Below are 56077 nucleotides of genomic sequence, written 5' to 3' on the forward strand. Positions count from 1 at the left end.
AAGGGTTGGCACAAGCTGGTCTTCACCTCAATTGGTAGTAGCTAACCACCAATGAGAACAAGATACAAGGGTTGGCACAAGCTGGTCTTCACCTCAATTGGTAGTAGCTAACCACCAATGAGAACAAGATACAAGGGTTGGCGTAGCCGCCAACCCTACCCAATCCCTCCCGCAAGTGCGCGGCCGTACAGATGCTCTGCCGCATATTCTCTACCCTGAACTCCCGATTTGGAGATTCAATGAACGAGAACACGCAAGACGCGCCACGCAAGGGTTCGCAAAAAGTCATCTATGCGGCCATCGCCGCCAACCTGGGTATCGCGGTTGCCAAGTTCATCGTGGCCGGCATCACCGGCAGTGCGGCGATGGTGGCCGAGGGCATCCACTCGGCGGTGGACACCGGCAATGAATTCCTGCTGCTGCTGGGTGAACGCCGCAGCGCCCGCGCGCCCGACCGCAAGCATCCGTTCGGCTATGGCAAATCGCTGTATTTCTGGGCGCTGATCGTAGCCCTGTCGGTGTTTTCGCTCGGGGGCGGGCTGTCGATCTACCACGGCGTCGCCGCGCTGCAGAATCCGCCGCCGCTGGAAGACCCGATGTGGAGCTACGTCGTTCTCGCGGTGGCGGCCGTGTTCGAGGGGTATAGCTGGAATGTGTCGCGCCAGGCCCTGAACGAGGTGCGCAAGCCCGGCACGACGCTGTGGCAGGCCGTGCGCGCCAGCAAGGATGCGTCGGTCTTCACGATCTTCATCGAAGATTCGGCCGCGCTGCTGGGCCTGGTGATCGCCGCCGCCGGCATCGCGCTGGGCCATTACTTCAATAATCCCTATATCGATCCGGCCGCGTCCATCCTGATCGGCCTGCTCCTGATTGGCGCTGCCTTCACGCTGGCGCGCGAGACCGGCGGCTTGCTCGTCGGCGAAGCGATCGACCATGACCAGCTGGCCGCATTGAAAGCACTATTCCTGCGCGAGCCGGCACTCGACAGCGTGGCCAGCCTGCGCACGATGCAGCTGGGGCCGGACGACGTGTTGCTGGCCGCGTCGGTCCAGTTTCGTCGGGGGATGTCGATCGACAAGGTGGAAGGGGCGATCGGCCGGATCGAGGCGGCGGTGGCCGCCGAGCATCCGATGATCCGGCATATCTATTTCGAGGCGTCGGCATTGCGCGCGGCACTGAAGTAATCCGCGAACAGACTCAATCCGGCCACTTCTCGTTGATCGCCAGCGCCTTGTCCATATTCCGGATCAACAGATCCACATACACCGGATCGAGGTGATGCCCCGCCACCTCGCGCAGGTGCTCGGTCACCTTCGCCGCCGGCCACGCCTCTTTGTAGCAGCGCGCGTGGCTCAGGGCGTCGAACACGTCGGCCACCGCCACGATGCGCGCGTACGGGTGGATGTCGTGACCGCGTAGCCCTTGCGGATAGCCGGTGCCGTCGAATTTCTCGTGGTGCTGGTGCGCGATCACCGCCGCCGCCTTCAGGATCGGGCGCTGCGAGCCGTCCAGGATCTGCAGCCCCACGGTCGGGTGCTGCTTCATGATTTCCCACTCGTCCGGGGTCAGCTTGCCCGGCTTGAGCAGCACCGAATCGGGCGTGGCGATCTTGCCGATGTCGTGCATCGGCGCGGCGTGCATCAAGACCGCCGTCTCGTCCTCTGGCATGCCCGATTCCTGCGCCAGCATATGGCAGACCTGGGACATGCGGCGCACGTGGTTGCCCGCTTCGTGCGAGCGCGATTCGACCACGTCGCCCAGGCGCAGGATCAGCTCGGCCTGGGTATCGGTGATTTCCTGGTTCAGCAGGATATTGTCGAAGGCGATGGCCACGCCCGAGCAGAACACTTCGAGCATTTGCGCGTCGATGTCCGAAATCTCGTCCACGCCCTTGAGCACCAGCAGCGAAGCCTTGCCGCTGTTGTTGGGGAAGTAGCCGACATACGTGTCGCCATGCAGGCGCGAGATACGATTATGACGCGCGTCATCGAGCTGGGCCACCAGTTCGGGGCCGATCTCGTCGCCTTCCATGTCGCCGATCTGTGCCAGCACTTCGTACTGGCTCTGGCCGGTGATCACGCTGGCCGCCTTCAGGCGCAGCAGCATGCTTTGCTCCAGGCGCAGCAGGGCCACGACTTGCAGCAGCAGGCCGTTGGCGAAGTCTTTCAGGTTGCGTTGCTGGAAGATGTGGGCGGACGCCGCGATCACGCGCTCCAGGCCTTCGCGGTAGGTTTGCTGCACGCGGCGCGATTCCTCGACCTTCATGATGTCGCGATAGGCGCGCAGCGCGGCGAACGTGGTCGTAAACAGCTTGGTGCGATCGAGCTCGGTTTTTTCCTTGTAATCGTTGATGTCATAGTCGACGATCACGCGCTCTTCCGGCGCCTGGCCCGGCTGGCCGGTGCGCAGCACGATGCGGGTGAACTGGTTATCCAGGTCCTGGCGCATCCAGCGCGCCACTTCGAGGCCGCTGTCTTCGCGCTCCATCACCACATCCAGGAACACCAGCGCGATGTCTTTTTCGCGCGCCAGGATGTCCTTGGCTTCGGCGCCGCTGTAGGCGTGCACGAACGAGAGCGCGCGGCCGTCCAGACGGAACCGCGTCAGCGTCAGCTTGGTGATGTCGTGGATATCGGGTTCATCGTCCACCAGTAATACTTTCCAGGGTGCGAGCTTGGGCACAGCGGAAGAGAGGAAGGACATGGACGTTTCCGATTCGTGGGGAGGGTGGTTTATGTGCGCAGACTATTTTTTTCACAACAAAAGTAGCCCGCAGTCAAGTCGATTGTAGTACGAGCCTTGACCCTTAACAACAGGCAATATTGAAATTGTGGCCGGGAAATGTGACATCTGCCCTTCGCGACCCGAACCATGTTGCAGGCACGTGACAAGTACCGTCAGGTATAACGTTTCTGGCAACGCTCGCAGTAGAAGCTGCGGCGGTCCGACGTCCCTAGTTTGGCCTTGAGGAAAGGAATGTCGCAGCGCGGGCAGATTTTCTTGGCGTGGGCTAGCCAGTGCTGCTTGAGCGTGAATGCTTTTTTCCAGCCCAGGAAATCAAAGCTGTACTGACGCGCTTCGTCGACCAGCGCGCGCAGCTTGGGCGCGGGCAGGGCCGCCACCGTCGACAGCGGATGCACGCGAATCCGGAACAGCACCTCGTTCTTGATGATATTGCCCACACCCGAAAAGATGTCCTGGTCGAGCAGGGCGTCGCAAGCAAGCATGTCGGGCGCCGCGCGCAGCTTCTTGCGCGCCTTGACCGGATCCCAGGTGTCGGCCATCACGTCGGCGCTGAAGTCATACGCGTCGAAGGTGGCGCGGTCGATCTCGCGGATCGCGCAGGCATAGAAGTTCATCTCGCCACCGTCCGCGACGCCGATCGACAGGCGCGGCGGCTTGTCGCGGCCCTCGTCGATCCGGTAGGTGCCAAACAAGAGAAAGTGGATGCGCAGGATGACGTCGGGCGTGTCGATCAGAAAATGCTTGCCCCAGGTATGCAGCCCGGTGATGCGCTGGCCCACCAGGCGCGCCGGATCGAGCGTCTTCAGGTTGCCGTCGGCGCGCACGATGGCCTGGCCGACGAAGCGCGTGGTCTGTTCCTTGAGCATGTAGAGCGTTGGACCTTCCGGCATGGCGACCTCCTTGATTCATTCTCATGTGGCACCATCATTCAGTCATGTTCGGGGCCTAACATTTGGATACAAGTTTCCAACGTTTCGAGACGAGCAGAACCATGCGAAGCGGCGTATATTGGACGCTGAGAACCGCATACGAGACGTACCGAGAAGGAGATGCAATGATGAAATCCACCCTTGTAAAAACTGCCTTGGCCGGCCTGCTCGCGCTGGCCGCCGGCGCCGCCTCGGCGGGCGTGACCGTCAATTACATCGAGTCCGACAAGTTCGCCGACCTGCCATTTGCTCCATGGGAGCGCAAGCAGGTGCTGGAAGAGTTGAGCACCTATTTCACCAAGCTCGGCGAGAAGCTGCCTGCGGGGCAGGACCTGGTCATCGAGGTCACGGATATCGACCTGGCCGGGCGTGAGTACCCGAATTTTAATAGTGGGCGCGAACTGCGCATCCTGAAAGGCACGGCGGACTGGCCGATCATCAACCTGCGTTACTCGCTCACGCAGAACGGGCAAGCGCTCAAGGGTGGCGATGCGCGCCTGGCCGACATGAATTACATGCAGCGCATCGGCCGCTTCAGCGACTCTGACAGCCTGCGCGCCGAGAAGCGCATGATCGATGACTGGTTCGACGAGACGATCATCGGCAAGAAGCGCGGCGGCTGAGGTCTTGCTGCGCGCTGAGAAGAACGGCGTCCTGCGGGGCGCCGTTGGCGTTTTTAGCCAATCGATTCAATTTACCCGCTCGAACCTGGCGCGAAAGTCGTCGGGCATGCCGCACACCTGACCCGATTGATAATTGAAGAATACGAAGCCGGTCTTGGCCATCGCGATCAGCTTGCCGTCGCGCGGGCGCGTGATACGGTAGATCAGGTCGCCGCCATACTTGTTGAAGTCCATGACACCGACGTCGAACAGCAGCTCGTCGCGACGATATGCCTCGGCGCGGTAGGTGGCGGCGAGGTCGGTGACGATGATGCCGTTGCCCTCGCGCTCGGTTTCCGGCACGCCGAACTCATGCAGGAAGCGCGCCCTGGCTTCGGACACCATTGCGATCAGCGACTCATTGCCCACGTGGTTTGCCGCATTGATGTCGGTGGCCCGCACCGTCATCAGTGTCGAGTAATAAAATCCGTCGTCGGGGAAGTCCAGTTGCAAGCGGGCCATGTTTTTATCTTCATTAAGGGTTGGTGCTGCGGTCCATCCGGTAAATGCTGCCGCCGGCGGCAATCAGGTATAGCTCGCCCTGCGCATCCTGGCCGAACGAGACAACCCGGCCGATATCGGTGATCGCCCAGTCGCGCGCTTCAACAATGCTGGCGCCGGTAGAGACAAAACTCTTGAGGTAGCCGCCGCAGTAATCCGAATAGAAGTAGCGCCCGGCCAGCTCGGGAATGGCGCGCCCGCGATACACGAAGCCGCCCGTGATCGAGCAGCCCCCCGCGCCATCGGCGCCGTGGTCGTACTCGAACGCCGGCAGCGTCAGGCCAGTGCTGTCGCAGGTGGCCGCGCCATAGCACAGCGTGCCTTCCATCACGTTCCAGCCGAAGTCGAGGCCGCCCTGGGCCGTGCCGGCGATATTGACTTCTTCGCGCCGGTCCTGGCCAACGTCGGCGATGTAAAGCTGGGTACTGTCGAAGCTGAAGCGCCAAGGATTGCGCAAGCCCGAGGCCCAGATTTCGGGCCGGCGCCCGGCCTGGTCGCGGTAGGGATTGCCGGCCGGGATCGTGTAAGGCTGCGCCAGCGTGGCGCCGGCGACATCGATGCGCAGCAGCTTGCCGAGCAGGACGGTCAGGTTGCGGGCATTGCGCTGCGGGTCGCCCGCGCCGCCGCCATCGCCCGTGGCCAGGTACAGGTAGCCATCGGGGCCGAAGGCAAGCTGGCCGCCAAAGTGATTCGTGTAGGTGGGATGCGGGATGCGCAGAATCACGAAGCCGGACGTGGGGTTGGCCAGTTGCGGCGTGGCGCCCGCGCTGAAGCGCTCGACGACGATATTGCGCTGCAGGTCGGTGTAGTAGACATAGAAATAGCCGTTGCGCGCGAACCCCGGATCGAAGGCCAGCGAGAGCAGGCCGCCTTCGCCATCGGCGGCCACGCGCGCGCTGATGTCGAGATAGGCCACGTCGCGCGCGCTGCCGTTCTCGACGATGCGCACCCGGCCCGGGCGCTCGGTGACGAACAGGCGCGTATCGCCGGGCTGGGCGGTGAGCCAGGAGGGATTGTCGAGCCCGGCAACGACGCGCGTGAGGCCCAGCGTGAGCACGCTGTTCGAATAGATGACGGTGGCGGTTGCGGTGGCGCCGGCAGCGATCGTGGCCGCCTGCGACGCTGGCGCCGGCTGGTAAGTAATGCCGCCACCCGTGACGGCGGATGCGGAGACGTTATAGCTGCCCGGAACGAGGTTGCCGAGGGTGTGTGTTTGCGTGAGGTCTTGCAGGTAGTTGCCGGGGCCGGTGACGCGCACCGTACCGTTGACACCGGCGGGCAGGCCGCTCACCGTGACGGTCAGCGCGCCGACCGTGGCCGGGGGCGGCGTGACGGGGCCGGGTGTGCCGGCACCGCCACCGCCGCCACCGCAGGCGGCGAGCAGCGTGGCAAGCAATATGACCTTGGACAGCCACAAAATCGCCCGGGTGTGCGTGACCATATTGCCTCCATGACAGCTGCGTCGGACTGCGCCTGACCTGGAGAGATTGTGCCAGCAATTGCAGAGATGGCGCGCGCAATCCGCGCCGGCTTGCTACCCGCTCAGGGGGCCGAGGGCGCGCGCGTGCGGGTCTTGGTGACCACGCCAGAAGGATCGATCAGCACCACGAATTCGGCGAACTGGCCGGCGCCGACAGGCGATTGGTATACCCAGGCCTCGAAGCCGCTGTCGAAACGCACGCTTTTCGTCGGGCCGAACGCGGCCAGCAATTGCGCCTTCGTGGTCTGGCCAGCCACGACGCCCTGCTGCAGGCGCCCGGCGGCCACTTGCGCGCCGGGCGGCGCGGCATTCTGCGTGGCGCAACCGGCCAGCAGCGCTGCGGTCAAGATCAGGTACGCCGCCTTCATGGCGCCACCCCGGCCGGCATGTCGATCATCGCATCGACCATGTACGTGAATTCAACCAGCGTATCGTCCGGCCAGCTCGCATCCCACAGCGGCACATAATAGGTGCGGTCGAGCAGCACCTGGCAATCGCAGAACGGCAGCATGTCGGGCGTTTGCTCACCGCCGGCGTACAGCATCGAAAACGGCAGCGTTTCCACGCGCTCGCCGGCGCGCAGCGTGACGGCGAAGATGGGGCGCTCGGCGAAGAACAGGTAATTGCCGTCCGGGCTCGTGCAGACACCTTCGGGCGAATCCAGCGCATCCGAGATCCAGCCGAACAGCGGCGAGCTGTTCGAGACCAGGCCGGCTTCCTTGCCCACGCGGCATTCCAGGCGCAAATCGCCCAGGCGGCGCATGCCGGCCGGCACGCCCGGCGTTTCGATGCGAGCGCGCCAGGTCATGCTGGCCGTCTTGCGGCTGGCGAGCACGGCCGCGTCTTCCTGCAAGGCTTGCGCGTTGCGCGGCAGGACAAAGAAATTGTTCTCGTCGACGTGGACGGGCACCGAGACAGTATCGCCCGCCACGCGCAGCGTGATGCCGCGCATGTCGACGTTCGGCAGGCGCGGCAGCAACTGGAAGCGCAGGGACGCATTCGGCGCGAACGCGCGTTCGCGTTCGAAGCGCTCCATGCCGCGGATCATTTTTCGATAAGACTTGTCGACCGGATCGCGGGTGGACTTGACGGTGACGGTGCTCTGGCCGGCGGCGTATGCCGGCAGGCTTGCGGCCGCGGCCATGAGCATGGCGCCCATGGCCAGTCCGGCAACGGCACGGGCAAGTGGCAACCGCATCAGCGAATTACCAATACCGCACGCGGCCGGTATCCATGTGCACGAACTGCGAGCTGGCGTAGTAGCCGACGCCGCCGCCCTGGAGCGACATGGCCGCTTTTTGCAGGTGGCGCAGGTCGGTGCCCGGCAAGCGGATGTCGATGGCCTTGCCGTCCATGTGCAGGCTGCGCTTGGCGACGCCGCCGCTGCCGTGGCCACGCAGGAACGCGTTCGATTCCGGTGCGCGGTAGCCCGAAATGATGTGCAGCTCCTTGCTGTTGTCGAGCTTGCCGTTCAGCTGGCCGAGCAGCAGCAGCAGTTCCGGATCGATGTCCGCAATCTTGTTGGTGCGATGGTCGCGCAGCACCTTGTTGATATCGCCCAGCGCGTCCGGAATGAATTCACCTTGCGCCCAGAACGTGCTCTTCAGCTTTTCGCCCGTGTGCGTGTTATAAAAACGCAAACAGCATTCGCCGGTGGCAATCGATGAATTTTTGGCAAGGGTTGGAAGGCTGAGGGAGGATGCTGCGAGGAGGAGACTGCTCTTGAGGATGGCACGTCGTTGAATCATTGAAGGGAGTCCTTACGCTGGTTCACTGAGCAATCGATGATACGCCATTTGTCGCGATCGTGCAGATAATGTGCTGAAAACTGCGGCGTTTCAGCTACGATGTCAAGTGTTTAACTGTTTTTGGGAGATTTGTGTATGTCGAGTATTGACGCAAAGTTCATGAGCAAAAAACGGGTACTGGCGGCAACGCTGGCAGCCGCATTGGTCCAGTTGACGGGCGCTGCCGTGGCGCAGGAAGTTACGCCAGTGGACAAGCCGCCGCTGGCCAAGGGCTGGCAACTCGAAACGGTCGCCACGGGCGTGCCGCAGGGCTGGGGCATGGCCTGGCTGCCAGACGGGCGCATGCTCGTCACCGGCAAGGGCGGCACGCTGCATCTGTTGAATGGCAAGAGTTTCCAGCAAATCGACATGGACCCGCTGCCGAACCTGTTCGTGGGCGGCCAGGGCGGCCTGCTCGACATTGCCGTGCATCCCGGCGACAAGACCAATCCCCGCATCTACATGACGATGGCCAGCGGCACCGATGCCGAGAACCGCACCGCGCTCGTGATGGGCACGTTCGACGGCAAACGCGTCACCGGCATCAAGACGCTGTTCTCGGTCACGCAGGGCAAGAACGGCGGCCAGCACTTCGGCTCGCGCATCCTGTTCTTGCCGGATAACACGCTGTTGATGAGCATTGGCGATGGCGGCAACACGCCGCAGCGCGTCGGCAATATGCTCGCGCGCGACCAGGCGCAGAACCTGGCCACGCACCAGGGCAAGATCCTGCACCTGACCGACGCCGGCAAGCCAGTGGGCACGGGCGCGGCCGAAGCGCAGCCCAAGCGCCTGGCCGAGATCCACAGCCACGGCCACCGCAACGTGCAGGGGCTCGCGCTCGATCCGAAAACGGGCCGCGTCTGGGCCAACGAACACGGTTCGCGCGGCGGCGACGAGATCAACCTGATCGAAGCGGGCAACAACTACGGCTGGCCGCTGCAAAGCTACACGCTCGACTACAGCACGCGCGAGCCGATCGGCAAGAAGGTCGTGCCGGGCATGACCCAGCCGATTGTCGTCTGGACGCCATCGCCGGCGCCGTCGGGTCTGGCCTTCTACACCGGCAAGGCGTTCCCACAGTGGCAGGGCAGCCTGTTCAGCGGCAGCCTGGCCGGCCAGGACGTGCGCCGCGTGCAGCTCGACGCGGCCGGCAAGGTCACGGCGCAAGAGCTGATCCCGGTCGGCAAGCGCGTGCGCGACGTGCGCCAGGGCCCGGATGGCCAGCTGTATGTGCTGACCGACGAAGCCAAGGGCACGCTGCTGCGTATCGTGCCGAAATAAGTTCGCACCGGCACGGATCGAGCGCGGCGCGCGATGCGCCGCGCATCGTTTATCTCTCACCGAGACATGCATACGCTTTTTTGTTTGTTGTCTTTCTGAAACGTGCCTAGAATGGTTCTTTCCCGACCCATTCAGGAGGCGCAGCATGGCAGTTCCCGTTCGTCGCACCATCCACCTCGCGGCAGCGCTTGCGCTGATGTTCGGTGCATCCACGCTGCAGGCCGCGCCCGCCGCCAGTACCCCCGACATCCCGATCCCGGACATCAAGTACACCAGGTTCACGCTCAAGAACGGCTTGACCGTGCTGGTGCACGAAGACCGCAAGACGCCGGTGGTGGCCGTCAATACCTGGTACCACGTGGGTTCGAAGAACGAGAAGCCCGGCAAGACCGGCTTTGCCCACCTGTTCGAACACCTGATGTTCAGCGGCAGCGACAACTTCAAGAAGACCTACCTGAATGCGATGGAGCAGGTCGGTGCGACCGACCTCAACGGCACCACCAGCCAGGACCGCACCAATTACTTCCAGAACGTGCCGACCTCGATGCTTGACTATGCGCTGTTCGCCGAGAGCGACCGCATGGGCTACCTGCTGGGCACGGTCGACAAGACGAAGCTCGATATCCAGCGCGGCGTCGTGCAGAACGAAAAGCGCCAGGGCGAGAACCAGCCCTACGGCATCGCCTACGAGCTGCTGGTAAAAAATACCTACCCGGTTGGCCACCCGTATTCCTGGACCGTGATCGGCGAGATGGCCGACCTCGACGCGGCCTCGATGCTAGATGTGCAGGACTGGTTCAAGCAGAACTACGGCCCGAACAACACGGTGCTGGTGCTGTCGGGCGATATTTCGCCGGAAGAAGCGCGCAAGAAGGTCGAACAATACTACGGCGCGATTCCGCCTGGCCCGCCGCTGGCCAAGCACGATGCCTGGATCGCCAAGCGCACCGGCACGCATCGCACGCTGGCGCAGGACCGCGTGCCGCAAACGCGCATCTACCGCACCTGGAACGTGCCGGGCGCACACACGCCTGAAGAAGCGCTGCTCGACCTGGGCGCGCGCGTGCTGGGCGGCGGCAAGACGTCGCGCCTGTACAAGCGCCTGGTCTACAAGGACCAACTGGCCACCAGTGCGACGGCGAGCGACGACTCGTCCGAAATCGGCGGCCAGTTCGACATGACGCTCACGGCCCGCCCCGGCGCCGACGTCAAGAAGATGGAGCAGATCGCCGACGAAGAATTGCGCGCCCTGATGAAGAGCGGCCCGACCGACGCCGAGCTGCGCCTGGCCAAGACGACGATCCTGGCGCAGTACACGCGCATGATCGAGCGCGTCGGCGGCTTCGGCGGCAAGAGCGATCTGCTGGCCTCGTGCCAGACCTTCACCGGCAACCCGGACTGCTACAAGGTGTACCTGCAGCGCATCAAGGACGCCACGCCAGCCGCGGTGAAAAAAGCGATGAACGATTGGCTCAGCGACGGCGACTACGTGCTGCAGATCGATCCGTTCCCGTCCGGCCTGGCCGCAACGGACACGAAGCTCGATCGCAGCAAGGAACCCGTCACCGGCAAGGCGATGTCGCTGAAGCTGCCGCCGATGCAGCGCGCCACATTGTCGAATGGCCTGAAGGTCGTGCTGGCCGAGCGCCATGAAGCGCCGGTGGTCAATCTGCAGATGATCGTCGACAGCGGCTACGCAGCCGACAGCGCCGCCTTGCCCGGCGTGGCCAGCCTGACGCTGCGCATGCTCGAAGAAGGCACGGCCAAGCGCAAGTCGCTCGAGATCAGCGAAGAACTCGAGCGCCTGGGCGCGACCTTCGGCGCCAGCGCCAACCTCGATGGCGCCTTTGTCGGCATGAACGCGCTCAAGGCCACACTGCCGCAGGCGCTCGGCCTGTACTCGGATCTGGTGCTCAATCCGGCGTTCCCGCAGAACGAATTCGCGCGTCTGCAGAAAGACCGCCTGGCCGCGATCGCGCGCGAGAAAGTCGATCCGCAGGGCATCGCACTGCGCGTCGTGCCGGCGCTGATGTACGGCGAAGGTCACGTGTATGCGCGCACCGCCAATGGCACCGAGGACGCCGTGGGCCGCATGACCCGTGCCGACCTGGCCAACTACCACGCGACCTGGTTCAAGCCGAACAATGCGACGCTGCTGGTGGTGGGCGACACGACGCTGGCCGAGATCACGCCGATGCTCGAGAAAGCGTTCGCCGGCTGGAAGCAGGGCGAAGTGCCGAAGAAGGTGATCGCCACCGTGCCCGCACCGGCCAAGCCGCTGGTGTACCTGATCGACCGCCCGGGCGCGCTGCAAAGCGTGATCGTCGGCGCGCAACTGGCGCCGCCGCGCAACAGCCCGGAAGCGCTGCCGCTGGAAATCGTCAACGACGTGTTCGGCGGCACCTTCAGCTCGCGCATCAATATGAACCTGCGCGAGGACAAGCACTGGTCGTATGGCGTGCGCAGCCTGGTGCAGCCGGCGGTCGGCCAGCGCACGTTCATGAGCGTCTCGCCGGTGCAGACCGACAAGACCGGTGACGCGCTCAAGGAACTGGTGCGTGAATACCGCGATGTGGCGGGTGCGCGCAAGATCACCGGCCCCGAGCTGAAATTCGCGCAGGACAACCGCACGCTGCGCCTGCCGGGCAGCTTCGAGACGGCTGGCCAGCTGGGCGGTGCGTACACGACCATCCTGCAATACGGCCTGCCTGAAGACTATTACAACACCTACACCGAAAAGGCGCTGGCGCTGACGCCGGACGAGGCCAATGCCCTCGCCGCGCGCAGCTTCCTGACCGACCGCCTGGTGTGGGTCGTGGTGGGGGACATGGGCAAGGTCGAGAAAGACGTGCGCGCGCTGAACCTTGGCGAGGTACGCCGGATCGATGCGGATGGCAAGGCGCTGTAATCGTGTGAAGCAAACGTGAAAAAGCCCACCCGGCAATGCGCCGGGTGGGCTTTTTTTATGGTTGAAGATTAGCTGGTGCGCTGAATATCGGCCGTGATTTCATACGCACGCAGGCGGGCCGCGTGGTCATAAATCTGCGACGTGATCATCATCTCGTCAGGCTTCGTTTTTTCGATGAATGCGTGCAGCTGGGCGGCCACGGTGTCTCGCGAGCCGATCGCCGAGCACGCCAGCACACTGTCGAGCATCATGCGTTCGGGCAGGTCCAGCGCTTCCAGATAACCGCTCACCGGCGGCTTCAGTTTGCCCGGATTGCCCGTGCGCAGCGCCACGAACGCCTGTTGCATCGAGGTGGCCAGCAGGTGCGCTTCTTCGTCGGTGTCGGCCGCAAACACATTGAAACCGAGCATCACGTACGGCTCGGCCAGTTGCGCCGACGGCCGGAAATTACTGCGGTACATGTCGATTGCCTGCAGCATCATCTGCGGCGCGAAGTGCGACGCGAACGCATATGGAAGGCCGAGCTGCGCCGCGAGCTGCGCGCCAAACAGGCTCGAACCGAGAATCCACAGCGGCACGTTCAAGCCCGCGCCCGGCACGGCCAGCACCTGGCGGCGGCTGGCGCCGGCAAAATAATCCATCAGTTCCACGACGTCCTGCGGGAACTCGTCGGCGTCGGACGCCAAGTTGCGGCGCAGCGCGCGCGCCGTGGTATGGTCAGAGCCAGGCGCGCGGCCCAGGCCCAGGTCGATGCGGCCCGGATGGAGCGACTCGAGCGTGCCGAATTGTTCGGCGATCACGAGCGGCGAATGGTTCGGCAGCATGATGCCGCCGGCGCCCACGCGAATCGTGGACGTGCCGGCCGCCACGTGGCCAATCAGTACCGCAGTGGCGGCGCTGGCAATGCCCGGCATGCCGTGGTGTTCGGCCAGCCAGTAACGGTTGTAGCCCCAGCGTTCGCCATGCTGGGCGAGGTCGAGGGAGCGTTGGAAGGAAGTTGCCGCATCGCTGCCTTGGACGATCGGCGAGAGGTCGAGTATCGATAAAGGGATCATGGAACAATGATACGCCGATGCGAAAAATCACGTGCACGGGCGCCCGAAACTGAAGCGGCCGCTTGTCAATACGACAGGGCGTCATGACGGCGATTGCGGGTTTCAAGCGCGAGTGCCTGGCCGCGATCGACCACGCCATCAACACTGCCGTGGCAACGCGATCCTTGCCCGGCGCGGTGTATCGGCTCGAATGTGGTGCAGCCTGCTTCGAGCGCGCCTACGGCCGGCTCGAGTTCGGGCCGGCCGCGGCGCCCGTCACCATGGCCACCGTGTTCGACGTCGCGTCGCTGACCAAGGTGCTGGTCACGGCGCCGGCGGTCTTGCTGCTGCACGAGGGCGGCCAGATCGACCTCGAGGCGCCGCTGCTGCACTATTTTCCCGAATGCGCAGGCGGCGGCAAGGACGCGATCACCGTGCGCCAGTTGCTGACGCACACCTCGGGCCTGCTGCCCGGCCTGCCGGCCAGCCCGGCGTGGCAGGGCAGGGAAGCAGCGCTGACGCTGGCCGCGCTCGAGCGCGTGACGCATGCGCCGGGCAGTTTCTTTCGCTACTCGGACATCAATTACATCCTGCTGGGCCTCTTGATCGAACGCGTGGCCGGCATGCCGCTCGACGCGTTTGCCGAGCAGCGGATCTTTGCACCGCTGGGCATGCTCGATACCGGGTACAGGCCACTGGCGCGCGGCAATGCGTGGACGATCGCGCCGACCCAGCGCGGCCCCGTCGATGCGTACGCGCCGCGATCGAAGGCTGGGCGCGACCTGGCCCCCGGCGCCGTGTTGCAAGGCGATGTACACGATCCGACCGTGCGCCGCATGGGCGGCGTGGCCGGTTCGGCCGGTGTGTTCTCGACCGCGCGCGACGTCGCCCGCTTTGCCCGCATGGTGCTGGCGGGCGGTGCGCTCGATGGCGTGCGTGTGCTGCACGCCGACAGCGTGCGCCTGCTGAGCACCGCCCAATCGCCACCCGGCATCGCCGCGCTGCGCGGGATGGGCATGGACATCGATTCACCGTTCGCGCGACGCCCGCGTGGCCGTCGCTACCGGCTCGGCAGTTTCGGCCACACGGGTTTTACCGGCTGCATCCTGTGGATCGATCCGCAGTCGCGCAGCTTTTATGTGTTCCTGTCGAATCGCGTGTACCCGGACGACCGCAACAGCATTTTGCCGCTCTATGCCGAGCTCGGTACGCTGTCGGCGGAAGCGGCATTGTCTTCTCAATAATTATTTTAGAAATGCGTGCAAATGCATGCAGATTAAATGACGTTGGGCGACGATTATTGTTTCCGAGCGGTACCGTGCGCGCCCATATCGGCTGTGCCCGTAGACTGGACTTCTCACTTGACGCATCAATGCGTTGGGTACGCCACGAATAAAACATTGAGGAGAACACCATGAACAAGCTACTCAAAGGAATGATCGGCGCATCGCTGACCGTCGCCATGCTGGGCGCCACCGCAGTCCACGCACAAACGGCCACGTCGGCAGGCGCCACGGGCCGCACCGGCACCAGCACCGGCATGACGGGCACCACCGGCACCACGGGCCAGGTTGGTAGCCAGACCGGCAGCAGCATGCAGGATGCGACGGGCCGTTCGTCGATGAGCGCCACGGGCACCAGCGCCACCACGCCGCAAACCGACCGTCGCAGCAGCACCACCCCGATGACCGGCACCACCGGCTCGGCCGGCGTCGTCGACAGCCGTGCCGGCACGGTTGGCAGCACCAACCGCAGCAGCACCACCACGGGCGTGACGGGCAGCACCAGCGGCGCCATGGGCAATAGCGGCACGACCGGCACGACCGGTAGCGCGACGGGCACCACTGGCGTGACGGGCAGCACCAGCGGCGCCACGGGCACCACCGGCATGACCGGGACCACTGGCACTACCGGTACTACCGGCGTGACAGGCAGCACCAGCGGCGCAGCGGGGACCGGCACCACGGGCGCCACTGGTACCACGGGCACCGGCACTAGCGGCTCCACCGGCCGCGGTTATTGATAGCAACAGCAATGCGTCAGCAATAAGGGTGGCTTAGCCACCACCTTCGACACACCGGCCCCGCGCCGGTGTTGTCGTTTGCCGGCCAACGATGGCGTGCCGGATCTTTTGTGGTATCCGCGCCGCACCTTTCGGCAATATTCCGGTCTTGGTGATAATCTGCGCATATTGTGGCGTACCATCATAATTATTGCCATACGGAACTAATTATGATGCACCCCGACGCGCCGCACGAGATGCTGGCCCCAAGCGCCATGAAGCTCTCCGAGCTGATCGGCGCGCTGAGCTACGCGCTCGACATCACCGAAGGCCAGCCCGCTGGCCACTGCGTGCGCTGCTGCTGGATCGGGATGCATATCGGCCAGGGCGTGGGCCTGAATGACGACCAGCTGTGGGAGCTGTATTACACGCTGCTGCTCAAGGACCTGGGCTGCAGCAGCAATGCCGCCCGCATCTGCGAGCTGTACCTGACCGACGACCTCGACTTCAAGCGCGGCTTCAAGACAGTGGGCGACAGCCTGCCGCAAGTGCTTGGTTTCGTGCTCAAGCACACCGGCCTGAAAGCCGGCCTGGCCGAGCGCTTCCGCAGCGTGATGACCATCCTGCGCGATGGGCCCGAGATCGCCCAGGGCCTGATCGCTACCCGCTGCCAGCGCGGCGCCGATATCGCGCGCCTGCTGCGCTTCCCGGAAGGCGTGGCCGAAGGCATCTATTCGCTCGACGAACACGTGAATGGCAAGGGCAAACCGGCCCAGCTGGTGGGCGACGCCATCCCCGTGTACGCGCGCATCGCGCTGCTGGCGCAGGTGATCGACGTGTTCCACACCGAAGGCGGGCGCGAGGCCGCGCTGCGCGAAGCGCAAGCGCGCGCCGGCACCTGGTTCGATCCGCAACTGGTGAAAGCGTTCGAGAAGGTGGCGCTGGACGATGCATTCTGGCGCAAGCTGGCCGCGCCCGACCTGGACCGCGCCGTGTTCGCACTGGAGCCGGCTGGCCACGAAGTCGCGCTCGACGAAGACTACCTGGACGACATTGCCACCGCCTTCGGCCAGGTGGTCGATGCCAAGAGCCCGTACACGAGCGGCCACAGCGCGCGCGTGGCGCTGTACACCGACATGATCGGCGAAGCGCTCGGCCTGTCGGCGCAGCGCCGCCGCTGGCTCAAGCGCGGCGCGCTGCTGCACGACGTCGGCAAGCTGGGCGTGAGTAACAGCGTGCTCGACAAAGCCGGCTCGCTCGACCGCGATGAATGGGACGCCGTGCGCCAGCACGCCGAATACACCGAGACGATCCTGGGCCGCATCGCAGCGTTCGCCGAACTGGCGTCCATTGCCGGCGCCCACCACGAGCGGCTCGACGGCACCGGCTATCCGCGCGGCCTGGCTGCGGAAGATATCCGGCTCGAGACACGCATCATCACCACCGCCGACATCTTCGACGCCATCACCGCCGAACGCCCGTATCGCGGCGCGATCCCGATCCCGCAGGCGCTCGAGATGATGGAAAAAACGGTCGGCACCGCGCTCGACCCGGAATGCTTCGGCGCCCTCAAGCGCGCGATGGCGCTGGTGCCGTTTCCGTTGCCTTGAACCCTCGCCATACCTGTCACACTCACATGTCAGTGTGATGAATTCGTCTACCGGATAGCAAGATTTGACAAACATGGCACGCCGGATGCCACCACAATGCGCTCATTAACAACCGTTTGACAACCGTTGGCCAACCTGGTTTGGAGCGCACATGAATGAGTTGAGGGCACGTCAGTATCAGCGGACCGCGATCGCGGCGGCAGTGGCAATCCTGGCGGTGAGCGGGGCGGGCGCGCAGGAGGCGCCGGTGCTGTCACCGCAGACCGTGGTGGTGACGGGCGTGCGCGCCGCGCTCGAGCAATCGCTGCGCCAAAAGCGCGACAGCGACGCCGTGGTCGAGGTGGTCACCGCCGAAGACATCGGCAAGATGCCCGATAAAAACGTGGCCGACGCCATCTCGCGCCTGCCCGGCGTGAACACCCAATCGTCCGCCGGCGGCGAAGGCGGCTTCGGCGAGAATGACCGCGTCAGCCTGCGCGGCACCAGTCCGAGCCTGCAACAGACGCTGTTCAACGGCCACGCCATCAGCACCGGCGACTGGTTTGTATTGAACCAGATCGGCGGCAACGTCGGCCGCTCGAGCAGCTTCTCGCTGCTGCCATCCGAACTGGTGGGCTCGATCGTGGTCCAGAAAAGCCCGACCGCCGACCTGGTCGAAGGCGGCGTCTCCGGCGCCATCAACGTCATCACGCGCCGCCCGCTCGACTTCAGGCAGCAACTCACGGTAGAAGGCTCGATCCAGGCCAACTACAACGACCTCTCCAGCAAGACCGAGCCGCACGTGTCGGGCCTCGTGAACTGGAAGAACGCCAGCAACACCGCCGGCATCCTGCTCCAGGGCTTCTCCGAAAAATCGACGGTGCGGCGCGATGGCCAGGAAATCCTCGGCTACACCCCGATCAGCCCGACGAGCGCCGCAGCGCTTGCCAATCCTGCGCTGGCCGGCGTGGTCGTGCCGACCTTCATCGGCGCGGCGCTGTTCGAGCAGGAGAAAAAGCGCGACGGCGGCGCCTTCGACATCGAGCTGCGTCCGAACCGCGACCTGACGCTGGACTTCAACGGCTTTTATTCGAAGCTCGAAGCGCCGCACCAGAACACCAACTGGCTGGCCGCGCCGGCCAATTCGATCAATAGCCTGAACCTGATTCCGCTCAATCCGGTCGTGCGCAACAACACGCTGGTGGCCGCCGAATTCACGCGCAACGCGGGCGAGGTCGACAACATCTACCGCCCCGATGCGGGCGGCGAATCGTGGTACCTCGACTTCAATGGCAAGTGGCGCGTCAGCGAGCGCTTTACGCTGTCGGGCAAGGTCGGCAAGACCCACGGCGTGGGCTGGGACCGCGACGACGTCTACTACCAGAACAACGTCGACGGCGGCATGGTGTACGGTTTGAATGGGTTATCGCCGGCATCGGTCAGCTACCCCGGCGGCAACACGGTCTCGCCCGGCTCGACGGCCTGGGCCGGCGGCGGCGAATCGCAATCGGTGGACAAGGAACAGTACGCCCAGCTCGATGGCGAACTGCGCCTGGACAATCCAACCTTCCAGGCCGTGCGCTTCGGCGCGCGCTGGACCGACCACCAGCGCAATGCCGAGCATCCTCTTGAAACCCGGCCGGGCCCGCTGGGCTTTACCAATCCGGGCCCGGCCTGGAATGGCCAACTGTACCCGAGCGACTTCGGCAACGACCTCGGCGGCAATGTGGCATCCAACTACTTCAAGTACGATGGCGCGGCGCTGGGCGCCTGGGGCGCGATCCCCGGCAACCGCCTGCTCGACTACGTGCTGCGCCACAACTGGATGAACGAATTCGAAGTGGGCGAGAAGACGGCGGCGCTGTACGGCATGGTCGACTTCGGCGGCGATGGCTGGAGCGGCAATATCGGCCTGCGCGCCGTCGAGACGCGCCAGAACACGGTCGTCAACCTGCCAGGCGGCCCCGCGCCGATCACCGGCTCGGCCTTTGGCGCCTACACGCCGACGACGTTCAAGCGCACCTACCGCGACTACCTGCCAAGCGCCAACCTGAAGTACAACGTGACGCCCGACCTGGTGCTGCGCACGGCGCTGGCCAAGACCATCGCGCGCCCCGACTACAGCGCGCTGGGCGGCTCGGTCTCGCTCAATGACGACGCCCTGAGCGGCAACGGCGGCAACGTCAACCTCGACCCGGTGCGCTCGACCAATTTCGACGTCGGCGCCGAGTGGTACTACGCGCCAAAGGCGCTGCTCTCGGCCGGCCTGTTCTACATGGACCTGCGCTCGATCGTGGCGCAGGGCACGTCGACCGGCACCTATTACAACAACAAGCGCAGCACGCTGACCGAGTACCAGATCACGTCGCCGTACAACACGGGCGGACGCAATCGCGGGGTGGAACTGAGCTGGCAGCAGCCGGTGGCGAATGACTTCGGCTTGTTGGTGAACTACACCTTTGCCGATGGTGAGCTCGACGATGGCGGTGAACTCATCAACTCGTCGCGCAACACGTATAACGTGACCGGCTATTTCGAGAACGAACGCTTCTCGGCGCGCCTGGCCTATAACTGGCGCTCGAAGTACAAGGCCGGCGTGGACCGCGGCGCAAGCCAGCACGTGGACGACATGCCGTCCCTGGCCGGCTCGGTCAACGTCAAGCTGAGCGAACGCTTCACGCTCACGTTCGACGCGCTCAACCTCACCAACGAGACCATCAAGATGTACGCCGAAAACGAGGACCGGCCACGCGCCTTCTACTCGAACGGCCGCACCTTCTTCCTCGGCCTGCGCGGCAAGCTGTAATCCTGCAGAGGCGGCCGCGGCCGCCTCGCTCCTACCCTGCATCGACCCCGGACACCCATGACGGACCGACCCGCTGGCGGCCCGGCGATCCACATCGCCTGGGAATGCCTGAGCAACTTCACGCGCGACGACGCGTTTACGGCGCGCCTCGTGCTGCGCAATGATGGCATTGCACCTGTCGCACCCGGCTGGACGCTGTGCTTCAACACCTGCCGCAAGATCCTGTCCGAGACCGTCAGCGCCGGCTACGCCATTGCGCACGTCAATGGCGACTTGTTTGCACTGTCGATGCCGGGCGGCGGCGCCTGGCTGCCAGGGCAGACGCACACGCTCGACTACGAGGCGCTGCACTGGGCGATCAGCATCACCGATGCGCCGCTGGGCTTTTATCTGCTGCCGGGACAGGGCGGCGCGGCCGTCGACCTGGGCGACCCGGTCATTGTGCCGTTCGTGCGGCCGGAGCAGCGGCACCGTCATCGGGGCGATGCGGCGCCCACCGCCGATGCTCCCTGGCGGTTCGCGCAGAACACGGCGTTGACGCTGTTGAACGAGGCCGAGATTGGGCGCATCACGCCGCGTCCACGCTCGGCGCAGTTCGCAGGCGGCCAGTGCCGGCTGGGACGCGCTGCGGCGATCGTGAACGGCCCCGGGCTCGAGAACGAAACGTTTTTTCTGCGCACGCTGCTGGCAGACCTGCCGCCGGGCGATGGATCGATCGTGCTCGAGATCGGGCCCGTCGCCGAAGCTGGCAGTGAAGCGTATGCGCTCGACATCGACAGTGGCCGCGTGCTGGTGAAAGGCGCCAGCGCGCACGGCGTCTTCAACGGCCTGCAAAGCCTGGCGCAGCTGTTGTCGCCCGATGGCGCGCTGCCGCTGGGATCGGTGCAGGATGCGCCGCGCTACGCCTATCGCGGCATGATGCTCGACGTCGCCCGTCACTTTTCCAGCGTCGACACCGTGCTGCGCCTGCTCGACTGCATGGCCGCCTATAAACTCAATCGCTTCCATTTTCATTTGACCGACGACGAGGGCTGGCGCCTGGCGATTGCCGCCTTGCCCGAACTGACCGGGATCGGCGCGCACCGTGGCGTTGGCGCCTGCTTGCCACCATCGTTCGGTTCCGGCGCAACGGTCGACGCCTCCAACGGCAGCGGTTTTTATACGGCCGACCAGTTCGTGACGATCCTGCGCCACGCCAAGGCGCGCCACATCGACGTGATCCCCGAATTCAATCTGCCGGGCCATGCGCGCGCGGCGGTCGAAGCGATGCGCGTGCGGCATGCGCGCAAGCTGGCTGAAGGCGATATCGCCGGCGCGGTCGAATACCTGCTCAGCGACCCGAACGACACATCGACCTACGAATCGGTGCAGCTGTGGCATGACAACGTGATGTGCATCGCCTTGCCGTCGGTCGACCGTTTCATCGACACCGTTGTCACGGAAGTCGCCGCACTGTACCGCCAGGCCGATGTACCGCTGGCCGTGCTGCACACGGGCGGCGATGAAGTGCCGGTCGGCGCCTGGATCGGCTCGCCCCTGTGCCAGGGACGCATGCGCGAGCATGGCTGGCTTGACGTGCGCCAGTTGCGCGACGACTTCCAGGCCCGCTGCCGCGCGATCCTGGCCCGGCATGGCATCGCTTTCGCCGGCTGGGAAGAAACAGCGCTCACACCCGGCGCCGATGGTCTGCTCGCGCCCGACCTGCGCCAGGCCGGGCGCGACTTTCACGTCTATGTCTGGAACAACGGCGGCCTGTCCGCCGACCGGGATTGCGCGACCGCGCTGGCCGCGGCCGGATTCGACGTCGTGCTGGCCAACGCCACGAGCCTGTACTTCGACTTCGCCCACGCCAAGCATCCGCTCGAACCAGGCTATTACTGGGCCGGTTTCGTCGGCACGCGCGACACCTTTGCATTGAGGCCAAGCGCCGGCGTCACCGGCCTGCAGGGCCAGCTGTGGGGCGAGAACGTGTGCTCCCGTGCGCGGCTCGAGTATCTCGCGATGCCGCGCATGCTCGGCCTGGCCGAGCGCGCGTGGTCGGCCCAGGACAATCCCCCGGACTGGAACGAATTCGCCAACCGCCTTGGCCGGCGCGAGCTGCCGCGCCTCGATCGCCAGGGCTGGCACTACCGCCTGCCGCCGCCCGGTGCGATCGTGCAGGCCGGCGTGCTGCAGGCGAATACCGACTTTCCCGGCCTGGCCCTGCATTACACTATCGATGGCCGCGACCCCACCGCCAGCAGCCCGCGCTACACACACCCGGTGGCGGTGGACGGCGTCGCCGTCGTGAAACTGGCCAGCATCGATACGCACGGCCGCGCCAGCCGCATCGTCACCCTGAATCTGGATACGCCATGAACGAGACGCTTGTCGCTGCCCCGGTCCACCATGCGCCACGCCGGCACCCGCTGTCGTGGGTGCCCACGCTGTACCTGGCGCAGGGCTTGCCGTTCTACGCGGTGGCGCTGGTCGCCGGCCAGATGCTCAAGAGTATGGGCGTGCCGAACGACCAGATCGCCCGCTGGACGGGTCTGCTCGGCCTGGCCTGGGCCTTCAAGGCGCTGTGGAGTCCGTTTCTGGAACTCGCCCCGAGCCGGCGCATGGCCGTCGTCACCTGCCAGCTGTTCGGCGGCGCCTGCCTGGCCCTGGTGGCGCTGGCCCTGCAACTGCCGATGTGGTTTGCCTTGTGCCTGGCGCTGCTGGCGATCGTCTCGCTGGCCTCGAGCACGCATGACATCGTCGCCGACGGTATCTATATCGCGAGCCTCAACACGCGTGAACAGGCGGCGTATGCCGGCTGGCAGGGCGCGTTCTTCAACGCGGCCAAGTTCATCTCGCTTGGCGGCCTGTTGATCCTGGCCGGCGAGCTCGAAGAACGTTTCGGCATCGCGTCCGCCTGGACCGTCGTGTTCCTACTGCTCGGTGGCCTGATGGTGGCGCTTGGCCTGTACCACTGGCATGCGCTGCCGGCCACGCCGAAGCTTGCCGGGCAGGTGCGCAATCTGGGCGATATCGGGGCCACGCTGTCGGACGTCTTCAAGACCTTCTTCGCCAAGCGCGGCATCTGGATGGCGATCCTGTTCATCATCCTGTTTCGCGCCGGGGAAGGGCAGATCCAGTCGATCGGGCCGCTGTTCCTGCGCGACGCGCGCGAGGCCGGCGGGCTGGGCCTGAGCACCGCGCAGGTGGGCTGGGTGTACGGCACGGTGGGCACGGCGGCCTTTTTGGCCGGCAGCATCGCCGGCGGCTACTTCACGGCCTGGCTGGGCCTCAGGCGCGCGCTGCCGCTGTTGATCCTGGCGATGAACCTGCCCAATGCCGTGTTCTGGTACCTGAGCGACGCGCAGCCCGAATCGATGCCGCTGATCGTGAGCGCGCTGGGCATCGAGATGTTCGGCTACGGCTTCGGTTTTGTCGGCGTGATCCTGTTTATCATGCAGGTCGTGGCCAGCGGGCCGTACCAGGCGGCGCACTACGCGCTGGGCACCGGCTTCATGCAACTGGGTTTTGTCTTGTTTCGCACGATCAGCGGCGACATCCAGCAGGCGCTGGGCTACCGCGATTTCTTCTTGTGGGTGCTGCTGGCGGCACTGCCCGTGCTGGTCCTCAGCCGCTTCATGCGCATGGACGCGCCGGGCAAGGTCAGCGCTTCTTGACGGGCAGGGCCAGCCAGCCCTGCCACCCGCCGTCGGCCGTGCGCGCGACCTTCTGGATATGCGGGCGCGTCGCATCGAGCCGCCACACCGACTGGTGCTCGAGCCAGTCTTCGTACATCGCGCGAAAACGCGGCCACTCGCCGCGAAACTCGAGGATGGCCACCATCCCGGCCGGCAGCACGCGCAGGCCCAGGCCCGGGTCGGCCAGCAAGCCGGCGTCGAACCCGAAGTCGTAGCAGTATTCGCGCTCGCCGGTAAACCCCGGGTCTTCGTCGAACACGCCGTACCACGGCGCGCCGCGTTCGATGCCGGCGCTTTCTTGCGCGCAGATAAACGCATTGCAGGCCAGCGACAGCGCCGCGCCCGATTGGCCGAAGAAGCGCTGGTAGCGCAGCTGCAGCGCCGGCAACTGGCGCAGCGTGACACGCGCGGCGACGCTGCCCGGGCTCGGGGCGGAGTAAAGCGTGTTCAAGGCAGTCAGTTCGCCCGGTTCGGCGACAAAGAAGCTGACATCGCTCTCGCGCCCGACCTGGGCATCCATGTAGACGCGCCAGCCGCCATCGCGCCAGGCCTTGGCCGGCATGCCGAATTGCTGGCGGAAGGCCTTGGCAAAGGCGGCGTTGGACGGAAAGCCGCAATCCTGGGCGATGCGCCCGACCGGCACGTCGGGTTCGTGGCGCAGCAGGTGGGCAGCGCGGCGCAGACGCCGCTTGCGCTGATAGTCCACGGCCGAAAAGCCGGTCAGTTCACGGAAGATGCGGTCGAAATGGTAGCTCGAGTAACTGGCGGACGCGGCCAGACTGCCGAGCGCCAGCGGGTCGCCCACCGAACCGAGCATCAGGTCCATGACTTCGTACAGGCGCGACAAACGAGACACGGGCGAAAGCCGGGGCGGCGCGCAGGTAGCGGCGGCAGGAATGTGGCTGGGAAGGGCGGCGTGGATCGGTGGCATATCGCATATCGTCATGACATCGTTGATCAATTATGCGACCAAAGCCACTGCCGTGGCGAACTATGTGTGGCCCTGACAACAAGGGCTGGGCCACGCCGTGCATCAGCCGCCCCAGGCCTGGTAGGCGATGCCCTGGCCGATCAGTTCGGCCACGGCTGCGACGTTTTCGCCGCTCTCGCTGAACGAGGCCAGCACGCCGGCCACCGTGTCGCGGCCCGAGTCGAGCACGTCGAGCCAGAATGCGAAGCCATCCCCGTCCGGAGTGCGGTCCAGCACGTTACGGTAGAGCAGGCCGACGACCTCGGCATTGCTCGGCGCCGCGCCGTACAGGTCGCGAAATTCCTGCGAATCGGCAAAGCCGCCGGCCACCGCGCCGAGCGATGCGCCGCGATCGAGGGCGGCGATCCAGTAACCCAGGCCCACCTCGTCGGGCGCGCGGTCGAACGCGGCGCGGTAGATGCGGTAAGCCTGGCCTGCCGCGCCCTGCGTGTCGAGCGCCAGGGCGCCATCGGCGAATTGCAGGCGTTCGATGTCGAGGACCAGGTCGCGCCCATCGTGCACGCCGCCGCGCAGGTCGGCCACGCGGAACGTGTCGGTGTTGAACATCTGGCCGCGCGCGCTGACCTCGTAGTTTGCCCGCACGCCGCTGTAGAGTGCGGTGTCGACGCCGTCGCCGCCAAGGATCATGTCGTTGCCGCCGGCGCCCTGCACGCTGTCGTTGCCGGCGCCGCCTTCCAGGACGTCGTCGCCCAGGCCGCCGGCCAGCCGGTCTTGTCCGTCCGTGCCGGGCACCGTGACGCCATCGGTGGCGACCGAGCCGGGCAGGTAGCCATAGCGCATATTGCCGGCCACCAGCGTTTCGAGCACCACGTTCTTGAGCGTGACCAGGTCGACCAGTTGACGGTAGGTGCCCGGGCCATCGATGTCGACCTGGATCACGGTGTCGGCGCCGCGTTGCACCATCCGGTAGTAGTCCGGGAATGGCGCTTCGCCGTCCCAGCCGCCAAGCTCGAAGACGTCCAGCACGTCGCCGCCGGCGCCGGCCTGGAAGTCGAGGATGGTCAAGGCGCCCTCGTAGGCCAGCGTGCGCAGCGAGAACGTGTCGCTGCCGGCGCCGCCCGTCATCTCGACGGTGGCGCCTTGCGCGAGATAGCCGCGCACGAGCAGGCGGTCGTCGCCGTCGCCGCCGTCGAGCACGACCAGCTGCGTGAATTCGCGCATGCTGTTGCGGCCATCGAGGCGCAGCAGGTCGTTGCCGGCGCCGCCCAGCAGCACATCGTTGCCGACGCTGCTGTGCAGGGTGTCGTTGCCGGCACCGCCTTCGAGCCGGTCGTTGCCGGTGCGTTCGGAGCGCCAGGTGTACGGCAGTTCGGGGTCGTCGTTGAACGCGATATCGTCGCCATCGAGCACATCGTCGCCGTCGCCGCCGAGCAGGGTATCGTTGCCCATGCCGGCGCGCAGCACGTCGTTGCCGGCGCCGCCATCGAGCCGGTCATCGAGCCAGCCGCCGCCCATCACGTCGGCGCCACTCGTGCCGGCGCGCTGCAGCCCGAGCGTCGAACCGTCCGGATTCAGGTTCAGCACGAAATTGTCCAGGCTCAGGGCGCTGCGTTGCACGTTCTGCAGCACCAGCATGTCCTTGAACGTCGCGGCGTCGCCGCCTGCGGGGCGCATTTGCAGCACGGTGTCGGCGCCGCGCTGGAGCATGCGCAGGGTGCCGGTCGGTGCGAACGGATTGCCGCCCTCGGGCGTGGCCAGCGCGAGCACGTCGATCCGGTCGCCGCCCGGGCCGGTGGTGAAATCGGTGACGGTGAACGTGTAGCTGCCGGCGCCGCCCAGCGGACGGTAGGTGTCGCTGCCGGCGCCGCCCGCGATATCGAGCCGCAGGCCGTTCGTGCCCGACATGTCGACGACGTCGTCGCCCGCGCCGCCGCGGACCTGGAACAGACCGCCGGCCGATGCCATATAGGCGCCCTGGATCGAGAAGCGGTCGTTGCCATCGCCGCCATCGAGCAGGCCGGCGCCGCCGCCGGCGGTCAAGTGATCGTCACCGGCCTCGCCGTACAGCGCATGGTTGCCTGCGCCGCTCACGACCAGCCGGTCGTTGCCGGCGCCGCCGTACTGGATGCTGTCGCCGTACAGATCGCTGAGGTAATCGTGGCCGTCGCCGCCGCGCAGCACGTCGTTGCCCGCATCCCCGTTGAGCTGGTCGTTGCCGGCGCCGCCTTCGAGCCGGTCGTTGCCATCGCCGCCGTACAGGAAATCGTCGCCTTCGCCGCCGTCGAGGTAATCGTTGCCGTCACGGCCTTCCAGGCTGTCGACATTGGCGCCGCCGCGCAGCGTGTCGTCCAGCCGGCCGCCGACGATGTGTTCGGCAGCCGGTCCGCCATTGCGTTCCAGGCCGATCGAGGAACCGTCGGGCCGTAACCCTTCAGTGAAGTTGGCTGCCGTGAAGGCGCCTGCCGTCGTGTTCTCGAACACGATGGCAGTGACGAACAGGGCCGTACCGGCGGCGCCGTCGGCGTCGAGCTGGAGCAGGGTGCGCGTGCCGTCCTGGACCAGGCGCGCGCGCGCGTCCGCGCCGAACGGATTGCCGGTAATGTTGCCGAGCATGGAGTACAGGTCGAGCACGTCGCCACCGGCGCCGGTCTGAAAGTCGGTGATTCTCAGCGTCGGGAACGCCTGCTGCGGCTCGAAGCGGAACAGGTCGGTTCCAGCGCCGCCCAGCAGCGTCACCTGGCGAATGCTGTCGGCGCCGCCCTGGATCGTGATGGTGTCGTCACCGATACCGGCATCGACCACCAGCGCTGCGGAGGGGCCGCCATAGCCGCTCACGACCTTGATCGTGTCATCTCCCGATCCGCCCAGCACGAGCTTCGTGCCCAGGCCAACTTCGAACGTGTCGTTGCCGGCGCCGCCGTCGAGTTCCGTGCCCATGGTCACGCCGTTGGCCGACCAGCTGGAGTCCAGCCAGTCGTCGCCATCGCCGCCGCGCAGGATGTCGGCGCCGTCGCCGTCCGTCAGGTAGTCGTTGCCGCTGCCGCCTTCGAGCACGTCATTGCCCGCACCGCCGCGCAGCTCGTCGCTGCCGCTGTCGCCGAACAGGCGATCGTCGCCAGCCTCGCCATACAGCGTGTCGTTGCCGGCGCCGCCCCGCATCGTGTCATTGCCGGCGCCGCCGAAGATGGTGTCGCCTTCGCCCAGCACCGTCTCGTCGCCGCCGTTGAGCACATCGTCGCCGCCACGGCCTTCGATCCGGTCGACGCCATCGCCGCCGTCGATGGTGTCTGCCATCTCGTCGCCGACCAGGGTATCGCGGCCCGGCGTGCCGGTCAGGGTCAGGCCGCGGTCGGTGCCGCTCGGATCGAAGCCGCCGACGAACTGGGCACCGGTCAGCGCAGCCAGCGTCGTATTGGCCAGGGTTGCAACCTGGACCCATCCCCGCGCGCTGCCGGCGGCGCCGTCGGCGTCGTGCAGCAGGTGTACGTCAGGGCCGTCCTGCACTGCTTTCAGGTAACCGCCGGCGCCGAACGGGTTGCCGGGCGCGCTGCCGGAAAGCAGCATGTTCAGGTCGATGCGGTCGCCCGCGCCCAGGTCGGTGATGACGACGTCCTGGCCCGAAGTGTTGAAGACAAAGGTGTCGGCGCCGGCGCCGCCGGTCGCGCGCACCGTGACCGGCCCGGTGAATCCGTAGAAATTGAGCGTGTCGTTGCCGTCGCCGCCGTCGAGCGTGACGGTGCGCGCCGCAGTGTTCGACTCACCGCTGACGAGCAGCGTGTCGTCGCCGGCCCCGCCCAGCAAGGTGTCGGCGCCACCGCCGCCGCGCAGATTGTCGTTGCCGGCGCCGCCGTCGAGCCGGTTGGCGCCGCTGGAATTGACGCTCAGGCTGTCGTTGCCGGCGCCGCCGAGCAGGGTGTTACTGCCTTCGCTTTCGTGCAGCTGGTCGTCGCCGTCGCCACCGTCGAGCACATCGTCGCCCTTGTCGCCGGTGAGGTAATCGTTGCCGCCCAGGCCGAGCAGGGTGTCGTCCAGCAGCGACCCGCGCAAGTCGTCCCGGCTCTCGCTCCCGCGCAGCGTCGTGCCGGTCGTGCCGCCGAGCGGGTTATAACCGTACAAAAAATTATCCGCCGTCAGCTGTGACGGCTGCACGCCAGTCAGTGTGAGGAGCGTGTTGTAGACCGCCGGGTTGTCGGCTTGACGGATCTGCAGGAGCGTGTCGGCGCCCGCTGCGCTCAGGCGCAGGCGGCCATCGACGAACGGATTGCCACCGTCGCGCACGCTCTGGATCTGGTCGATGCCGAGCCGGTCGCCGCCCGCCCCTGGCGTGAAGTCGGTGATCACGGCCTGCGCGCCGTTCTTGCCTTCGCCATAGTCGCGCACGGCGAACACGTCGCTGCCGCCGCCGCCGCTGAGCGTGAGCTGGCCGCGCGCCTCGGCGTACAGGTCGACGGTGATCGTATCGTCGCCTTCGCCACCGTCGGCGGTGGTCACCGGGCCGCCGAAGTACGACGCCGGTTCGATGCTGATGGTGTCATTGCCGGCGCCGCCAAGATAGGTGTAGCCGCCGTGGCCATTGAGGATATCGTCGCCAGCGCCGCCATCGACGATGCCGCTGCCGTCGCCGCCGTCAGCGTACAGTTGGTCGTTGCCTTCGCCACCGAGCAGGTGGTTCAGCCCGGTGCCGCCGCGCAGGATATCGTTGCCGGCGCCGCCATCGACCAGGTCGTCGCCTTCGCCGCCATCGAGGTTGTCGTTGCCGTCGCCGCCGTACAGCTTGTCGGCGCCGGCGCCACCGCGCAGGTAGTCGTGACCGCCGAAGCCGTACAAGGTGTCGTTGCCGGCGCCACCGTCGAGCGTATCGCGTTCGTCCCAGTCCGCCGTCGGATTGCCGCCGCCGATCAGGACATCGTCGCCGCCATGACCATTGATCGTGTCGGCGCCGCCGCCGCCATCGATGCGGTCGGCCAGGTCGCTGCCGTCGAGGGTCTCGCCGGCAGCGCCGCCGGTGACGTTCACTGCTACCGGGCTGAGGCTTGAGCGGAAATACGCACTGACATAGCCGCCGTTGGCGGCATTGCCATCGAGGTCGAGCACGACGCCGGCACTGAATTCGATCATGTAGTTGCTGGCATAGGCCAGGCGCTGCGGTGGCGTGTAGGTCAGGGTGTCGCCCGCGACCGTGACACTGGCGCCGGCGCCGATCGTTTCGGTGTAGGTGCCCGCCGGAGACCGGATCGTCACGGTGCCGCGACCGAGCTGGATCGTTTCGCTGAACTTGAATACCAGCGGCGCGTTTGCCGCCTGGCCATCGACCGGTCCCTGAACCAGCCACGGGGCGCCCGGGAGGCTGCTGGACAGGGTGATTGGCGGGACGGAGGACGAGATTGGCGAGTCAGGCATCATGAATCCGGTTGGGTAATTGAATGTACTTACTGAAAGGCAGGCGCTACTATCGCTTACCCGGCAGGCGGCGTCCAGTCATCCATAACAGCACGTCTTCAACGGCTGTCGTGACGTTGCCGTCATGCATGGATTGGCTATCGTGGCGCAGTCGACGCATGAATTATTTACAATGATCGATTCCCTCAAGTAAATCTCAACGCTCCGTGCGTTCTTGTCTCCGGAGACTGTATGCAAACAGCACTATCGGCCGGATTCATTCTTGCCATCGTTCTATGGGGCGTCATCTCGCCCGACACCATGGGCCCGGTGTTCGACACCGCCCTTGCCACCGTCACCCGCAACTTCGGCTGGTTCTACCTCTGGGTCGTGCTCGGCATGGTGATCTTCGTTGCCTTCCTGGCGTTCAGCCGCTACGGCAACCTCAAGCTCGGCGACGACGACGACGAGCCCGAATTCACCCTGGGCAGCTGGTTTTCTATGCTGTTTGCCGCCGGCATGGGCATCGGCCTGGTGTTCTTCGGCGTGGCCGAACCGATCTCGCACTACATCGAGGCGCCGCCCGGCACCGTCTCGAACACCCCGGAAGCGGCCGGCGCCGCCATGCGCTACACCTTCTTCCACTGGGGCATCCACCCATGGGCGGTGTACAGCGCCGTGGCCCTGGCGATTGCGTTCTTCCAGTACCGGCGCGGCGGTGTCGCGCTGGTCAGTACCGTCACGAATGCGCTGCCCTGGCCGATCGTCAGGCATATGGGTGGGTTCTTCAACGGCCTGGCCGTGGTGGCCACTGCCTTCGGCGTGGCGGCCTCGCTCGGCGTGGGCGCGCTGCAGATCAACAATGGCATGAACACCGTGTTCGGCCTTGAAGTCAGCGACTTCTCCCAGATCGGCATCATCCTGGTGGCGACCGTGCTGTTCCTCGGCTCGGCCGTCAGCGGCGTGACGCGCGGCGTCAAGCTTTTATCGAACCTGAACATGAGCATGGCGGCCTTGCTGGCGCTGGCCGTGTTCGTGCTGGGCCCGACCGTGGCGATCATCGACACGCTGACCAGCACACTGGGCAACTATGTCACCGAATTCGTGCGCATGAGCTTGCGCGCGACGCCGTTCCGCGACAGCAACTGGGTCGGCAGCTGGACCATCTTCTACTGGGCCTGGTGGATTTCCTGGTCGCCGTTCGTGGGCCTGTTCATCGCGCGCGTATCGAAAGGCCGCACGATCCGGGAGTTCATCCTCGGCACGATGCTCGCACCCACGCTGGCGGCGTTCATCTGGTTCTCGATCTTCGGGGGCACTGCGCTGCACATGCAGATCTGGCAGCAGATCCCGATTGCCGACGCGGTGCGCGCCGACACCGCCACCGCGCTGTTCGCCATGTTCGATGCGCTGCCGTTCGGCATGATCATGTCGGCCGTGGCCACCGTGCTGGTGCTGGTATTCTTCGTCACGTCGGGCGACTCGGCCGTGCTGGTGCTGGGCATGATGAGCAGCGGCGGCAATCCGAATCCGACCACGCGCAGCAAGCTGCTGTGGGGCGGGCTGATCGCCGGCATCGCGATCAGCCTGCTGCTGGCGGGCGGCCTGAAGGCGCTGCAGACGGCCACCATCGTGTTCGCCGTGCCGTTCTCGCTGGTGATCATCCTGATGCTGGTTTCGCTGTGGCGCGGGGTGCGCGAAGACTGGGCTGCGCACGAGAAGCAGGAGCGCGAGCTGCGCCGGCGCGTACGCCAGATCGTCGAGAAGTGAAGACATCAGGCCCGTCATGACCCTCGCATTACTGCTGGCAGTCGCCAAGAGCTTCCTGCTCGTGCTGGCGACGATGTTGCCGATCCTTAACCCGGCCGCGACGGCGCCGATCTTCCTGAGCATGACGGAAGGCGCGTCGCCCACCACCCGCACGCTGCTGGCGCGCCGGATCGCGCGCAATATGTTCTGGCTCATGACCGGCTCGATGCTGGTCGGCTCGTACGTGCTGGATTTTTTTGGTATCTCGTTGCCGATCGTGCGTATCGGTGGGGGCCTGATCCTCGCGTCGGTAGCATGGCGCCTGCTTGGCGCGACCCCGACGACGCCGGACAGCCGGGCTTCCCTGGCCGAGGCGTTCACGTCCGATCATGCGCACCGCCAGGCGTTTTATCCGCTGACGTTCCCGATCAGTTGCGGACCTGCGTCGATCGCCGTCGCCATCACGGTGGGTGTCTCGCTGCATGATGGCGAGCTGGTCGTCTCGCTGGCGCGCATGGGCGGCGCGTTGCTGGCGCTGGCGCTGATCGGCGTGCTTCTGTATCTGGCGTTTCGCTATGGCGAGCACTTTTTGCGGCTGATCGGCGACGCCGGCACCGCCGTGTTTCTGCGCCTGACGGCCTTCATCCTGCTGTGCCTTGGCGTGCAGATCGTGTGGGAGGGCGTGCGCGAACTGCTGCTCGAACTGAACGCCGTGTCGACGCATCTCGCTACCCTTGTGTCGGCGGGCACGTAGCGATTCATGCCGGATGCCGGCGGTTCGTGAGTTAGCGAACAGAGCATCAATCGTGCGCCTCCCAGAGTAGGTGTTTTAGTCACCGAACGCCTCACGAAGGGATACCAATGAAAGCACTTGTCTACAACGGACCATGCGACGTCCAGATCAAGAACATGCCGGACGCCACCATTGAAAAGCCGACCGATGTGCTGGTGCGCATCACCACCACCAATATCTGCGGGTCCGACCTGCACATGTACGAAGGCCGCACCAGCATGGAAACCGGCCGCATCCTCGGTCACGAGAACATGGGTGAAGTCATCGCGGTGGGCAAGGCGGTCGACCGCGTAAAAGTCGGCGATATGGTATGCCTGCCATTCAATATCGGCTGCGGCTTTTGCGAAAGCTGCGAGCGCGGCCTGACGGGTTTTTGCCTGACGTGTAATCCGGGCAACGCAGGCGCGGCCTACGGCTTTGCCGGCATGGGCCCGTACAGCGGCGGCCAGGCCGAACTGCTGCGCGTGCCATATGGCGACTTCAATTGCCTGGTGCTGCCGAAAGATGCGCAAGAGAAGGAAAACGATTACGTCATGCTGTCGGATATTTTCCCGACCGGCTACCACGCGACCGAACTGGCCCAAATGAAGCCGGGCGACTCAGTCGCTATCTACGGCGCCGGGCCGGTCGGCCTGATGGCGGCGATGTCGGCCTTCATCAAGGGCGCCAGCCGCGTGTTCGTGGTCGATCCGAACAAGGACCGCCTGGCGCTGGCCGAGAAGATGGGCGCGATCGGCATCGATGACACCGAAGGCGACGGCGCCGCGCAGATCAAGGAGCTGACGGACGGGCAGGGCGCCGATTGCGGCTGCGAGTGCGTGGGCTACCAGTGCTGCGACAAGCACGGCAAGGAAGTGCCGAACCTGACGATGAACAACCTGGTCGAAGCGGTCAAGCCGACCGGCGGCATCGGCGTGGTGGGCGTGTTCCTGCCGGAAGACCCGGGTGCGAAGGACGAGCTTGCCAAGGAAGGCAAGCTGGCCTTCGACTACGGCAAATTGTGGTTCAAGGGCCAGCGCATCGGCAATGGCCAGGCCAACGTCAAGGCCTACAACCGCAGCCTGGCCAAGCTGATCCACGCAGGGCGCGCCAAGCCGTCGCAGATCATTTCGCACGAGTTGTCGCTGGACGAAGCGCCGCACGCGTACCGGCAGTTCGACAAGCGCGCCGATGGCTGGACCAAGGTGATTCTCAAACCGGGTCAGTAAGTGTTATGTGGACCGGGGGCGGCCCCGGTCCATGGCATTCTTGACAAGGAGTGAATCATGACGACGACCTTCAAGGCCGGCGACAAGGTGCAGTGGGAATCGTCCCAGGGCACGGTCACTGGCAAGATCAAGAAGAAACTGACGGCGCCAACCGACATCAAGAGTCACCATGTCGCGGCGTCGAAAGAGCATCCCGAATATCTGGTGGTGAGCGACAAGACCGGGGCGGAGGCGGCGCACAAGGCGTCGGCGCTGAAGAAGGCGTAGCTGCGCCTTGATTAGCGCGTTACCGACGCGGTGGCGCTGCCTGCCGGTCTGTCGCGGCCTGGATGCTGCAACTGCGTGTGCAATGCTGGTAAGACTTCTCGCACGCACTCGTCCGGTCAAGCCGGCGGTGCGTGTCACCGGCCGCCTGCAAGGCACGTGTGCCCTGGCCGGGAACTTCGCTTTCGGCTGTTCGGGCAAGGGGATTGCGCGTGTTGTCCGGCGGTGGCATAAAGCGTTCGTTGCCGCCTGACCGGGCCTCGGCACGGCATTCCTGCTGCGCCGATTCGCACATCGACGTGCAGAAATTTGCATCGGCAGCCAGAGACTGGCTGGCTGCCAGCACGCCAACACACACCATGAAAGAGGCCGCCGGTGCGGTTAACCATATGAAGTCGAGTCGGGATGTCATGGGTCTGAGTTCAGTAGGGACGGTTGATAGTCTACGACATTGGCGCCGCTGAAAACTCACACAATCTCATCGTCTTCGTTGGCGTCTTTAAGATTCGGTTCACCTTGCATGGCGAGGATGGGCAGACAAGGTCTGATCCCGTTGCTGTTACGCATGTTATGGTTGAACGCGTTGGCGGCGGGCAGATCAGCTCCCACCAACCCCACGTTCATTACCGAATCTGACAGTCCCCATGCGCATCCTGCTAGTCGAAGACGACCTCTCCCTTGGCGACACCATCCAGGCCTGGTTGCGCCTTGACGGCCATGCCGTCGACTGGGTCCAGCGCGGCGACTCGGCGCAGACCGCTCTGATGACCCATCACTATGATTGCGTGCTGCTCGACCGCGGCTTGCCGGGTCTCTCGGGCGACGCCTTGCTGGGCCAGTTGCGCGCGGCCGGCAACGGCGTGCCCGTCATCCTGATCACCGCCTTCAATGCACTGGCCGACCGGGTCGAGGGCCTGGACCTGGGCGCCGACGACTACCTGGTCAAGCCGTTCGAACTCGAGGAAATGTCAGCCCGCATCCGCGCCGCCGTGCGCCGTGGCGCCAACCAGGTGAGCAATGAACTGGCGCATGGCGAGATCGCGCTGAATCTCGACACCAAGGCTGCCAGCCTGCGCGGGGCACCGGTCGCGCTCACGGCGCGCGAGTACAACGTGCTGTATGCGCTGCTGCTGCGCAAGAACAGCATCGTCACGCGCGCCCAGATCGAAGAAACGCTGTATGGCTGGGGCGATGAAGTCGAAAGCAATGCGATCGAGGTCTATGTGCACAACCTGCGCAAGAAACTCGGGAGCGATGCCATCGTCACCGTGCGCGGCCTGGGCTATCGGATGAAGAACGATGGCGAATAAAGCCGGGAACGATGCGCAGCCGTGGTCGTTGCGCCGGCGCCTGTTGACGGCCATCGTTGCCGCCAGCACCGTGCTGTGGCTGGCCAGCCTGGGCATCGTCACCGTCATCGCCTGGCAGGAGACCAATGAGGTCTTCGACGACGCGCTCGAAGAATCGGGCCACATGATCATGGCCGCCACCACCGACTGGAACGAGCGGGGCCTGCTGCTGCGGCCCGGCCTCGAAAGTCGCCATGGCGACAAGATCGACATGCAGTACCAGATCGTGGCCGATGGCCGCGTGATACAGCGCACCGGCGGCGCACCAGCGCAACCGTTCGTGACGAACTTCGACGAGCAGGACGGCTTTGCCGAAGTGCATAACAACGGCGAACCCTGGCGCGTGTTCGTCGTGCGCGACGCCGCCCGAAGCGTCGAGATCCAGGTCGGCCAGCAGCAGCGCAAACGCTTCGATATCCTCGAAGAGCTGGCCGAATCGCTGTGGTTGCCCGTGCTGGGCTTTCTGCTGCTGCTGGCGCTCGTGTGCTGGGTGTTGACCGGGCGCGTATTGAAACCCTTGCGCCAGACGGCGGCCACTATCGCCGCCAAGACGCCGCAAGACCTGACGCAGGTGGCCACCGCCGGCCAGGCGCGCGAAGTGCTGCCGATCGTCCAGGCGCTCAACGGCGTATTGGGCCGCCTGGAAGCGGCGCTGCAGGCCGAGCGCCGTTTTACGGCCGATGCCGCGCACGAGTTGCGCACGCCCCTGGCGGGCCTGCACATGCACGTGCAACTGCTGCAGCGCCAGCATCCCGAACTGGCCGCGCCGTTCCAGAAGCTGCGCCACGATATCGCGCGCACGACCGGGCTGGTCGACAGCCTGCTGACGCTTGCACGTCTGGACCCGCTGGCGCGCGAACAGCTGGTGCGCCAGCCGGTGGCCTTGTCGGCGCTGCTCGAACGGCTGGTGGGCGCGCATGCGCACGAGGCGGCAGGGCGCGGCATCGTCATTGCCGTGCACTGCGAGCTGGAGCATGTGCAGGCCGACCCGCAGATGCTCGACATCGTGCTGCGCAACCTGCTCGACAACGCGCTGCGCTACTGCCCGGACGGCAGCCGCATCGCCATCGAGGCGCGGCGACACGCCGGGGGGGACCGCATCGCCGTGCGCGACAACGGCCCCGGTGTCGACGAGGCCAGCCGCGCGCGCCTGAGCGAGCGCTTCTTCCGCGTGCTGGGGCAGGGACAAGCGGGCAGCGGGCTCGGGCTCTCGATCGTCAAGCGCATCGCCGATTTGCATGGCATCGTGCTGACGTTCGGCGCGGGCCTGGATGGCCGGGGGCTTGGCGTCACGCTCGATCTTTAAGATCGGTTTAATGTCCGCCCGGTGTAATGCGTCCGTGCCTGCCAACGATGTGCAGGCGACGACCCACCAACTACCGAGGACTGATCATGAAACGGATTTCCCGACTCACTTGCATCGCCCTGTTGTGCGCCGGTTCGGCAGCAGCCATTGCCCAGACCGCCACCACCGCCACCCCGACCGCCGTCGCCGGCCCGGCCACCAAGGCTGTCCCGTCTGGCTACGCGGGCCCATCGGGCGCGCCGCTCATGACGGCCAAGGATTTACTGGCCAACGGCAAGGACGACCAGTACGTGCGCCTCAAGGGCAAGCTCACCAGCCACAAGGGCGACGAGAATTACGAGTTCACCGATGCCAGCGGCAAGATCACGGTCGAGATCGATTCTGACCGCTTCCCGGCCGGTGTGACGGTCGACCACAACACGCTGGTGGAGCTCACCGGCGAGTACGACAAGGAGATGTTCGGCGAGTCCACCGTGGACGTCGAGCAGATCAAGATCGTCACGCAGTAAGAATCGGCGCGTTCGGGCGATAATGGTGGCTTCGCCGCCATGATTGCCCGATTCGCCCATGCATTACGATTACGCCGACCTGACGCACAACTTCGACCGCGGCGCCCTGCAGCGTGGTCACGACTATGCCGATGATGGCAATGTGCTGGCCGCGCAATGGTCGGACGACCGGCTGGTCGGCGAAGTCGCCGGCAGCGGCGGGGCAATCTACAGCCAGACGATCCGGGTGTTCACCCGGCACGAACAGGTCAACTTCGACGGCCGTTGCACCTGTCCGGTCGGCTACAACTGCAAGCACGTGGTGTCGGTCCTGGTCAAGGACATCGAGCAGCGCGAACGCGAAACGCGGCTGCCGCCCGCTGTGGCCAACGTCGTGGCGCAACACTGGCTGATGCAGCTCTCGCAACTGCGCCAGGTGTCGCAGCCGGCGCTGTCGGGCACCGGGGCGACCACCGTGCTGGCCTGGGTGCTGGTGCCCGACCAGGCCAGCGGCCGCTCCCGGCTGCACCTGCGCAAAGGCCGCCAGGGCAAACGTGGCGGCATCGGCACCACCTATGACGACATCAACCACCACTCACTGCTGCGCGATCCACCGGCCTGGATGGCGACGGGCGACGTCGAGCTGTTGCGCCAGTTTGCCGGCCTCGCGGCTGCGTCAAGCAGCCTGGGCGTCGCGCGGCCGCAGGGCGCGCTGGGCGCACGCCTGCTCGGCCAGCTTGTCGCGCAGGGCCGGTTGCTGCGTGCCCACACGGCGCAAGACCTGGCGCGCGGCCGCGTGTTTCCCTTGTCGGCCGGTCCGCAGCGCGCCGCTGTCATCGACTGGCATCCGCTGGACAACGATCCCGAAGCGCTTCAGTTGAGCTGGCAATTTGCAGGGGGCGGCGCGCGCGAACGGGACATCCCCGAGGAAGTGCTGCCCACTGAACCTGCCTGCTACATCGATGGCGAAGAGATCGGCGAGCTGGCGTTGCCGGCTTTGCTGGCGCCGCTGCAACTGGAAATGCTGCTCGATGCGGTGGAACAGGCGCCGTTGCTGTGGCCGGAACATCGCGCCAGCGTGGCCGCGCGCATGGCCGAGCTCGGCCTGGATGGCGTATTCCCCCTGCCACAGCTGCTCGAGACACACGAGCGCAGCGACGTGGCGCCGGTGCCATTGCTGCTGCTCGACAGCATGCTGGCCAAGCATCGGGGCGAGCACCGCTGGCACGACCATGCCACGCTGCTGTTCGACTACGACGGTTGGATCGCCGAAGTCGATGACGGGCCCGTGCTGCGCCGCGTCGACAATGCCGAGGTCCAGCTTATCGTGCGCAACGCCCCACTCGAGGCGGCGGCGAGAGCGATGCTGGCCGGCTTCGGGTTTTTCGCGCCGCTGCCAGACTCGCCGCTGGTCAAGCTGCCCGGCGCGGTGCAACTTGCCGACGAGGGCGCGTGGGTCGCCTTTGCGCGCGACGTGGTGCCGCAGATCGAGGCCGCCGGCTGGCTCGTCGAGACCGCGGCCGATTATCGCTACGATCTGCTCGCAGTCGATGACTGGTACGCCGAGCTCGACGAAGAAGGCGAGGGGGGCCAGGCCTGGTTCGCGCTCGAGCTGGGCATTGTCGTGAGTGGCCAGCGCCATGCGCTGCTGCCGCTGCTGGTCACGATGATCCGCGCCGCGCCGCTTGACTTCAATCCGGCGGCGCTGGCCGCGCGCGCCGACGATGGCGCCCTGGTGATCGAGCTCGACGACGAGACGCGCGTGGCCGTGCCCTGGGGCCGCATCAAGCCGATCCTGTCCACGCTGGGCGAGCTGTACTTCACCGAGCGCATGGGCAGCCGGGTGCGCCTGCCGTATATGGATGCGGCGCGGCTGGCCGAGCTCGAGCGCGCCGCGCACCTGCGCTGGATGGGCGGCGAGCGCCTGCGCGCACTGGGCCGCAAGCTCAACGATTTCGACGGCATCCGGCCGGTCGGGCTGCCACTTGGCCTGCAGGCCGAGCTGCGGCCTTACCAACTCAGCGGCCTGGCCTGGCTGCAGTTCTTGCGCGAGTACGAGTTCGGCGGCATCCTGGCCGACGACATGGGACTCGGCAAGACCATCCAGGCACTGGCCCACATCCTGGTCGAGAAAGAAGCAGGGCGGCTCGATCGCCCGGCACTGGTCGTGGCGCCGACGAGCCTGATGCCGAACTGGCAGGCCGAAGCGGCCCGCTTCGCGCCCGGCCTGCGCGTGCTGCTGCTGCACGGCAAGGAGCGCACGGCGCTGTTCGACGGCATCGGCGGTGTCGATCTGGTGCTCACCACTTACGCGCTGCTGGGGCGCGACGAGGTGGCGCTGCGCGCGCATCGCTATCACCTGTTGATCCTCGATGAAGCGCAGTACATCAAGAACAGCCGCAGCAAGGCGGCGCAGACGGCGCGCCTGCTCGAAGCGCGCCATCGCCTGTGCCTGACGGGCACGCCGGTGCAGAACCACCTGGGCGAGCTGTGGTCGCAATTCCACTTCCTGATGCCGGGCTTGCTGGGCGACGAGCGGGGCTTCAACACCGTGTTTCGCAAACCGATCGAGCAGGGCGGCGACACGGGGCGCAAGGATTTGCTGGTGCGGCGCCTCAAACCGTTCATGCTGCGCCGGACCAAAGACAAGGTGGCGACCGAACTGCCGCCCAAGACCGAAATCATCCTGCCGGTCGAGCTGGGCGGCGTGCAGCGCGACCTGTACGAAACGGTGCGCGTGGCGATGGACCGCAAGGTGCGCGACGAGATCGACCGCAAGGGCCTGGCGCGCAGCCATATCGTGATTCTCGAAGCCCTGCTCAAGCTGCGCCAGGTGTGCTGCGATCCGCGCCTGCTCAAGACCGGTGCTGCCGGCGGTTCGGCCAAGCTCGAGGCGCTGATGGAATTGCTCGATACCCTCATCAGCGAAGGCCGCAAGGTGCTGGTGTTCTCGCAGTTTACGAGCATGCTGGCGCTGATCGCCGACGAACTGATCGCGCGTAACATCGCCTACGTCGAGCTCACCGGCAGCACGGTCGACCGCGCCGCACCGGTCAATGCGTTCCAGGCGGGGCAGGTGGGCGTGTTCCTGATCAGCCTGAAGGCCGGCGGCGTAGGCCTTAACCTGACGGCGGCCGACACCGTGATCCACTACGATCCGTGGTGGAACCCGGCCAGCGAAAACCAGGCCACCGACCGCGCCTGGCGCATTGGCCAGACGCAGCCAGTGTTCGTCTACAAGCTGATCGCGCGCGGGACGCTGGAAGAGAAAATCCAGGAAATGCAGCGCCGTAAAGGCGATCTGGCCAATGCCCTGCTGGCAAACGACACCGAACTGGCGCCGACGATCGGGGCCGAGGATCTGCGCGCGATTTTTTCGCCGGTCGAGCAAGCACAGCCTTGAATGCAAAAAAGCCCGCCGGGTGGCGGGCCTGTCGGTGTTCAAGAGACCGGGTGTTATGCCGGACTTATGCTTTTTCCAGCTGGGCCGCGAGTTGGCCACGCAGTTCGTGGCCGCTCGAGTGCGTGTAGTCCTTGTTCAGCTCATGCGTGATCAGCCCCTTGACCTGGGGATCGATCGCCGTGCGCAGCAGGCCGAGGAACTCGGGCGAGGCCGACACGATCAGGTGCTGAAACTGGCTTTTCTGGTGCGCTTGCAACAGATACGCTGCGACGTCCTTGGCAAACTTTTGCGCTTCGTGCTCGGCCGGCGTGACGGCTGGCTGGTAGTCACTGCCTGGCGCGCCGGCCTGTGTCGCGTGCTCGAAGCCGCCGCCCTGGCCACCGCCAATATTGTGGCCGCTGGTGCCGGCCGATCGTGGGCTCAGCTTGTCGGTCACGATATCCAGTACGCGCTGTTGCGCAGCGGGATTGACCAGGTCTTCCACTTCTTGCAACGACTTGGCGGAATCGACATCGGCGAAGATACGTGCACGGCCGGCATTGGCCGCAATAATCCAGGTTGTAGGCATATTGTCCCCTGTTCGATAGTGAATGGGCGCATCGGGGCGCCGCGAAGCCCGTGCTTCGGGCGGTACGATGCGCGTGACAATTCAGTATAGCCCTGCCAAAAAAACCACGTCGCACCGCGTTCCTGCCGTGCGCGCCAGAAGGCATGGCGGCATGAATTATTTTCTTTGCGGGCGTGCAGTAGCGTACTGACCAGAATTGGCGCGTGGCGCAAGATCAACCCATCGACAACGCACATGCGAAAGGGAGTACATCATGGGTAAATATTTCATCGGTTGGCTGCTTGGCATCCCGGTCGTGGTACTGGTGCTCCTGTACCTGATCTTCTGATCCACTATCATGTCGGCAGTAAAAAAAACGCCACCTTTCAAGGTGGCGTTTTCGTATTTCACCAGTTGATTACCAACCGATATCCTTCAGCAGTGGCAGCGTCAGATCGTACGGTGGCGACACGTTCAGCGTCAGGTCGGCGTTGATGCTCGGCTCCATCAGCAGGTTTGGCGACGCCGTCACATCCCAGTGCGAGACCGACGAACCGCCTGCCAGCTGCGTTGGGGTGTACAGCAGCGGACGACCCAGTGAATCGGCGCCGGCCTTGCGGGTTGGATCCGTGGACAGTGAAGCGATCACCACGCCAGGCTGCGAACGCGTGCCGTATGGCTTGGCCGCGGCCACGGCGGCCTTCAATGCATCGCCAGCTGCCTGGGTGATACCGAACGACGGAATGGTGATGGTCGGATCGGCGCCGCCCGGTGCGATGTCGCCATCAACGTTGTTTGCCAGCAGAACGCCCACTGCGCCGGCATTCTGCGCATTCTTGACCTTCACGGCGAAGCCGCAGGTACCGCGGCTGATGATCGGCACCTTGCCGCGCACCGCTGCGATATTGGCCGCATTGAACGGTTCGCAGCCTGGACCGGTTTCACCGGCCTGGGTCGTGAGCGTCGCCAGTGCGCCCAATGACGAGACGGCTGGCAGGACCGGACCGAAGGCCGAGGCTTGATAGTTGATGACCGGCAGGACACCGGTCGGCGGCGTGGCCTTCAGGATTGGCGTCGAGCGCAGGATGCTGGCGCCGGCGACCGAGTTGGGGCCGGTCCAGGCCAGGCCCAGATTGTTGATGGCCGAGACGCGGCGTTCGGCCGACGTCATGTTCAACCAGCTCTTCTGGGCAGTGTTGTCGTACATGAAGTCTTCCCAGACGCTCGGCACGCCGCCGGTGGCGACATAGGCCGAGCCGGACGCGTTGATGCGGTAACCGTTCGACGTATTCACGCTGATCACCGAGAAGCCCAGGCCGTGGCCGAGTTCGTGCAGCAGGGTCGCGGCGAAGTTCACCTGACCGCCTGCATTGCCGTCCAGGCCCAGGTAGAAGGTACGGCCGCTCAGGCAGCCCGGCTGACCGAGGTTGACGTTGAACTGGGTCTTGATATCGACGTTGCCGAAGCCGGAGCCGTCGTCAGGGGTGCCATCGGTCAGATTCACGCCGGCCAGCTTGTTGGCCAGTGCCGCCGGGTACCAGCGGTTCGGCTTGCTGTTCGGGAAATCACGCCAGATATTCCATGCGCCGGCGCTGCCGAGCACGGCCGACGTCTCGGTGCAGGTCAGTGCTTCCCAGCCGGCCGAGACGGTGATCGCCACGTTGCTGTTCAGGTTGCGCTCCCAGATGTCGGCGACGTAACGGTACACGTTATAGCGTTGCTGACCCACGGTCGTGCCCATATTGCCGCCCACCGGCGTGGCAGGGGTTGGGTCGTTGAAGCCTTCGCCAACCGGGTCGCGGCTCTGGATGGTGATGGTGGCCGCCTGTGCGGCGATGCAGGTCAGGATGCTGGCGGTGGCCAGCAGGGTGCGTGCGGTGGTGAGCGAGAAAGATTGGGTGCGCATGATTACTCCGTGACAGGCGTAATGGTGTGAACGTGGCCGGTCGATTCGGCATTCTTGGCGTCGCCGTGCGACACGGTGAGACTGCCATCGGCATTCACGACGGCGACCGAGCTGGTCATGAAGTCATCGGTCAGGCGGGCGCCCCGCGCGCCGCTGCTGTGGGATTTTTGCAGGGTCGGCTTTGGCGCGACACGTGCCATGGCGCTGGCGCGCTTTGCCGTCAGCGCTGCCGCTTCGGCGGCAGTGGCGGAACGCAGCTTGCCGGTTTCGGCATCTTTCACGGCAATCAGCGATTCGGCCGACTGAGGCGCTGCTTCCTGGGCGACGGCGCCGTGGCTGGCAAAGCCCATCAGGGCAAGGGTAATGCCGGCGGCGCGCAGTGCGCGCAGGCCGGTTTGATGTTTCTGGGACATGACTATCTCCTGGAAAAACATATTCGATGCAAATGGTGCGAAGCGCAGCGCGCTTCGGGTGACGACGTTGCGTGCTGCGATCAGGCGCGTTTGCGGCGACGTGCGGCCACCAGGCCCATGGCGCCAGCGGCCAGGATCAGGATGCTCGACGGTTCAGGTACGTTGACGACCAGCGAGTCGATGCCGACATAGCTCGACGTATCAGCGTTGCCGCTGTACTGGAAGGCGAAACGGCCGGTGCCGGCGCTTGGGCCGATGTGGGCAAAGTATTGTGTCCAGCCATTGGTACCGACGGTGAATGTCGGCACCAGGTCGGTCACTACGCCGGTGGCGTCGGTGAAGCCGAAGGCGATCTGGTCGCTGAAGCCGACTTCGTCGATGGCCTGGAGCCAGAACGACACCGTCGCGCCGATCGCGGTCGAGAATTCGGGGGTGTACAGCCAGTTGTTGATCGTGCCGCCTTCGGCCGCATTGCCATAGTTCGCTGCGACGTAGCTGTAATCCGAGCTGCCCTGGGCAGTGAACCCGACGTTGCCCTGGAACCAGCCGGTCTGGCCAGCCGGCGTGCTCTTGTTATCCAGAATCCAGCCTTTGCTCTGGAGGCTGCTTACATCATCGAAACCTTCACTAATTACGACATCGGCGTAGGCCGAAGTCATCATTCCGGAAACCAGCAATGCGACAAGTGCTTTCTTCATTCTGATGCGCTCCAAGTATGTACGATGAACGGCGCTGCAATGGTGTCGCAGCCCCTGTATCGGGTGTCGTAACGATATTTCGACGACTATGCGAGGTAATGCACATACTGTGCCAGCAAAACAAACTACTGATTTCTATAGGAAATATTTGCGCGGGCGCAAAATTGGTAAATAAATGTAAGATTTTTCGACAAATTTCATACGCTTGTCATGTAAATAGCGACACTTTATTTTTCATTTTTGTAGATTGCGCAATTTTGTTGCCATAAAGTAGGTTTGGTTGATGGTTTGCCATTCAGCGGACATGCTACGCTCGCTGCTCCTATTTCCTACTGGACCATGATGAATCTACTGCTTCCTGCGTTCGCCGTTACCTGCCTGCTGACTGCGTGCGCCGCTACCCAACCATTCGTCGATCCCCGCGACAGCTTCATGGCCACGCTCAAGACCATGTGCGGCCAGCGCTTCGAGGGCGGCCAGACTTATGCAATCGATCCGAACAACGAGTTCGCCAACAAGACCATCTCGACCGAGGTTATCTGCAGCGCAGCCGACGTGCGCATGCCGGTGAAAGTTGGCGAAGACCGCTCGCGCACCTGGATCTTCACACGCCCTGCGGCCGGGCTGGAACTGCGCCACGACCACCGCCACGCCGACGGCACGCCGGACAAGGTGACGATGTATGGCGGCATGGCGCAGGCCGGCGGCAGCGCGCGCTCGCAGGCATTCCTGGCAGACGCCTACACTGCCAGACTGGTTCCCGGTGCGGACACCAACCTGTGGACCGTGACCCTGAGCGAGGATGGCTCGACATTGACCTACCGTCTGGAACGGCACGCCAAGCCACGCGCCGAGTTCGTCATGAAGCGCGTGCCGGGTCAAGCTGGAAGGTGAAGAGAGCGCGCGGATGCCGCCGCGCGCTCTTTTCAGTGCCGATCTCGCCCCGTTCGGCACCGTTGCGTGCAATAGCGACAAGATAATTTTTAGATAGCTATAATCAATCGGGTCGGCGACTTCGTCCCATTGAAAGAGCTTCATGCGTTTCAGATCGATTCAGTTGTCCCTGCGGTTCATCGTTCCCCTTGCCCTCGTGCTGGCCCTGTTCGGCTACTTCGCCATTCCCTGGATGGAAAATCTGACCGAACGCTGGTTCGTGCGCGATCTCGACACGCGCTCGCGCCTGGTCTCGAGCACGCTGCAGCAGCCCCTGCTGACGTATCTCGAGGACGGTTCGGGCGAGCGCATCAACGACGCGTTCGAGCGTGCGATCCAGGATGAGCGCCTGTATGCGCTGGCCCTGTGCGCGCCCGATGGGATCCTGCTGTACAAGACCACGACCTATCCGGCCACGCTCGGTTGCCGCCAGGGTGAGAGCACCGAGGGCGAGGCCAATCCCGTGGTGCGCCTGGCGCAAGGTCCTGTCCATGTGTCCACGCGCGAGCTGATCCAGGACGGCGCCTCCGCCGGCCGTCTGGTGCTGGTGCAGGACATGAGCTTCATCGAACGCCGCAGCGCCGACACCAAGAAGTACATCCTCGGCCTGTTCGTGCTGATGGCCGGCGCCATCTCGCTGATCACGGTCATCATCGCCCACCTGAGCTGGCACGGCTGGGTGGCCGGCATGCGCGAAATGCTGCGCGGTGAACTGCTGCCGCGCTCGCCGCGCCGCGGCACGCCCGCAGCGGCGCCGGTCGAAGGCGACATGGCGCCGCTGGCCAGCGAGTTTCGCGCCATGCTCAACGATTACCAGCGCGAGCTGGCCGCCAGCCCGGTCGAGTCGACCGCCTGGAGTCCCGAAACGCTCAAGCTGCTGCTGAACAAGGACCTGGCCGGCGACCAGATCCTGGTGGTGTCGAACCGCGAGCCGTATATCCACGAGGCCACGCCCAATGGCGTGAAAGTCAAGCGCCCGGCCAGCGGCCTGGTCACGGCGGTGGAAGCCGTGATGCGCGCCTGCTCGGGCACCTGGATCGCGCATGGCGCCGGCTCGGCCGACCGCGAGACGGTCGACGCCAACGACCACGTGCCAGTGCCGCCCGACCACCCGAGCTACACGCTGCGCCGGGTCTGGTTGTCGAAGGAAGAAGAGCAGGGCTATTACTACGGCTTTGCCAACGAAGGCCTGTGGCCGCTGTGCCATATCGCCCACGTGCGCCCCGTATTCCGCTCGACCGACTGGGCCGAATACGTGCGCGTCAACCAGCGCTTTGCCGATGCCGTGATCGCCGAAGCGCGCTCGGACAACCCGGTCGTGCTGGTGCAGGATTACCACTTCGCGCTGCTGCCGCGCATGGTGCGCGCGGTGCTGCCAAAGGCCACCATCATCACGTTCTGGCACATCCCGTGGCCGAATCCGGAATCGTTCGGCATCTGCCCATGGCGCGAAGAAATCCTCGACGGCATGCTGGGCAGCACGATCCTCGGCTTCCACACGCCGTTCCACCGCAAGAACTTCCTCGACACGGTCGACCGTTACCTGGAAACCCGCATCGAAGACGAAGCGTCGACCGTCAGCTATGGCAACCAGCTGACACAGGTAAAACCGTACCCGATTTCCATTGCCTGGCCCGACGAGATCCCGGGCGAACCCGACATCGCCGCCTGCCGCGCCGAAATCCGCCAGGCGCTGTCGCTGCCGGCCGACCAGTTGCTTGGCATCGGGGTCGACCGCCTCGACTACACCAAGGGCATCGTCGAGCGTTTTGAAGCGGTCGAGCGCATGTTCGAGCTGTATCCCGAACTGATCGGCAAATTCACCTTCGTGCAGATTGCCGCACCGACCCGCTCGTCGCTCGACGAATACCAGAACCTGGAAACGCGCGTGCGCGCCCTGGCCCAGCGAATCAATGACCGCTACGCCAGCGGCACCTACTTGCCAATCGTGCTGAAAACCGAGCACCACGAACAGCGTCAGCTGCGCACCTACTTCCGCGCATCGGACGTGTGCAGCGTAACCAGCCTGCATGACGGCATGAACCTGGTGGCCAAGGAATTCATCGCCGCCCGGGACGACGAGGGCGGCGCCCTGATCCTGAGCCAGTTCACGGGCGCGGCGCGCGAACTGCATGAAGCGCTGATCGTCAACCCGTACCACATCGAAGAGGGCGCCGAAGCGCTGTGCCAGGCACTGCGCATGCCGCGCGACGAGCAGCGCGAACGGATGCGCAGCATGCGCCGCCGGGTGCGCGACTTCAATGTGTATCGCTGGGCCGGCCGCATGCTGCAGGATGCGGCGCGCCTGCGCCAGCGCGAGCGCGTCAAGTCGCGCATCGTTTCGCTGAGCCAGGACCGCGTGCGCAGGGGGGACGCATGAAAGACAATCTGCAAGCCGCCCTTGATCTGCTGGCCGCACCCGATTGCGCGCTGTTTCTCGACTTCGACGGCACGCTGGTCGACATCGCGCCGCTGCCCGACCAGGTGATCGTCACCGACACGCTGCGCACCGCGCTGCCGCTGCTGCAAGCGCGCCTGAAAGGGCGGCTGGCGCTCGTCTCCGGCCGACCCATCAATGAGCTCGACAAGTTGCTGGCGCCGCTCGTATTTCCTGCTGCCGGCGTGCATGGCATGGAGCGGCGCGGCATCGACGGCGTGGTGCGGCGCCTGCCGGCGCCCGACTTTGCCCTGGTGCGCCAGGCCGCGCAGGGCCTGGCGGCGCGCCATCCCGACCTGTGGGTCGAAGAGAAGCACGGCGCGCTGGCGCTGCACTTCCGTCAGGCGCCCGAGTTGCAGGCGCTGTGCACCGACGTGATGCGCGCTGCCGTCGAGGCCAGCCCGGGCCTGTTGCTGATGGAGGGCAAGATGATCGTCGAGGTCAAATCGAATGCCGTGAGCAAGGGCACGGCGATTCGTGACTTCCTGGTCGAAGCGCCGTTCGTGGGTTCCCGCCCCCTGTTCGTCGGCGACGACACCACCGATGAAGCCGGCTTCGCACACGTACAAAGTATTGGCGGGATCGGCCTGAAGGTCGGACCGGGGCCCACCGTGGCCCAGTGCCGCATCGCGTCGGCGGAACGCTTGCGAGAGTTACTGGCGCAAGCGGCCGCCACGCCAACCATTGAAAAGGACACACCATGAATGATGATTCCCACGAGTCGGCAATGAGCGCAAGCATCCCGAATGTGCTCGCATCGCACGGCCCCATCGAGCCCACCGGCTCGCTCGATTGCGGCGTGATCGGCAACTGCGCCTTCAGCGCCCTGGTCGACCGCATGGGCCGGATGGTCTGGTGCTGCCTGCCGCGCTTTGACGGTGACCCGGTCTTCAATGCCTTGCTCGACCCGAGCGAGAATGGCAGCCTGTGGAGCGTCGAGCTCGAAGATTTCGCCCGCAGCGAGCAAGTGTATGAACCGAATACGGCGGTGCTGCGCACGCGCCTGTTCGACAGCGCCGGCAACGGCATTGAAATCACCGACTTCGCACCGCGCTTCCTGAGCCGCGACCGCATGTTCCGCCCCCTGATGCTGGTGCGCCGCGTGCGCCCGCTGGGCAGCGGCGTGCGCGTGCGCGTGATCATGCGGCCGCGTTTCCAGTACGGCGCCAAGGCGCCCGAAATCACGCAGGGCAGCCACCACATCCGCTACGTCGGGCCTGACCAGACGCTGCGCCTGAACACCGACGCGTCGCTCAATTACGTGCTGTCCGAATCGTTCTTCCTGCTCGACCGGCCGCTGAACTTCATGCTCGGGCCGGATGAAACACTGGCCGACGGCATCAAGGACACCGCACACCGCTTCGAGATCGAGACGATCTCGTACTGGCGCACATGGTCGCGCCGCCTGGCCTTGCCGCTCGAGTGGCAGGACGTGGTGATCCGCGCCGCGATCACGCTGAAACTGTCGCTGTACGAAGACACCGGCGCCATCATCGCCGCCATGACCACCAGCATCCCGGAAGCGCCGGGCAGCGAGCGCAACTGGGATTACCGCTACTGCTGGCTGCGCGACGCGTTCTTCGTGATTCGTGCGCTGAACAGCCTGTCGGAAGTGGGCACGATGGAAGACTATCTGCGCTGGCTGAGCAATGTGGTGGCGCGCGCCAAGGGCGGACATATCCAGCCGCTGTACGGCATCGGGCTCGAAGAAGAGCTGCCCGAGTCGATCGTCGAGCATCTGCCCGGCTACCGCAACAACGGGCCGGTGCGTATTGGCAACCAGGCGCAGGAGCACTTCCAGCACGACGTGTACGGCAATATCGTGCTGGGCGCGGCGCAGGCATTCTTTGACCACCGCCTGTTCCGCCGAGCCGGACACGCCGAGTTCGTGCAACTCGAAGCAGTGGGCGAACAGGCATTCCGCCTGTACGCCGAACCCGACGCCGGCATGTGGGAACTGCGCACCCGCGCCCGCGTGCATACCTCGTCGGTGCTGATGAACTGGGCGGCCTGCGACCGCCTGGCCAAGATCGCCGAAGAGCTGAACCTGCCCGAACGCGCCACGTTCTGGGGCGAGCGTGCAGAAATCATCCGCAATCGCCTGCTGAACGAAGCGTGGAGCGAAGAGCGCCAGGCATTCGCCGAAAGCCTGGGCGGGCGCGACCTCGATGCCAGCGTGCTGTTGATGGCCGAGATCAACTTCATTGACCCAATGGACCCGCGTTTTGTGGCCACTGTCGATGCGCTGGAAAAATCGCTGTGCGACGGGCCGTACATGCGCCGCTACGAAGCGCCGGACGATTTCGGCAAGCCCGAGACCGCCTTCAATATCTGCACGTTCTGGCGCATCGATGCGCTGGCGCGGATCGGCCGCGTGGATGAAGCGCGCGTCGTGTTCGAGGCCATGCTGGCCGCGCGTAATCACCTGGGCTTGCTGTCGGAAGACACGCATCCGGTCACGGGCGAGATGTGGGGCAATTTCCCGCAGACGTATTCGATGGTTGGCCTGATCAATTGCGCGATGCGGCTGTCGAAGCCGTGGAATAGCGTGGTGTAGAAGTGTAACGGCCGTCATGGCCGGGTCATAATCGACCCGCACACTCCGTCGCATAGCATTGCGATGGAGTGTGCATGAAGCAGAAGCATTCGCAAGACCGGACGGTTACGTTGGCGCATGCCGGAAAGCAGTCCTCGTGAAAGAGGGCGAACTCCAGCGCAGCATGGCCGGCAAAACCATTGTCCTGCTCAGCGTGCCGGCCGGCGCCGGTCACACCCGAGTCGCCGAGGCCATCCGCGCCTGCGCTGCGGCCGACTATCCTGATGCCACGGTGATTCACCTGGACGCGATGGCCTTCGCCACGCCGCGCTTGCGCCGCGTGTATACCGACTTCTATATTCGCCTGATTACCCGCGCGCCGGGGTTGTGGCGCCACATCTACCGCTGGACCGATGCGGCCCGGCCTGACGGCCCGATCAACCGACTGCGCCGGTGGATCGAGCTGCGTGACAGCCGGCTGCTGGTCAACGAGATCGCGGCGTTGAAGCCCGACGCCGTCATCTGCACCCACTTCCAGCCGGCCGAGATCCTGGCGCAGCAAATCGCCACTGGGGCGCTGACCTGTCCGGTCTGGGTGCAGGTGACCGACTTCGACCTGCACCGCATGTGGATCCAGCCGCACATCACCGGCTACTTCGCCGCCAACGACGAGGTGGCGTTTCGCCTGTACGCGCAGGGCATCGCCGGGCACGCCATCCATGTGGCCGGCATTCCCACCATGCCCGCGTTTGCAATCGCCCACGACCGCGCCGAATGCGCCCGGGCTCTTGGGTTAAATCCTGACTTGCCCACCTTCCTGCTGATGGGCGGCGGTGCCGGTCTTGGCGGCCTGAGCCTTGTGGCGCAGCAGCTACTCGCCATTCCTGGAAATTTTCAATTGATCGTCCTGGCCGGCAAGAACGCCGTCGAATTGGCCGCGCTGCAGCGCCTGGCCGTGCGCTTCCCGGGCCGGCTCGCGGCGCAGGGTTTTACCGACGGCGTCGAACGCCTGATGGCATGCGCCGACCTGGTGATCACCAAGCCGGGCGGCGCCACCACGGCCGAGTGCCTGGCAATGGGTCTGCCCATGATCGTCAACGCGCCGATTCCGGGGCAGGAAGAACAGAACGCCAATTATCTGCTCGAGCATGGCGCCGCGCTCAAGGCGGTCGACTTGCCGACGCTCGACTACCGCATCCGCTACCTGATGGCGCACCCGGCGAAACTGGCCGAGATGGCCGCGTGCGCCCGCGCGCTGGGCCGGCCGCAGGCTGCGCGCCACGTCATGGAAACCGTTTTGTATCAATCCGCATGCAATAGTGAAGTGGCTTATGTACCTTGAATTTTCCGGGACCGGCAGGCTGGTTGGCACGCTGCTGTCCGTACTGGCATTGGCCTATCTGTTCGCGCGCGTGGAAGTGGAAATCGAGGGTGATGCCGGCTGGGCGGCGAACCTGCCGACCTGGCGCATTGAACAGCATCTGCTGCTTGATATCTTCTGGGGCGGGCGGGCGCTGACCGGTTACCACCTGTGGATGTTCTCGTTCATCGGGCTCGTGTTTCACTTCCCGCTGTTCTTCATGGGCCAATGGTCAATGCAGCTCGAAGCGACAGTGATGGCGTCGATCATGCTGTTCTGGATCGTCGAGGATTACCTGTGGTTCGTTATCAATCCGGCATTCGGCTGGCGCCGCTTCAAGCAGGTGCACGTGTCGTGGCACAAGCGCTGGGCGTGCGGCGCGCCGATCGATTACTGGCTGTTCGGCGCGATCAGCGCAGTGCTGTTCTGGTACGGCGCCTGAGCCAGATCGAGCGCGTGCCGGATGCGGCCGCACAGTTCGCCCGACGTGCGTGAAATCAGCTCGGGCGGAATAGCGAATTTGTTGGTCAGGCGATCGTAATCTTCGAATCCATACGAGACCATGAACGGGTGCATGCCGGTATTGGCCGCCGCCGTGAAATCCTTGTGCTCGTCGCCACAGATATAGCCGCGCGCCGGATTGACGCCGAAGCGGTCGCGCACGGCCCGGAACGACGCCGTCTTCTTGTCCTTCAAGGGAATATGGACCAGGAAGTCCAGTTCGCCGATATCGATATCGTGGCGCAGGAACAGCTGGCGCAGGGTTTCCAGCGGCTCGATCGTGATATTGCGCGTGACGATGCCCACCGTGATATCGGGCGCCGCGATCAGTTCGCGGATCAGGTCGGGGATGCCGTCATACAGCCTGGCTTCCTGCCGATAAATGTCGGTGAGGGTATCGACCAGTTTGGCGCGGCTGTTCTTGCGCAGGTTCTTCTTGATAATCGACGGGAACTCTTTCAGGCCGCCGACGTACTTGAGCAGGTGGTGCCGCTTCTGGAACGCCGTCTCGGCGCCGAGCATGCAGCCGTGCTGGCCGAAGGCCATGGCGATCGCGGAAAAAGCATCGATGGTGGTGCCGTCCGCGTCGAGAATGAGTAGCCGTTTAGCGCTGTTGTACATGGTCTGCACCGCCCCTCGATGCCGTTGGCCGAACCGGCATGACAACCCTGCCGGTGCTCACTTTGGACCATCATCGGGTGCTGTCATGACAGGGGTGTGACAAAGGGCCGGGCTGTTGTACCGGATCGTCAAGCGCGTCGCGTGGTTGCCGGCTGTCTGGGTACACTGCATTGTTGACAACGGCTGTCGAGGCAAGAATGCGTTCTATGGATTTCAGTTCATGGCAAGGGGCAATGACCACGCTCATCGGACTCGCCGTTATCACGTTGCTGGGTGTGGGCATCCGCATCCTGATCATGCAGACAGTCCAGCAGCGGCGCGAGCGCATGAACCGCCAGATCAACGAGCGGCTCAAGACCCTGATCGCGGCCTATCGCACGCTGGGCGGCTCGTTCACCGGGCAGTTGACCGTCGATCCGACACACTTGCGCGACCTGCGCGAGCGTGCCGGGGCAGAGGATGGCGCGCCAGCGCTCATCTCCGAGAGTGCCGGCTCCGAACGCTCGCGCCGCATCCGCGATGCCGTCGAAGCGGCGCTGGCGGACATCCTGCTGCTGGGCACAGAGGAACATTGCCGGCTGGCGGGACAGGCCGCGGCCGACATGGCGGCCGGGCGCCCGATTCATACGGCCGACCTGGTGATCAGCCTGCGTAGCTTCATTCGCAGCGCGCTCGACCTGGGACCGATGCCGGCCGATGTAATGATTCCGTTGCAGGGGCCGACGCGCACGCAGGGGAGTGCGGCGCGGGGCAGGGGGGAGGCTGATCGGGGTGGGAGCAAAGGCGGCGGTGGGGGCGATGCGGGTGGGGCCGGTTTCGGGGTCGGGCTGGGGATGGGGCGCAAGGATGCAGATCATGCGGGGTGATCTGGAAGCTTTAAAAGCTTGAGGCGATCTGAACGGCTTCCCGATGTGCCGCTACAGGCTGCTTTCGACCCAAAGCGGACATTGCGACCAATGCCAGGCTTGTCGAAGTCGTGTTGATTAACCAAACCTGTTCTTTATCCGCTAGGTCGCATTCTCTAAACAAAGCAGTCCCGCTACACGGTAACTTTCGATAAGCGAATCAAATAGTGCAATATCAGCTCGTCCTCGCGCCATTAATTGCGCTCCGGAAACTGCCGCAAAAATCGCTTGCGCACGCGTTTCAGCATGTTCGCGCTTCATCCCGGCACGTTGCAGCACCTTACTGAGCCAAGCGATGTTTTCATCTGCGAACACCCGTACTGCTGTCTGAACCTCTGGGGGCAAGTCGTCGTACTCGACCGCCATGAAGCTGCAAAGGCAAAGACGGTTACCGTTTTCTAGCGACCTTCGAAATGTCTCTGGATAACGCCGCAGACAGGTTTCAGCGTTACTGGCTTCTAACGATAGCGCTTCCAACCTTGCTACTGACTCTTCCGCGTAACGTCGCGCCACCGCAGCAGCCAAGCTGGCCTTGCTTGGAAAATGGTAGTAAAGACTTGCCGCCTTGATACCCACTTGCTCGGCTAGGGTCCGTAAATTTAATCCGCTGTAACCATGTGCTTGCGCGATCCTGGTGGCTTCGAACAGGATCTTGCCCCTCGAACTTGCTTCCGCTTCGATCTTCACGCTTGCTCCTGCTAAAAAAGGCATTGACAAGCACACTATATCGCAATACCGTTAACCTAACAAACGTTAGTCAGGTAAAAACAGCTTGCGGTTGTCCATTTCCCACAATTCAGGAGCATCCCATGTCGAAACTCGCTGCAAGCACTGAGACCAGCAACCTCCAAAGTATGACCGTCTACGATTTCCCGGTCGGGCCTTACCCAACGCGCGTCCGGATCGTCATCGCAGAAAAGAATCTACAAGACAAAGTTCGTTTCGAGATGGTTGATCTCTATAAAGGCGAACACAAGAAACCAGATTTCATCGAGCAGAAAAACTACTCGGGAACGTTACCCGTTCTCGAGTTGGCAGACGGCACACTCATCGCTGAATGCACTGCCATCACACAATACCTCGATACACTCGATGGCTCGCCCAGCCTTACTGGCACTACCCCCTTAGAACAGGGGACCATTCATATGATGAGCAAACGGGCGGAAATTGAGATGCTCGACGCCATCAGCACCTACTTTCATCACGGCACACCAGGCTTAGGGCCCTCGGTAGAGCTTTACCAGAATCCGGAGTGGGGATTTCGCCAGCGCGACAAGGCAGTACGCGGCATGCGCTATTTTGACAAGTTGCTCCAGCAGCAACCTTACATCGCTGGCGAAAAATTCTCGATGGCCGACATTACTGTCATCGGTGGACTCGTCTTCGCAGCGATCGTCAAACTGGACGTGCCCCAAGAGTGTGAGGCCTTGCTCGCTTGGTTCGACCGAATGAAGACTCGAGAGAGTGTCAAACGTCAACCAGCATTTTCTGGCTGAAAATATTTGTGAACGATACAGACCGATGAAAGGGAGCAACGTTCGCTTATTTGCGGACGTCTGCTTTTGGCCGAAAGCGGAAGTTCCATCATCCTCAGTCTACCGGGCAGAATTGCTCACTTGAAAATTCTTGTGTGCGCCCTAGGTGGCTGACTGTCCTGGCTCTGGCTAGTAGCCGCCAACCGGTCCAAGCACATCATTTCCCAGGCACCCGTTAGCGCCCGTCGCCCCGAGGCAGCGTATCAAGCGGGAAATTATTGGCTCAAGAAAAACCGCCTCGGGATTCTAACGCCGTGTCACCCACAATCGCGCATGGAAATCTTGAAATAATTTCTGCGCCTTGATCGCTTCACATCGCATTACTAGTGCAACGTCTAGTCATATTCAGGCCCCGATTTCAGATGCTCCATGGCGATATTTATAGAATGGCCGCTGAAGCCCCGGTAAGCCAGGAAGCGATATACCTTCTGCCGCAGTTCTTGTGTCATCCCCGTCTGTGCAATGTCCTTGCGAAACTTCTCGACCACAACGACAACGCGCTCATCTTCCGGCTCCAGTTGCTCGATGGTTGCCTTCGTAAGTTGCTCGTCGATACCCTTCTGTCGGAGAGTCAGGGCGACTCGCGCGTCGCCGACCCGTGGTTCGATCTGCCGGGTTTTCATCTCCGCATACCGTTCATCTGACTGGTAATTCAACCCCTGCAGGAGTATCAGTGCGTCATCTGCCTCCTGTTCGCTGTAGCCTCGCAGGACTAGCTTGCGCCGCAGTACGGCTGCCGAATACTCCCGTTTGGATAGGAGCCATCCGGCATACTGGTGCGCCGGTTGCTTCGGTTTTTGCTGTGGCTGAGCCGGGTCGCGCGCCTTGTACTTTGGCTTTTTGTCGGACGTCCTTGCATATTCTCCAGGAGCAGGCTTTTTCGTCCCGAAACTGGTCTTGGGAGCCTTCTTCTTGTAGTCGGAGCTGCGTGTGATTTTGGGCACACCATCCTGCGCCGGGGCCTCCTCCGTCTCAAAAGTCCGTTGCGGAAGCTTGCTGGGCCGGTCGGTCTGGTCGTCCTTGCTTTTCGGTCTCGCTCCGAAGCTTGATCGCTTCGGCTTTTCGCCACTCCCATACCCTTTAAGGCCCTCATCGGTGACCTCCACAGGTTTTCCGGTCTTCGAGTTGATCAGGTACATGGATAGGTCAGGCTCGCGGCATGATTAACGATGTCGGCGTCGGGCGAAGCGCCTCGCCGGACAATTGTATTCCCTGCACAGGTGCACAGGTGCACTGGCGGCTTGTGGCCGAATCCGGCCGGTCGAGCCAGCATAGCAGGTTGGCGAGTTGAAAATCCAGTGGTAGCCGCCACAGGCCGGTACCGACCCAAAGCAGACATACACAAGCGATCAGCTATCAGTCTTTTCCCTACGCTTTAACTGTGGCTAAATGAGCTCGACGTCTTCGCCAG

44 protein-coding genes are annotated in these 56077 nt (G+C 64.5%); 26 read left to right on the top strand and 18 right to left on the bottom strand.

Annotated features, from left to right (window positions below):
* The first annotated feature begins 239 nt into the window (after positions 1-239).
* On the top strand, positions 240-1184 hold the full coding sequence (locus AB2N08_RS21405) for a cation diffusion facilitator family transporter (RefSeq protein ID WP_367612924.1): 945 nt from the start codon (positions 240-242) through the stop codon (positions 1182-1184).
* Positions 1185-1197: 13 nt separating this feature from the next.
* Here AB2N08_RS21405 and AB2N08_RS21410 read toward each other — a convergent pair whose 3' ends face one another.
* Positions 1198-2703: an HD domain-containing phosphohydrolase gene (locus AB2N08_RS21410; protein WP_367612925.1), complete on the bottom strand. Its 1506-nt coding sequence runs from the start codon at positions 2701-2703 to the stop codon at positions 1198-1200.
* Between the two features lie 194 nt (positions 2704-2897).
* On the bottom strand, positions 2898-3635 hold the full coding sequence (locus AB2N08_RS21415) for a DNA-formamidopyrimidine glycosylase family protein (protein ID WP_367612926.1): 738 nt from the start codon (positions 3633-3635) through the stop codon (positions 2898-2900).
* Positions 3636-3802: 167 nt separating this feature from the next.
* Between AB2N08_RS21415 and AB2N08_RS21420 the strand changes: the two genes are divergently transcribed.
* Positions 3803-4297: a DUF3016 domain-containing protein gene (locus tag AB2N08_RS21420; RefSeq protein WP_367612927.1), complete on the top strand. Its 495-nt coding sequence runs from the start codon at positions 3803-3805 to the stop codon at positions 4295-4297.
* Positions 4298-4363: 66 nt separating this feature from the next.
* On the opposite strand, the gene AB2N08_RS21425 is transcribed toward AB2N08_RS21420, so the two are convergent.
* The 5 genes from AB2N08_RS21425 to AB2N08_RS21445 all read right to left on the bottom strand — a co-directional run bounded on the left by AB2N08_RS21425 (position 4364) and on the right by AB2N08_RS21445 (position 7957).
* Positions 4364-4798, bottom strand: coding sequence for a thioesterase family protein (locus AB2N08_RS21425; RefSeq protein WP_367612928.1), 435 nt, complete (start codon positions 4796-4798; stop codon positions 4364-4366).
* Between the two features lie 13 nt (positions 4799-4811).
* Entirely contained in the window at positions 4812-6278 is a 1467-nt protein-coding gene (locus AB2N08_RS21430; RefSeq protein ID WP_367612929.1) for a PQQ-dependent sugar dehydrogenase, read from the bottom strand.
* A gap of 101 nt (positions 6279-6379) precedes the next feature.
* On the bottom strand, positions 6380-6685 hold the full coding sequence (locus AB2N08_RS21435) for a hypothetical protein (RefSeq protein ID WP_367612930.1): 306 nt from the start codon (positions 6683-6685) through the stop codon (positions 6380-6382).
* Positions 6682-7476: a hypothetical protein gene (locus tag AB2N08_RS21440; protein WP_367612931.1), complete on the bottom strand. Its 795-nt coding sequence runs from the start codon at positions 7474-7476 to the stop codon at positions 6682-6684. The genes AB2N08_RS21435 and AB2N08_RS21440 overlap by 4 nt, the downstream gene beginning before the upstream one ends.
* A gap of 46 nt (positions 7477-7522) precedes the next feature.
* A complete protein-coding gene (locus AB2N08_RS21445; RefSeq protein WP_367612932.1) occupies positions 7523-7957 on the bottom strand; it encodes a DUF882 domain-containing protein in 435 nt (144 codons plus the stop codon).
* Between the two features lie 267 nt (positions 7958-8224).
* On the opposite strand from AB2N08_RS21445, the gene AB2N08_RS21450 reads away from it, so the two are divergent.
* Both AB2N08_RS21450 and AB2N08_RS21455 read left to right on the top strand, forming a co-directional pair.
* The gene (locus tag AB2N08_RS21450) at positions 8225-9388 is read left to right on the top strand and encodes a PQQ-dependent sugar dehydrogenase (RefSeq protein ID WP_367612933.1); all 1164 of its coding nucleotides are present in this window, start codon (positions 8225-8227) and stop codon (positions 9386-9388) included.
* A 145-nt stretch (positions 9389-9533) separates the two neighbouring features.
* Positions 9534-12296 carry a M16 family metallopeptidase gene (locus AB2N08_RS21455; RefSeq protein WP_367612934.1) on the top strand — a complete coding sequence of 921 codons (2763 nt, stop codon included), beginning with the start codon at positions 9534-9536 and terminating at the stop codon, positions 12294-12296.
* A 68-nt stretch (positions 12297-12364) separates the two neighbouring features.
* On the opposite strand, the gene AB2N08_RS21460 is transcribed toward AB2N08_RS21455, so the two are convergent.
* Positions 12365-13351, bottom strand: coding sequence for an LLM class flavin-dependent oxidoreductase (locus tag AB2N08_RS21460; RefSeq protein WP_367612935.1), 987 nt, complete (start codon positions 13349-13351; stop codon positions 12365-12367).
* Between the two features lie 83 nt (positions 13352-13434).
* Here AB2N08_RS21460 and AB2N08_RS21465 point away from each other — a divergent pair, with 83 nt between their 5' ends.
* The 6 genes from AB2N08_RS21465 to AB2N08_RS21490 all read left to right on the top strand — a co-directional run bounded on the left by AB2N08_RS21465 (position 13435) and on the right by AB2N08_RS21490 (position 23383).
* On the top strand, positions 13435-14574 hold the full coding sequence (locus AB2N08_RS21465; RefSeq protein WP_367612936.1) for a serine hydrolase domain-containing protein: 1140 nt from the start codon (positions 13435-13437) through the stop codon (positions 14572-14574).
* A 170-nt stretch (positions 14575-14744) separates the two neighbouring features.
* Complete coding sequence (locus AB2N08_RS21470) at positions 14745-15353, top strand: hypothetical protein (protein ID WP_367612937.1); 609 nt, start codon at positions 14745-14747, stop codon at positions 15351-15353.
* Between the two features lie 209 nt (positions 15354-15562).
* The gene (locus tag AB2N08_RS21475) at positions 15563-16942 is read left to right on the top strand and encodes an HD-GYP domain-containing protein (protein ID WP_367612938.1); all 1380 of its coding nucleotides are present in this window, start codon (positions 15563-15565) and stop codon (positions 16940-16942) included.
* 151 nt (positions 16943-17093) lie between these two features.
* Complete coding sequence (locus AB2N08_RS21480) at positions 17094-19727, top strand: TonB-dependent receptor (RefSeq protein WP_367612939.1); 2634 nt, start codon at positions 17094-17096, stop codon at positions 19725-19727.
* 57 nt (positions 19728-19784) lie between these two features.
* The gene (locus tag AB2N08_RS21485) at positions 19785-22085 is read left to right on the top strand and encodes a family 20 glycosylhydrolase (RefSeq protein WP_367612940.1); all 2301 of its coding nucleotides are present in this window, start codon (positions 19785-19787) and stop codon (positions 22083-22085) included.
* Positions 22082-23383, top strand: coding sequence for an MFS transporter (locus AB2N08_RS21490; RefSeq protein ID WP_367612941.1), 1302 nt, complete (start codon positions 22082-22084; stop codon positions 23381-23383). The genes AB2N08_RS21485 and AB2N08_RS21490 overlap by 4 nt, the downstream gene beginning before the upstream one ends.
* Here the strand turns inward: AB2N08_RS21490 and AB2N08_RS21495 are convergent.
* Positions 23370-24335, bottom strand: a complete 966-nt coding sequence (locus tag AB2N08_RS21495; RefSeq protein ID WP_367612942.1) for a helix-turn-helix domain-containing protein — start codon at positions 24333-24335, stop codon at positions 23370-23372. The two genes, AB2N08_RS21490 and AB2N08_RS21495, sit on opposite strands and share 14 nt — an antisense overlap.
* 102 nt (positions 24336-24437) lie before the next feature.
* A complete protein-coding gene (locus AB2N08_RS21500; protein ID WP_367612943.1) occupies positions 24438-29735 on the bottom strand; it encodes a type I secretion C-terminal target domain-containing protein in 5298 nt (1765 codons plus the stop codon).
* Between the two features lie 231 nt (positions 29736-29966).
* Between AB2N08_RS21500 and AB2N08_RS21505 the strand changes: the two genes are divergently transcribed.
* From AB2N08_RS21505 to AB2N08_RS21520, 4 genes are all read left to right on the top strand, one after another.
* A complete protein-coding gene (locus tag AB2N08_RS21505; protein ID WP_367612944.1) occupies positions 29967-31484 on the top strand; it encodes a BCCT family transporter in 1518 nt (505 codons plus the stop codon).
* Between the two features lie 16 nt (positions 31485-31500).
* On the top strand, positions 31501-32217 hold the full coding sequence (locus tag AB2N08_RS21510) for a MarC family protein (protein WP_367612945.1): 717 nt from the start codon (positions 31501-31503) through the stop codon (positions 32215-32217).
* A gap of 107 nt (positions 32218-32324) precedes the next feature.
* On the top strand, positions 32325-33464 hold the full coding sequence (locus AB2N08_RS21515; protein WP_367612946.1) for a glutathione-independent formaldehyde dehydrogenase: 1140 nt from the start codon (positions 32325-32327) through the stop codon (positions 33462-33464).
* 57 nt (positions 33465-33521) lie between these two features.
* Positions 33522-33731 (top strand): DUF2945 domain-containing protein, encoded by a 210-nt coding sequence (locus AB2N08_RS21520; RefSeq protein ID WP_367612947.1) that lies wholly within the window; start codon positions 33522-33524, stop codon positions 33729-33731.
* 19 nt (positions 33732-33750) lie between these two features.
* On the opposite strand, the gene AB2N08_RS21525 is transcribed toward AB2N08_RS21520, so the two are convergent.
* The gene (locus AB2N08_RS21525; RefSeq protein ID WP_367612948.1) at positions 33751-34140 is read right to left on the bottom strand and encodes a hypothetical protein; all 390 of its coding nucleotides are present in this window, start codon (positions 34138-34140) and stop codon (positions 33751-33753) included.
* 232 nt (positions 34141-34372) lie between these two features.
* Here AB2N08_RS21525 and AB2N08_RS21530 point away from each other — a divergent pair, with 232 nt between their 5' ends.
* The 4 genes from AB2N08_RS21530 (at position 34373) to AB2N08_RS21545 (ending at position 40274) form a co-directional block, all read left to right on the top strand.
* On the top strand, positions 34373-35038 hold the full coding sequence (locus tag AB2N08_RS21530) for a response regulator (RefSeq protein ID WP_367612949.1): 666 nt from the start codon (positions 34373-34375) through the stop codon (positions 35036-35038).
* Positions 35028-36383 (top strand): ATP-binding protein, encoded by a 1356-nt coding sequence (locus AB2N08_RS21535; protein WP_367612950.1) that lies wholly within the window; start codon positions 35028-35030, stop codon positions 36381-36383. The genes AB2N08_RS21530 and AB2N08_RS21535 overlap by 11 nt, the downstream gene beginning before the upstream one ends.
* An 86-nt stretch (positions 36384-36469) precedes the next feature.
* Complete coding sequence (locus AB2N08_RS21540) at positions 36470-36892, top strand: YgiW/YdeI family stress tolerance OB fold protein (protein ID WP_367612951.1); 423 nt, start codon at positions 36470-36472, stop codon at positions 36890-36892.
* Positions 36893-36950: 58 nt separating this feature from the next.
* Positions 36951-40274 (top strand): DEAD/DEAH box helicase, encoded by a 3324-nt coding sequence (locus AB2N08_RS21545; protein WP_367612952.1) that lies wholly within the window; start codon positions 36951-36953, stop codon positions 40272-40274.
* A 64-nt stretch (positions 40275-40338) separates the two neighbouring features.
* Here AB2N08_RS21545 and AB2N08_RS21550 read toward each other — a convergent pair whose 3' ends face one another.
* The 4 genes from AB2N08_RS21550 to AB2N08_RS21565 all read right to left on the bottom strand — a co-directional run bounded on the left by AB2N08_RS21550 (position 40339) and on the right by AB2N08_RS21565 (position 43838).
* Positions 40339-40842: a host attachment protein gene (locus AB2N08_RS21550; RefSeq protein WP_367612953.1), complete on the bottom strand. Its 504-nt coding sequence runs from the start codon at positions 40840-40842 to the stop codon at positions 40339-40341.
* Between the two features lie 397 nt (positions 40843-41239).
* Positions 41240-42727, bottom strand: a complete 1488-nt coding sequence (locus tag AB2N08_RS21555; RefSeq protein WP_367612954.1) for a PA domain-containing protein — start codon at positions 42725-42727, stop codon at positions 41240-41242.
* Between the two features lie 2 nt (positions 42728-42729).
* Positions 42730-43140 carry a post-PEP-CTERM-1 domain-containing protein gene (locus tag AB2N08_RS21560; RefSeq protein ID WP_367612955.1) on the bottom strand — a complete coding sequence of 137 codons (411 nt, stop codon included), beginning with the start codon at positions 43138-43140 and terminating at the stop codon, positions 42730-42732.
* Positions 43141-43220: 80 nt separating this feature from the next.
* Positions 43221-43838, bottom strand: a complete 618-nt coding sequence (locus AB2N08_RS21565; RefSeq protein ID WP_367612956.1) for a choice-of-anchor J family PEP-CTERM protein — start codon at positions 43836-43838, stop codon at positions 43221-43223.
* Positions 43839-44180: 342 nt separating this feature from the next.
* Between AB2N08_RS21565 and AB2N08_RS21570 the strand changes: the two genes are divergently transcribed.
* The 6 genes from AB2N08_RS21570 (at position 44181) to AB2N08_RS21595 (ending at position 51546) form a co-directional block, all read left to right on the top strand.
* Positions 44181-44732, top strand: a complete 552-nt coding sequence (locus AB2N08_RS21570) for a hypothetical protein (protein WP_367612957.1) — start codon at positions 44181-44183, stop codon at positions 44730-44732.
* Positions 44733-44874: 142 nt separating this feature from the next.
* Positions 44875-47151 (top strand): alpha,alpha-trehalose-phosphate synthase (UDP-forming), encoded by a 2277-nt coding sequence (locus AB2N08_RS21575; protein WP_367612958.1) that lies wholly within the window; start codon positions 44875-44877, stop codon positions 47149-47151.
* On the top strand, positions 47148-47912 hold the full coding sequence (otsB, locus tag AB2N08_RS21580; protein WP_367612959.1) for a trehalose-phosphatase: 765 nt from the start codon (positions 47148-47150) through the stop codon (positions 47910-47912). Before AB2N08_RS21575 ends, otsB begins: the two co-directional genes overlap by 4 nt.
* A 23-nt stretch (positions 47913-47935) precedes the next feature.
* Positions 47936-49765, top strand: coding sequence for a glycoside hydrolase family 15 protein (locus AB2N08_RS21585; protein WP_367612967.1), 1830 nt, complete (start codon positions 47936-47938; stop codon positions 49763-49765).
* Between the two features lie 163 nt (positions 49766-49928).
* Positions 49929-51086 (top strand): MGDG synthase family glycosyltransferase, encoded by a 1158-nt coding sequence (locus AB2N08_RS21590; protein ID WP_441907838.1) that lies wholly within the window; start codon positions 49929-49931, stop codon positions 51084-51086.
* Positions 51076-51546, top strand: coding sequence for a hypothetical protein (locus AB2N08_RS21595; RefSeq protein WP_367612961.1), 471 nt, complete (start codon positions 51076-51078; stop codon positions 51544-51546). The genes AB2N08_RS21590 and AB2N08_RS21595 overlap by 11 nt, the downstream gene beginning before the upstream one ends.
* Here AB2N08_RS21595 and AB2N08_RS21600 read toward each other — a convergent pair.
* Positions 51495-52226 carry an HAD family hydrolase gene (locus AB2N08_RS21600; protein WP_367612962.1) on the bottom strand — a complete coding sequence of 244 codons (732 nt, stop codon included), beginning with the start codon at positions 52224-52226 and terminating at the stop codon, positions 51495-51497. The genes AB2N08_RS21595 and AB2N08_RS21600 overlap by 52 nt on opposite strands.
* A 197-nt stretch (positions 52227-52423) precedes the next feature.
* Between AB2N08_RS21600 and AB2N08_RS21605 the strand changes: the two genes are divergently transcribed.
* Complete coding sequence (locus AB2N08_RS21605; RefSeq protein WP_367612963.1) at positions 52424-53092, top strand: hypothetical protein; 669 nt, start codon at positions 52424-52426, stop codon at positions 53090-53092.
* Between the two features lie 141 nt (positions 53093-53233).
* Here AB2N08_RS21605 and AB2N08_RS21610 read toward each other — a convergent pair whose 3' ends face one another.
* Positions 53234-53818: a TetR/AcrR family transcriptional regulator gene (locus tag AB2N08_RS21610; protein WP_367612964.1), complete on the bottom strand. Its 585-nt coding sequence runs from the start codon at positions 53816-53818 to the stop codon at positions 53234-53236.
* Between the two features lie 122 nt (positions 53819-53940).
* On the opposite strand from AB2N08_RS21610, the gene AB2N08_RS21615 reads away from it, so the two are divergent.
* A complete protein-coding gene (locus AB2N08_RS21615) occupies positions 53941-54627 on the top strand; it encodes a glutathione S-transferase (protein ID WP_367612965.1) in 687 nt (228 codons plus the stop codon).
* Positions 54628-55001: 374 nt separating this feature from the next.
* On the opposite strand, the gene AB2N08_RS21620 is transcribed toward AB2N08_RS21615, so the two are convergent.
* Positions 55002-55805 (bottom strand): regulatory protein RecX, encoded by an 804-nt coding sequence (locus tag AB2N08_RS21620; protein WP_367612966.1) that lies wholly within the window; start codon positions 55803-55805, stop codon positions 55002-55004.
* Positions 55806-56077 lie beyond the last annotated feature (272 nt).

Origin of the sequence: Massilia aurea (assembly GCF_040790145.1) — a bacterium.
Taxonomy (GTDB): Bacteria; Pseudomonadota; Gammaproteobacteria; order Burkholderiales; family Burkholderiaceae_D; genus Telluria; species Telluria aurea_C.

Bases quoted from the DNA above. Each gene is read 5' to 3' on its own strand.
- AB2N08_RS21405 (WP_367612924.1), top strand. From the start codon at position 240: ATGAACGAGAACACGCAAGACGCGCCACGCAAGGGTTCGCAAAAAGTC.
- AB2N08_RS21410 (WP_367612925.1), bottom strand. From the start codon at position 2,703: ATGTCCTTCCTCTCTTCCGCTGTGCCCAAGCTCGCACCCTGGAAAGTA.
- AB2N08_RS21415 (WP_367612926.1), bottom strand. From the start codon at position 3,635: ATGCCGGAAGGTCCAACGCTCTACATGCTCAAGGAACAGACCACGCGC.
- AB2N08_RS21420 (WP_367612927.1), top strand. From the start codon at position 3,803: ATGAAATCCACCCTTGTAAAAACTGCCTTGGCCGGCCTGCTCGCGCTG.
- AB2N08_RS21425 (WP_367612928.1), bottom strand. From the start codon at position 4,798: ATGGCCCGCTTGCAACTGGACTTCCCCGACGACGGATTTTATTACTCG.
- AB2N08_RS21430 (WP_367612929.1), bottom strand. From the start codon at position 6,278: ATGGTCACGCACACCCGGGCGATTTTGTGGCTGTCCAAGGTCATATTG.
- AB2N08_RS21435 (WP_367612930.1), bottom strand. From the start codon at position 6,685: ATGAAGGCGGCGTACCTGATCTTGACCGCAGCGCTGCTGGCCGGTTGC.
- AB2N08_RS21440 (WP_367612931.1), bottom strand. From the start codon at position 7,476: ATGGGCGCCATGCTCATGGCCGCGGCCGCAAGCCTGCCGGCATACGCC.
- AB2N08_RS21450 (WP_367612933.1), top strand. From the start codon at position 8,225: ATGAGCAAAAAACGGGTACTGGCGGCAACGCTGGCAGCCGCATTGGTC.
- AB2N08_RS21455 (WP_367612934.1), top strand. From the start codon at position 9,534: ATGGCAGTTCCCGTTCGTCGCACCATCCACCTCGCGGCAGCGCTTGCG.
- AB2N08_RS21460 (WP_367612935.1), bottom strand. From the start codon at position 13,351: ATGATCCCTTTATCGATACTCGACCTCTCGCCGATCGTCCAAGGCAGC.
- AB2N08_RS21465 (WP_367612936.1), top strand. From the start codon at position 13,435: ATGACGGCGATTGCGGGTTTCAAGCGCGAGTGCCTGGCCGCGATCGAC.
- AB2N08_RS21470 (WP_367612937.1), top strand. From the start codon at position 14,745: ATGAACAAGCTACTCAAAGGAATGATCGGCGCATCGCTGACCGTCGCC.
- AB2N08_RS21475 (WP_367612938.1), top strand. From the start codon at position 15,563: ATGATGCACCCCGACGCGCCGCACGAGATGCTGGCCCCAAGCGCCATG.
- AB2N08_RS21480 (WP_367612939.1), top strand. From the start codon at position 17,094: ATGAATGAGTTGAGGGCACGTCAGTATCAGCGGACCGCGATCGCGGCG.
- AB2N08_RS21485 (WP_367612940.1), top strand. From the start codon at position 19,785: ATGACGGACCGACCCGCTGGCGGCCCGGCGATCCACATCGCCTGGGAA.
- AB2N08_RS21490 (WP_367612941.1), top strand. From the start codon at position 22,082: ATGAACGAGACGCTTGTCGCTGCCCCGGTCCACCATGCGCCACGCCGG.
- AB2N08_RS21495 (WP_367612942.1), bottom strand. From the start codon at position 24,335: ATGCCACCGATCCACGCCGCCCTTCCCAGCCACATTCCTGCCGCCGCT.
- AB2N08_RS21500 (WP_367612943.1), bottom strand. From the start codon at position 29,735: ATGCCTGACTCGCCAATCTCGTCCTCCGTCCCGCCAATCACCCTGTCC.
- AB2N08_RS21505 (WP_367612944.1), top strand. From the start codon at position 29,967: ATGCAAACAGCACTATCGGCCGGATTCATTCTTGCCATCGTTCTATGG.
- AB2N08_RS21510 (WP_367612945.1), top strand. From the start codon at position 31,501: ATGACCCTCGCATTACTGCTGGCAGTCGCCAAGAGCTTCCTGCTCGTG.
- AB2N08_RS21515 (WP_367612946.1), top strand. From the start codon at position 32,325: ATGAAAGCACTTGTCTACAACGGACCATGCGACGTCCAGATCAAGAAC.
- AB2N08_RS21520 (WP_367612947.1), top strand. From the start codon at position 33,522: ATGACGACGACCTTCAAGGCCGGCGACAAGGTGCAGTGGGAATCGTCC.
- AB2N08_RS21525 (WP_367612948.1), bottom strand. From the start codon at position 34,140: ATGACATCCCGACTCGACTTCATATGGTTAACCGCACCGGCGGCCTCT.
- AB2N08_RS21530 (WP_367612949.1), top strand. From the start codon at position 34,373: ATGCGCATCCTGCTAGTCGAAGACGACCTCTCCCTTGGCGACACCATC.
- AB2N08_RS21535 (WP_367612950.1), top strand. From the start codon at position 35,028: ATGGCGAATAAAGCCGGGAACGATGCGCAGCCGTGGTCGTTGCGCCGG.
- AB2N08_RS21540 (WP_367612951.1), top strand. From the start codon at position 36,470: ATGAAACGGATTTCCCGACTCACTTGCATCGCCCTGTTGTGCGCCGGT.
- AB2N08_RS21545 (WP_367612952.1), top strand. From the start codon at position 36,951: ATGCATTACGATTACGCCGACCTGACGCACAACTTCGACCGCGGCGCC.
- AB2N08_RS21550 (WP_367612953.1), bottom strand. From the start codon at position 40,842: ATGCCTACAACCTGGATTATTGCGGCCAATGCCGGCCGTGCACGTATC.
- AB2N08_RS21555 (WP_367612954.1), bottom strand. From the start codon at position 42,727: ATGCGCACCCAATCTTTCTCGCTCACCACCGCACGCACCCTGCTGGCC.
- AB2N08_RS21560 (WP_367612955.1), bottom strand. From the start codon at position 43,140: ATGTCCCAGAAACATCAAACCGGCCTGCGCGCACTGCGCGCCGCCGGC.
- AB2N08_RS21565 (WP_367612956.1), bottom strand. From the start codon at position 43,838: ATGAAGAAAGCACTTGTCGCATTGCTGGTTTCCGGAATGATGACTTCG.
- AB2N08_RS21570 (WP_367612957.1), top strand. From the start codon at position 44,181: ATGAATCTACTGCTTCCTGCGTTCGCCGTTACCTGCCTGCTGACTGCG.
- AB2N08_RS21575 (WP_367612958.1), top strand. From the start codon at position 44,875: ATGCGTTTCAGATCGATTCAGTTGTCCCTGCGGTTCATCGTTCCCCTT.
- otsB (WP_367612959.1), top strand. From the start codon at position 47,148: ATGAAAGACAATCTGCAAGCCGCCCTTGATCTGCTGGCCGCACCCGAT.
- AB2N08_RS21585 (WP_367612967.1), top strand. From the start codon at position 47,936: ATGAGCGCAAGCATCCCGAATGTGCTCGCATCGCACGGCCCCATCGAG.
- AB2N08_RS21590 (WP_441907838.1), top strand. From the start codon at position 49,929: ATGGCCGGCAAAACCATTGTCCTGCTCAGCGTGCCGGCCGGCGCCGGT.
- AB2N08_RS21595 (WP_367612961.1), top strand. From the start codon at position 51,076: ATGTACCTTGAATTTTCCGGGACCGGCAGGCTGGTTGGCACGCTGCTG.
- AB2N08_RS21600 (WP_367612962.1), bottom strand. From the start codon at position 52,226: ATGTACAACAGCGCTAAACGGCTACTCATTCTCGACGCGGACGGCACC.
- AB2N08_RS21605 (WP_367612963.1), top strand. From the start codon at position 52,424: ATGCGTTCTATGGATTTCAGTTCATGGCAAGGGGCAATGACCACGCTC.
- AB2N08_RS21615 (WP_367612965.1), top strand. From the start codon at position 53,941: ATGTCGAAACTCGCTGCAAGCACTGAGACCAGCAACCTCCAAAGTATG.
- AB2N08_RS21620 (WP_367612966.1), bottom strand. From the start codon at position 55,805: ATGTACCTGATCAACTCGAAGACCGGAAAACCTGTGGAGGTCACCGAT.